48 protein-coding genes, 6 tRNA genes, 2 rRNA genes and 1 other annotated feature (1 of these 57 running past the window's edge) are annotated in these 57,671 nt (G+C 52.5%); of the genes, 42 read left to right on the top strand and 14 right to left on the bottom strand.

Annotated elements, in window-relative coordinates:
* A protein-coding gene (gene dpaA, locus SB13_RS07575; protein ID WP_026739767.1) for a peptidoglycan meso-diaminopimelic acid protein amidase crosses the window boundary here: on the bottom strand, positions 1-662 show its 5' portion. It extends 61 nt beyond the left edge of the window; the window shows 662 of its 723 coding nt (coding positions 1-662); the start codon lies at positions 660-662; the stop codon falls past the left edge of the window.
* A 499-nt stretch (positions 663-1,161) separates the two neighbouring features.
* Here dpaA and dinB point away from each other — a divergent pair, with 499 nt between their 5' ends.
* On the top strand, positions 1,162-2,223 hold the full coding sequence (gene dinB, locus SB13_RS07570) for a DNA polymerase IV (RefSeq protein ID WP_026739766.1): 1,062 nt from the start codon (positions 1,162-1,164) through the stop codon (positions 2,221-2,223).
* Between the two features lie 69 nt (positions 2,224-2,292).
* Here the strand turns inward: dinB and pepD are convergent, their stop codons facing one another.
* Positions 2,293-3,753 carry a beta-Ala-His dipeptidase gene (gene pepD / locus SB13_RS07565; RefSeq protein ID WP_026739765.1) on the bottom strand — a complete coding sequence of 487 codons (1,461 nt, stop codon included), beginning with the start codon at positions 3,751-3,753 and terminating at the stop codon, positions 2,293-2,295.
* A 341-nt stretch (positions 3,754-4,094) separates the two neighbouring features.
* Here pepD and gpt point away from each other — a divergent pair, with 341 nt between their 5' ends.
* The 11 genes from gpt to SB13_RS07510 all read left to right on the top strand — a co-directional run bounded on the left by gpt (position 4,095) and on the right by SB13_RS07510 (position 14,375).
* The gene (gene gpt / locus SB13_RS07560) at positions 4,095-4,553 is read left to right on the top strand and encodes a xanthine phosphoribosyltransferase (protein WP_026739764.1); all 459 of its coding nucleotides are present in this window, start codon (positions 4,095-4,097) and stop codon (positions 4,551-4,553) included.
* A gap of 151 nt (positions 4,554-4,704) precedes the next feature.
* A complete protein-coding gene (gene frsA / locus SB13_RS07555; protein ID WP_026739763.1) occupies positions 4,705-5,958 on the top strand; it encodes an esterase FrsA in 1,254 nt (417 codons plus the stop codon).
* 128 nt (positions 5,959-6,086) lie between these two features.
* Positions 6,087-6,710 (top strand): regulatory sequestration protein YfiR, encoded by a 624-nt coding sequence (yfiR, locus tag SB13_RS07550; RefSeq protein ID WP_051616544.1) that lies wholly within the window; start codon positions 6,087-6,089, stop codon positions 6,708-6,710.
* A complete protein-coding gene (gene dgcN / locus SB13_RS07545; RefSeq protein WP_026739761.1) occupies positions 6,703-7,941 on the top strand; it encodes a diguanylate cyclase DgcN/YfiN in 1,239 nt (412 codons plus the stop codon). The genes yfiR and dgcN overlap by 8 nt, the downstream gene beginning before the upstream one ends.
* 8 nt (positions 7,942-7,949) lie before the next feature.
* Positions 7,950-8,435, top strand: a complete 486-nt coding sequence (yfiB, locus tag SB13_RS07540; protein WP_036150739.1) for an outer membrane lipoprotein YfiB — start codon at positions 7,950-7,952, stop codon at positions 8,433-8,435.
* A gap of 124 nt (positions 8,436-8,559) precedes the next feature.
* Positions 8,560-8,934, top strand: a complete 375-nt coding sequence (gene crl, locus SB13_RS07535; protein ID WP_026739759.1) for a sigma factor-binding protein Crl — start codon at positions 8,560-8,562, stop codon at positions 8,932-8,934.
* Between the two features lie 127 nt (positions 8,935-9,061).
* Entirely contained in the window at positions 9,062-10,165 is a 1,104-nt protein-coding gene (gene proB, locus SB13_RS07530) for a glutamate 5-kinase (RefSeq protein WP_026739758.1), read from the top strand.
* 10 nt (positions 10,166-10,175) lie between these two features.
* Complete coding sequence (gene proA, locus SB13_RS07525) at positions 10,176-11,429, top strand: glutamate-5-semialdehyde dehydrogenase (RefSeq protein WP_026739757.1); 1,254 nt, start codon at positions 10,176-10,178, stop codon at positions 11,427-11,429.
* Positions 11,430-11,606: 177 nt separating this feature from the next.
* Positions 11,607-11,682, top strand: a tRNA-Thr gene (locus SB13_RS07520).
* A gap of 1,155 nt (positions 11,683-12,837) precedes the next feature.
* On the top strand, positions 12,838-13,134 hold the full coding sequence (locus SB13_RS07515) for an isochorismate lyase (protein ID WP_026739756.1): 297 nt from the start codon (positions 12,838-12,840) through the stop codon (positions 13,132-13,134).
* 113 nt (positions 13,135-13,247) lie between these two features.
* The gene (locus tag SB13_RS07510; protein ID WP_026739755.1) at positions 13,248-14,375 is read left to right on the top strand and encodes an isochorismate synthase; all 1,128 of its coding nucleotides are present in this window, start codon (positions 13,248-13,250) and stop codon (positions 14,373-14,375) included.
* A 1,644-nt stretch (positions 14,376-16,019) separates the two neighbouring features.
* On the opposite strand, the gene SB13_RS17755 is transcribed toward SB13_RS07510, so the two are convergent.
* A complete protein-coding gene (locus SB13_RS17755) occupies positions 16,020-16,370 on the bottom strand; it encodes a hypothetical protein (RefSeq protein ID WP_152545928.1) in 351 nt (116 codons plus the stop codon).
* A gap of 566 nt (positions 16,371-16,936) precedes the next feature.
* On the opposite strand from SB13_RS17755, the gene katE reads away from it, so the two are divergent.
* Both katE and SB13_RS07495 read left to right on the top strand, forming a co-directional pair.
* A complete protein-coding gene (gene katE, locus SB13_RS07500) occupies positions 16,937-19,195 on the top strand; it encodes a catalase HPII (protein ID WP_026739753.1) in 2,259 nt (752 codons plus the stop codon).
* A gap of 352 nt (positions 19,196-19,547) precedes the next feature.
* Positions 19,548-20,495: an alpha/beta hydrolase gene (locus SB13_RS07495; protein WP_051616546.1), complete on the top strand. Its 948-nt coding sequence runs from the start codon at positions 19,548-19,550 to the stop codon at positions 20,493-20,495.
* A 21-nt stretch (positions 20,496-20,516) separates the two neighbouring features.
* Here SB13_RS07495 and SB13_RS07490 read toward each other — a convergent pair whose 3' ends face one another.
* Positions 20,517-20,729: a YceK/YidQ family lipoprotein gene (locus SB13_RS07490; RefSeq protein ID WP_036150742.1), complete on the bottom strand. Its 213-nt coding sequence runs from the start codon at positions 20,727-20,729 to the stop codon at positions 20,517-20,519.
* A 369-nt stretch (positions 20,730-21,098) separates the two neighbouring features.
* On the opposite strand from SB13_RS07490, the gene SB13_RS18120 reads away from it, so the two are divergent.
* Entirely contained in the window at positions 21,099-21,287 is a 189-nt protein-coding gene (locus tag SB13_RS18120; protein WP_036150744.1) for a YmiA family putative membrane protein, read from the top strand.
* A 443-nt stretch (positions 21,288-21,730) separates the two neighbouring features.
* Here SB13_RS18120 and SB13_RS07485 read toward each other — a convergent pair whose 3' ends face one another.
* From SB13_RS07485 to SB13_RS07460, 6 genes are all read right to left on the bottom strand, one after another.
* On the bottom strand, positions 21,731-22,660 hold the full coding sequence (locus SB13_RS07485; RefSeq protein ID WP_026739751.1) for an alpha/beta hydrolase: 930 nt from the start codon (positions 22,658-22,660) through the stop codon (positions 21,731-21,733).
* A gap of 304 nt (positions 22,661-22,964) precedes the next feature.
* Positions 22,965-23,504: an ankyrin repeat domain-containing protein gene (locus SB13_RS07480; protein WP_026739750.1), complete on the bottom strand. Its 540-nt coding sequence runs from the start codon at positions 23,502-23,504 to the stop codon at positions 22,965-22,967.
* A 60-nt stretch (positions 23,505-23,564) separates the two neighbouring features.
* Entirely contained in the window at positions 23,565-25,112 is a 1,548-nt protein-coding gene (locus tag SB13_RS07475) for a catalase (RefSeq protein WP_036150748.1), read from the bottom strand.
* Between the two features lie 406 nt (positions 25,113-25,518).
* Positions 25,519-26,292, bottom strand: coding sequence for a (S)-acetoin forming diacetyl reductase (locus SB13_RS07470; RefSeq protein WP_026739748.1), 774 nt, complete (start codon positions 26,290-26,292; stop codon positions 25,519-25,521).
* 316 nt (positions 26,293-26,608) lie between these two features.
* The gene (locus SB13_RS07465) at positions 26,609-27,379 is read right to left on the bottom strand and encodes a (S)-acetoin forming diacetyl reductase (RefSeq protein WP_026739747.1); all 771 of its coding nucleotides are present in this window, start codon (positions 27,377-27,379) and stop codon (positions 26,609-26,611) included.
* A 407-nt stretch (positions 27,380-27,786) separates the two neighbouring features.
* Positions 27,787-28,266 (bottom strand): SRPBCC family protein, encoded by a 480-nt coding sequence (locus SB13_RS07460; protein ID WP_051616545.1) that lies wholly within the window; start codon positions 28,264-28,266, stop codon positions 27,787-27,789.
* A 292-nt stretch (positions 28,267-28,558) separates the two neighbouring features.
* Between SB13_RS07460 and pncC the strand changes: the two genes are divergently transcribed.
* From pncC to luxS, 13 genes are all read left to right on the top strand, one after another.
* Positions 28,559-29,053 carry a nicotinamide-nucleotide amidase gene (gene pncC, locus SB13_RS07455; protein WP_026739745.1) on the top strand — a complete coding sequence of 165 codons (495 nt, stop codon included), beginning with the start codon at positions 28,559-28,561 and terminating at the stop codon, positions 29,051-29,053.
* Between the two features lie 105 nt (positions 29,054-29,158).
* Complete coding sequence (gene recA / locus SB13_RS07450; protein ID WP_026739744.1) at positions 29,159-30,235, top strand: recombinase RecA; 1,077 nt, start codon at positions 29,159-29,161, stop codon at positions 30,233-30,235.
* Between the two features lie 50 nt (positions 30,236-30,285).
* Positions 30,286-30,762: a regulatory protein RecX gene (locus SB13_RS07445; RefSeq protein ID WP_026739743.1), complete on the top strand. Its 477-nt coding sequence runs from the start codon at positions 30,286-30,288 to the stop codon at positions 30,760-30,762.
* 138 nt (positions 30,763-30,900) lie between these two features.
* On the top strand, positions 30,901-33,528 hold the full coding sequence (alaS, locus tag SB13_RS07440) for an alanine--tRNA ligase (protein ID WP_026739742.1): 2,628 nt from the start codon (positions 30,901-30,903) through the stop codon (positions 33,526-33,528).
* Between the two features lie 314 nt (positions 33,529-33,842).
* Positions 33,843-34,028, top strand: coding sequence for a carbon storage regulator CsrA (gene csrA / locus SB13_RS07435; protein ID WP_005972168.1), 186 nt, complete (start codon positions 33,843-33,845; stop codon positions 34,026-34,028).
* Between the two features lie 304 nt (positions 34,029-34,332).
* A tRNA-Ser gene (locus SB13_RS07430) sits at positions 34,333-34,425 on the top strand.
* A gap of 12 nt (positions 34,426-34,437) precedes the next feature.
* Positions 34,438-34,514 (top strand) — tRNA-Arg (locus SB13_RS07425).
* Between the two features lie 72 nt (positions 34,515-34,586).
* Positions 34,587-34,663: transfer RNA gene (locus SB13_RS07420), tRNA-Arg, on the top strand.
* A gap of 54 nt (positions 34,664-34,717) precedes the next feature.
* Positions 34,718-34,794, top strand: a tRNA-Arg gene (locus SB13_RS07415).
* Positions 34,795-35,012: 218 nt separating this feature from the next.
* Complete coding sequence (yqaB, locus tag SB13_RS07410; RefSeq protein ID WP_026739741.1) at positions 35,013-35,579, top strand: fructose-1-phosphate/6-phosphogluconate phosphatase; 567 nt, start codon at positions 35,013-35,015, stop codon at positions 35,577-35,579.
* Positions 35,576-36,004, top strand: coding sequence for a YqaA family protein (locus SB13_RS17250; protein ID WP_072000223.1), 429 nt, complete (start codon positions 35,576-35,578; stop codon positions 36,002-36,004). The genes yqaB and SB13_RS17250 overlap by 4 nt, the downstream gene beginning before the upstream one ends.
* A gap of 82 nt (positions 36,005-36,086) precedes the next feature.
* Complete coding sequence (gshA, locus tag SB13_RS07405; RefSeq protein ID WP_026739740.1) at positions 36,087-37,640, top strand: glutamate--cysteine ligase; 1,554 nt, start codon at positions 36,087-36,089, stop codon at positions 37,638-37,640.
* Positions 37,641-37,808: 168 nt separating this feature from the next.
* A complete protein-coding gene (gene luxS, locus SB13_RS07400; protein WP_026739739.1) occupies positions 37,809-38,324 on the top strand; it encodes an S-ribosylhomocysteine lyase in 516 nt (171 codons plus the stop codon).
* A gap of 60 nt (positions 38,325-38,384) precedes the next feature.
* On the opposite strand, the gene SB13_RS07395 is transcribed toward luxS, so the two are convergent.
* Positions 38,385-39,179 (bottom strand): cytochrome C assembly family protein, encoded by a 795-nt coding sequence (locus SB13_RS07395; RefSeq protein WP_026739738.1) that lies wholly within the window; start codon positions 39,177-39,179, stop codon positions 38,385-38,387.
* A gap of 171 nt (positions 39,180-39,350) precedes the next feature.
* Between SB13_RS07395 and ffh the strand changes: the two genes are divergently transcribed.
* The 8 genes from ffh (at position 39,351) to tyrA (ending at position 46,515) form a co-directional block, all read left to right on the top strand.
* On the top strand, positions 39,351-40,712 hold the full coding sequence (ffh, locus tag SB13_RS07390) for a signal recognition particle protein (protein WP_026739737.1): 1,362 nt from the start codon (positions 39,351-39,353) through the stop codon (positions 40,710-40,712).
* Positions 40,713-40,870: 158 nt separating this feature from the next.
* Complete coding sequence (rpsP, locus tag SB13_RS07385) at positions 40,871-41,119, top strand: 30S ribosomal protein S16 (RefSeq protein WP_026739736.1); 249 nt, start codon at positions 40,871-40,873, stop codon at positions 41,117-41,119.
* 18 nt (positions 41,120-41,137) lie between these two features.
* Entirely contained in the window at positions 41,138-41,686 is a 549-nt protein-coding gene (rimM, locus tag SB13_RS07380; protein ID WP_026739735.1) for a ribosome maturation factor RimM, read from the top strand.
* A 37-nt stretch (positions 41,687-41,723) separates the two neighbouring features.
* Positions 41,724-42,476, top strand: coding sequence for a tRNA (guanosine(37)-N1)-methyltransferase TrmD (gene trmD / locus SB13_RS07375; protein WP_026739734.1), 753 nt, complete (start codon positions 41,724-41,726; stop codon positions 42,474-42,476).
* Between the two features lie 65 nt (positions 42,477-42,541).
* Positions 42,542-42,889: a 50S ribosomal protein L19 gene (gene rplS / locus SB13_RS07370; protein ID WP_026739733.1), complete on the top strand. Its 348-nt coding sequence runs from the start codon at positions 42,542-42,544 to the stop codon at positions 42,887-42,889.
* Positions 42,890-43,020: 131 nt separating this feature from the next.
* Positions 43,021-43,731 (top strand): DUF6216 family protein, encoded by a 711-nt coding sequence (locus SB13_RS07365; RefSeq protein WP_026739732.1) that lies wholly within the window; start codon positions 43,021-43,023, stop codon positions 43,729-43,731.
* A gap of 588 nt (positions 43,732-44,319) precedes the next feature.
* Positions 44,320-45,384, top strand: a complete 1,065-nt coding sequence (locus SB13_RS07360; RefSeq protein ID WP_036150769.1) for a 3-deoxy-7-phosphoheptulonate synthase — start codon at positions 44,320-44,322, stop codon at positions 45,382-45,384.
* A 12-nt stretch (positions 45,385-45,396) separates the two neighbouring features.
* Positions 45,397-46,515, top strand: a complete 1,119-nt coding sequence (gene tyrA, locus SB13_RS07355) for a bifunctional chorismate mutase/prephenate dehydrogenase (protein WP_026739730.1) — start codon at positions 45,397-45,399, stop codon at positions 46,513-46,515.
* Between the two features lie 60 nt (positions 46,516-46,575).
* Here the strand turns inward: tyrA and pheA are convergent, their stop codons facing one another.
* The 3 genes from pheA to bamD form a co-directional block, all read right to left on the bottom strand.
* Positions 46,576-47,736 (bottom strand): bifunctional chorismate mutase/prephenate dehydratase, encoded by a 1,161-nt coding sequence (pheA, locus tag SB13_RS07350; protein WP_026739729.1) that lies wholly within the window; start codon positions 47,734-47,736, stop codon positions 46,576-46,578.
* 29 nt (positions 47,737-47,765) lie between these two features.
* Positions 47,766-47,890 (bottom strand) — a sequence feature (Phe leader region).
* A gap of 110 nt (positions 47,891-48,000) precedes the next feature.
* The gene (gene raiA / locus SB13_RS07345) at positions 48,001-48,339 is read right to left on the bottom strand and encodes a ribosome-associated translation inhibitor RaiA (RefSeq protein WP_026739728.1); all 339 of its coding nucleotides are present in this window, start codon (positions 48,337-48,339) and stop codon (positions 48,001-48,003) included.
* A 277-nt stretch (positions 48,340-48,616) separates the two neighbouring features.
* On the bottom strand, positions 48,617-49,348 hold the full coding sequence (gene bamD, locus SB13_RS07340) for an outer membrane protein assembly factor BamD (RefSeq protein ID WP_026739727.1): 732 nt from the start codon (positions 49,346-49,348) through the stop codon (positions 48,617-48,619).
* 132 nt (positions 49,349-49,480) lie between these two features.
* Between bamD and rluD the strand changes: the two genes are divergently transcribed.
* The 6 genes from rluD to SB13_RS07310 all read left to right on the top strand — a co-directional run.
* On the top strand, positions 49,481-50,458 hold the full coding sequence (gene rluD / locus SB13_RS07335; RefSeq protein ID WP_026739726.1) for a 23S rRNA pseudouridine(1911/1915/1917) synthase RluD: 978 nt from the start codon (positions 49,481-49,483) through the stop codon (positions 50,456-50,458).
* 4 nt (positions 50,459-50,462) lie between these two features.
* Positions 50,463-51,185: a purine nucleoside phosphorylase YfiH gene (gene yfiH, locus SB13_RS07330; protein WP_026739725.1), complete on the top strand. Its 723-nt coding sequence runs from the start codon at positions 50,463-50,465 to the stop codon at positions 51,183-51,185.
* Between the two features lie 134 nt (positions 51,186-51,319).
* The gene (gene clpB, locus SB13_RS07325) at positions 51,320-53,893 is read left to right on the top strand and encodes an ATP-dependent chaperone ClpB (RefSeq protein WP_026739724.1); all 2,574 of its coding nucleotides are present in this window, start codon (positions 51,320-51,322) and stop codon (positions 53,891-53,893) included.
* Between the two features lie 468 nt (positions 53,894-54,361).
* Positions 54,362-55,903 (top strand): 16S ribosomal RNA (locus SB13_RS07320).
* Between the two features lie 137 nt (positions 55,904-56,040).
* Positions 56,041-56,116, top strand: a tRNA-Glu gene (locus SB13_RS07315).
* Positions 56,117-56,340: 224 nt separating this feature from the next.
* Positions 56,341-57,671 (top strand): 23S ribosomal RNA (locus SB13_RS07310); the annotation flags it as partial.

The following is a 57,671-nucleotide window of genomic DNA, read 5'->3' as shown; positions in this document are numbered from 1 at the left end:
ACCATATACTGGCCGTTGAACACCGCGACGGCCGGGGGCTGGTGGTGCTGGTTGAAGTAGGCGTAGCCCGGCTGCAACTGCTGCCAGAAATGGGCGTAGGTGGAGTTGCGATGCCGCTGCAGGTTTTTGTCCGTCATGCGGAACGGATAAATCGCCAGTTCGACTTTCGCCTGCCCATTCAATAGCGCCCGCTCGACGTAGGTGTAGATCTCATCGATGTACTGATTGGTCATCGCATAACAGCCGACCGACACGCACTCGCCGTGAATCATGAGATAGCGTCCGGAATAACCCTGGGCACGGTCATATTCGTTGGGAAAACCGACGTTGATGGCGCGGTGAAAGCGGCTATCCGGTTTAAGCTGATGCAAATCGACCTGATAAAATCCTTCCGGACTTTTCATATCGCCTTCCACCCGTTTGGGACCGAGACCGCCCGAGTATTTGCAGATGGGATAGCTTTGCACCAGACGATAGTCGGTGCCGATTTTGGCATACAGCTCCAAAAGCCGCTCTTCTTTGAAGATTTGAATATAAACCGGCGAGCCTAACGCCTGCTGCTTGAAAGAGGTCGTGACCGGAATGACTTCGCTCGCATAGCTGGTAACAAATACGGAAGGCAAAAAAAACAGCGTCGCAAATGACAGTGCGATTTTTTGCATTGATGGATCCTGATAACTGAAGCTGTGTGACATACGGTATTTTTGTGGTGTCGTCCCGTATTCCTGTGCCTAAGGCGGTGTAGCGCTGTCACATTAGCACTGCGTTTATTTTATTCAAGTGGGAAATTATGTTAGACGCAAACAGCGGTGAAAGAGAGGTCGGACCGAGGGCGTCATCGTGGCCGGAATGACGGCTCCGCGCCCAGCCGATAAGGCGTGAGAAGGTTAAGGCAAAGCCCTGGTAACACAACGATATTATTAAGAAACTTATTGGTGTTGCCCCCTACGCGACAGGGAGAAAAGGGAAACTCTCTTTGTCACGGGACGCGAACGCGAACCCTTTTTTCTTTTCGCGTATTCTCCACGAAAATCGGGCGGATGAGTGCGTCGTCAGGGCCTTTGACTTCCGCGGTTCACTGGCGCGACGTGGCTCCGGTGGTTGACCTGCTTGCATCACTCCACATTGGTACTGTATTTTTATACAGATACCGGAGGGGATATGCGCAAGATTATTCATGTCGATATGGATTGCTTTTACGCCGCCATTGAAATGCGGGACAACCCGCGCCTGCGCGATATTCCCCTTGCCATCGGCGGCAGCGCGTTGCGCCGCGGGGTAATCAGCACCGCCAATTATCCCGCTCGCCGTTACGGCGTGCACAGCGCGATGGCGACTGCGACCGCTTTGCGACTCTGTCCGCATCTGACCTTGCTGCCGGGACGTATGGAGGTGTACAAAGCCACCTCCCTCCAGATCCGTCAGATCTTTGCCCGCTATACCGAACTGATCGAACCTTTATCGCTCGACGAAGCGTATCTCGATGTCACCGACAGTCTTCACTGCAACGGCTCCGCCACGCTGATGGCGCAGGAGATTCGACGGGCTATTTTCGATGAGCTGAATCTGACCGCCTCCGCGGGCGTCGCGCCCATCAAATTCCTGGCAAAGGTGGCCTCCGAACAGAACAAACCCAACGGACAATACGTCATTACGCCCGCTCAGGTGGATGACTTCATTCTGGCGCTGCCGTTGGCGAAGATCCCCGGCGTCGGTAAAGTGACGGCCAGCCGGTTGGCCGAGCGGGGACTGCATAACTGCGCCGACGTGCGGCGTTATGATTTGTCCGCGCTATTGAAGTCGTTCGGCAAGTTCGGGCGTGTGCTGTGGGAGCGCTGTCATGGTATTGATGAACGCCAAGTGTCGCCTGACCGGCTGCGTAAATCCGTCGGCGTCGAGAAAACGCTGGCGCAGGATATTCACGACTGGCCTCAATGCGAAGCGCTGATCGAAACGCTGTATGACGAGCTGGAGGTGCGGCTGCGTCGGGTGAAGCCGGATCTGCATATCGCGCGTCAGGGCGTAAAGCTGAAGTTCGACGATTTTCGGCAGACTACGCAGGAGCACGTCTGGCCGGTGCTGAACAAACAGGATCTCATCCAGTTGGCGAGGCAGACCTGGGAGCAGCGGCGGGAGGCGCGCGGCGTTCGGCTGGTGGGATTACACGTGACGCTACTGGACCCGCAGCTGGAGCGGCAGCTGGTATTTAACTGGGAGCGTTAATCGAGAGCGCTTGGCGCCGCATCCGGCGAGGTTTTCAGCCGGATGCGGGAAGGGCAGGCGATGAACGCCTTAGCGTTTCTCTGGGATGGCTTTCAGAACCGCGGTCAGCAGTTGCCAATACAGGCCAACGCTGGCGATATTCACCCGCTCATCCGGCGAGTGCGGTCCGGTGATGGTCGGTCCGATGGAAACCATATCCATCTCCGGATAAGGCTTCTTAAACAGCCCGCATTCCAGACCGGCGTGGATCACCTGAACGCTCGGCGTTTTGTCGAATAGCTGCTGGTAGGTTTCCCGCACTAGTTGCATGACCGGTGATTGCGCGTCTGGCTGCCAGCCCGGATAGCCGCCTTTAGGACGAGTTTCCGCGCCGGCCAGCTGTCCCAGCGACGTCAGCACGCTCACCACATAGTCCTTGCCGCTGTCGATCAGCGACCGGATCAGGCAGTGCACTTCCGCCTGCGTCTCGGTCATAGTGATGACCCCGACGTTGAGCGAGGTCTCCACCACGCCTTTGACCTCGTCGCTCATGCGGATCACGCCGTTAGGGATTGCGTTAAGCAGAGCCACCAGCCGGTCGCGGCTGTCCGTGGTCAGGGCCGCCGAGGCGTCCGACGTCGGTTCGACGAGAACAGCGATGTTTTTTTCCACTGCGGCCAGCTCATGTTTCAGTACGGCGACATAATCCTGTGCCGCCGCTTTCAGCGCAGCGACTTTATCAGCCGCGACGGCCAGCGTGACCGCGCTTTCGCGGGGGATGGCGTTGCGCAGCGTGCCGCCGTTCAGGTCGAGGAGACGCAGGTCCAGCGTTTTCGCCTGCTCTGCCAGGAAACGGCCCAGCAGTTTATTGGCGTTGCCGAGCCCCAGGTGAATGTCGCAGCCGGAATGGCCGCCTTTCAGCCCTTTAATCACCAGCTTCATCACCTGATAGCCCGCAGGCACCGCTTCACGTTGCAGCGGCAGCCGCGTCAGGAAATCGATCCCGCCCGCGCAGCCCATGTAGACTTCGCCTTCCTCTTCCGAGTCGGTGTTGATCAGAATCTCTCCCTGCAGCCAGTTCGGTTGCAGGCCGAAAGCGCCATCCATGCCGGACTCTTCCGTCATGGTGAGCAGTACTTCCAGCGGGCCGTGCTCGACGCTGTCGTCGGAGAGGACGGCCAGCGTAGACGCCATGCCGATACCGTTGTCCGCACCCAGCGTGGTGCCGCGCGCTTTCACCCACTCGCCGTCGATATACGGCTGAATCGGATCTTTCGTGAAATCATGCGCCGTATCGTTGTTTTTCTGCGGCACCATATCCAGATGCGCTTGCAGCACGACCGGCTTGCGGTTTTCCATGCCGGGCGTCGCCGGTTTGCGCAGCAGAATGTTGCCGACGCGATCGCGCTCTGAATGAATGCCGCGCGCCTGCGCCCATGACAGAATATGCGCCGCCAGCGCCTCTTCATGATAGGAGGGATGCGGAATGGAACAGATCGTGGCAAAAATATCCCACAGGGGCTGTGGGGAAAGCTGAGACAATTCAGACACTATTAACGTCTCCTTTTCAGCAGCCTAAGTCCGCGTCTGGCGCGTGAGGCGCTACAGGTTAAAAAATGATCGCGCTTGAGCACGGCGATCGGGCATCATGAAACAGAGTATCACTTTCCCGCCGCCGGGGAGAGTCTGTCAATCCTGGTCGCGAAGAACCGGCTGAGGTGGCCGACCGCGGGCGGATTGCCGACAATGGCGGCGGGGATTTTGTCGCCACCCACAAAACTCAATCGGATAAAGGCTGGTTTTTATGAGGTTGCCTATCTATAATCTCGCGCAACCTTTTTCCCCCTCCGACTATGATAAAGCCGACTCCACCGTTGGCCGGGATATATTATATGAGTGAAAAATACGTCGTAACCTGGGATATGTTGCAGATTCATGCCCGCAAACTGGCCGAGCGTTTACTGCCGGCGGACCAATGGAAAGGCATTATCGCCGTTAGCCGCGGCGGTCTGGTTCCGGGTTCTCTGCTGGCCCGTGAGCTGGGCATCCGTCATGTAGACACCGTATGCATCTCCAGCTACGACCATGACAACCAGCGCGAGCTGAAGGTGCTGAAACGTGCCGAAGGCGATGGCGAAGGCTTCATCGTGGTGGACGATCTGGTCGATACCGGCGGTACCGCCAAAGCGATTCGCGATATGTATCCGAAAGCGCACTTCATCACCATTTTTGCGAAACCGGCTGGGAAACCGCTGGTGGACGATTATCAGGTTGATATCCCGCAGGATACCTGGATTGAGCAGCCTTGGGACATGGGCGTGGTGTTCGTGCCGCCGCTGTCCGACCGCTAATCGCTCCCTGATTTGCCGTCTATAACGCCCGGTTTTGCCGGGCGTTGTCATTTCCGACTCTTTTCCCTCTCCTGTACTGCATTTCCATGTGGTGTTGAGTACACTTTAGCGAAACGCTCTCTCTGCTGCTTGATCTTATATGGAGGCTGTTGTGGTTCAGGCCAACCTGTCCGAAAAGCTGTTCAAACCGTCCTTCAAACATCCGGAAACCTCGACCCTGATCCCGCGCGCGCATCACTCCACCAGCGCGATGCACTCCGCCCTGGAGGGCAGCGACAACAGCGCCTGGTATCGGATGATCAACCGCCTGATGTGGATTTGGCGCGGCGTCGCGCCGCTGGACATTGAGGAGGTACTGTCGCGCATTGCCGCCAGTACGGCCCAGCGCAGCGACGACGCGCTGCTGGATACGGTCATCGGTTATCGCGGCGGAAACTGGATTTACGAATGGGTGGTGCAGGGAATGCGCTGGCAGCAGCAGGCGACGGAGAGTGAGAGCGAACTCGATGATGAGACCAAAGGGCAGTGCTGGCTGAAGGCTGCCGCGCTGTACAGCATCGCCGCCTATCCGCACCTGAAGGGCGATGAGCTTGCCGAGCAGGCGCAGACGATGGCGAATCGCGCCTACGAAGAAGCTGCCGACCTGCTGAGCTATGAACTAAAAACGCTGTCTATTCCCATCGACGGCGGCGGAACGCTGACCGGGTTTTTGCATTTGCCCTCTCAGGGCAGCGCGCCGTTCCCCACCGTGCTGGTGTGCGGCAGCCTGGACCTGCTTCAGAGCGACTATTACCGCTTGTTCCATGACTATCTGGCGCCGGCGGGGATGGCGATGCTAACGATTGATATGCCGTCAGTCGGTTTTTCGTCGCGCTGGAAGTTGGATCAAGACTCCAGTTTCCTGCATCAGCAGGTATTGAAAGCCTTGCCGGACGTACCGTGGGTGGACCATACCCGAGTAGGGGCATTTGGTTTTCGTTTCGGCGCGAATATCGCCGTCCGGCTCGCGTATCTGGAATCGCCGCGTCTGAAGGCTGTCGCCTGTCTGGGGCCGGTGGTGCATTCGCTGCTGGCTGGCGCCGTGCGTCAGCAGGATGTGCCGGATATGTATATGGATATCCTCGCCAGCCGGCTCGGCATGCCGTCTTCCACCGACGCCGCATTGAAGGCCGAGATGGGACGCTATTCCTTAAAAACGCAGGGGTTGTTGGGGCGGCGTTGCCCAACGGCGATGCTCTCCGCTTATTGGAAGGACGACGTACTCAGCCCGAAAGAGGAGTCCGAACTGATCGTTAACTCATCGTCCCAGGGCAAGCTACTGGAGGTCAAAGCTTCACCGGTCTATGAAAGTTTCCATCTCTGTTTACAGCAAATCAGCCATTGGTTAGGGCATCAGCTTCAGTAACGATGTCTTTATCTGCCGCATGATCGTCCCCTTTATCGTCCCATTACCTTGGATGGGATGGTGATAACGTATTCCTTAGCTATGCTATTTGAAAAATAAAATAGCTTTGAAGGTAAGCCGCCGCGCGTTTGGCTTTGCAGCGCGTGCAAAAAAACATTCCTTCCCAATTGGATGATAAGCAGCTGGATAACGTTATTATGGAGAGAAGGTGGATCTTACTTGTTCTGATATTTTCGATGTTACCCCTTATGTTGTTAGCCAGGGCCGATGCGTCCAATCTTAAAACAGAGATGAATCAGGTTTCGGCTGCCGATCTACGTCGTACCGTTTCCGGTATCGTCAGCTACACTCGATGGCCATCCGCCCAAATGGTTCCCACGCTTTGCGTATTCTCTTCAGCGCATTTCGCTGCCGTGCTCACCGATACCCGTAATGAACAAGATATCCCCTTATTCAATACAATATTGATAGAAGATGTCGATGATTTTTCGTCCTCGCACTGCGATGCGGTATACTTCGGCAGGGAATCCATTCAAGAGCAGGTCGGAATTTCAAGCCTGGACCCGGCGCATCCACTACTGACTATTTCGGAACAAAACCCCGAATGTGTTGATGGCAGCGCATTTTGTCTTATCTTCGCGGATAAAAAGGTCAGTTTCTCTGTAAATTTGGACTCGTTGTTTCGTACCGGGGTGAAAGTTAGTCCCGAAGTATTAATGCTTGGTCGTCCGCGGAATGCTAAACATGGATAAGCCAGCCTCTACGTCCAGTACAGTCACCGGCAGAATCACTTTCAGGAATGCCCTGGCGCGTATCAGTACCTTGAGTATCGTCATCACCATGACGGTGTCTTGGATGCTGATCACCACGGCGTCGCTGATTTCATTCAAACAGTATTCTGAGAAGAATCTGCAGTTGCTCACCAGTACCCTGAGCCAAAGCATCGAGGCCGCTGTCGTGTTCCGCGACGGCGTAGCGGCCCGTGAAACGCTGAGCACTCTCGGCCAGCAAGGTCAGTTCAGTCAGGCTATAGTTACTGATGCGAACGGACGAAAAATCACATTCTGGCAAGCCGCGGGCAGCGAGCACGCCGACCCGATGAGCCGAATGATCGCCAAATGGCTCTTCCCCAGTTCGGTACTGCAGCCCATCTATCACCGGGGCAATCTCGTGGGCCACATCGAGATTTCGGGCAGCGACGCCCCGGTTAAAAGCTTTGTTTACTTTTCCCTGCTGGTGCTCACGCTGTGCCTGGTCTTCGCCTCGATATTGTCCGTCATCATCACCCGTCATCTGCACCACGGCTTGATTATGGCGCTGCAGAATATTGCCGAGGTGGTGCACGATATTCGAGAAAACCGTAACTTTGCCCGGCGAGTGCCGTCGGCAAAGATTGTTGAACTGGATGTCTTTAGCCAGGATTTCAACAGCCTGCTCGAAGAGATTGAAAGCTGGCAGGAGCAGATTCTGAAAGAGAACGATTCATTGCTGAAACGTTCTCTGCACGATGCTTTGACGGGGTTAGCCAACCGTACGGCATTCTGCAGCGCGCTGGAAAACGTGCTGGAAGATGAAGAGAGCCACAGCCGCACAGCCGTGCTGTTTATGGATGGCAATCAGTTTAAATATATCAATGATACCTATGGCCATGCAGCTGGCGACAAGGTGTTGATAACCATCGCTAAACGATTGAAATATTGCGCAGGGAAAAAAGACCTTCCGGCGCGATTGGGCGGCGATGAGTTCGCTTTAATCCTGTCTGACGTCCAGGATATGGATGACGTTATGCCCATCGTGAACAAGATCCGCCGTCGCGTAAGCCAGCCGATCGAACTTCAAAATGGCGCGGAAGTTGTGATGTCGCTAAGCATTGGCGTAGCGATTGCCGATCAGTACTCCACTATAGAGGACCTCCTGGAGCAGGCTGACAAAAACATGTACCTGGAAAAGCAAAAATACCGGCGACATGCGTTAACGAGGTAAGTGGTAGTATGAAGTTCACTCTGCAGTTCATGTTGATTGCCGCGCTGGCTCTAGGGCTGACGGCCTGCCAGTCTCACAAAGCCCCGTTCACTCCCCAACAGGTTGCGGCATTGCAATCGACGGGATTCAAGCCGTGCGAAGAGGGGTGGGCGCTGGGGCTGACGGAAAAAGTGCTGTTCGACCTCGACCAATCCACACTAACCCCCCAAAGCCGCGCGGCGATCCAAAAAGTCGCCAAAACGTTGTCGGCCGTGGGGCTGAGTCACGCCCGCATGGATGGCCATACGGACAATACCGGCGACGATCGCTACAACAAGGCGCTCTCCTTGCGCCGCGCGGAAGTGGTCGCGAATGTTTACGCCACGAGCGCCAACATTCCGCGCAGCCAACTTCAGACGCGTGGTCTGGGCAAGGATTATCCCATTACGAGCAATGCGACGGCGCAGGGCAGGGCGGAAAATCGCCGGGTTTCCATCGTGATCACCTCCCCGTAAAGGGTCCTATTGGCGGCAGGCCGCGATAAAATCGCCTGTCGTCAAGCCTTATTTATCCAGCAATTTGGTTGAAAAATGCGGCATCTCTGCTAATAACTTAATGTTAAAACTTGGAGAATGCCGAATGACATTACCGTGTGGACATACGCGACACCGTTTGATTAAAAACTTTACCTCTTTGGGACCCTATTTGCGGGAAGGCCAGTGCCATGATTTCTACTTCTTCTTTGACTGTCTGGCGATGTGCGTCGATGTCAAAGCCGAACCGGAAAAACGCGAGTTTTGGGGCTGGTGGTTAGATTTGGAAGCGCAGGGTCAAAGTATGACCTACTCGTATCGCTATGGCCTGTTCGATGAAGCTGGCAACTGGTCTGAAATCAAGTTCAAAGACAAAGCCATCACCGAAAAAGTAGACACCACGCGGCAAAGTTTCCACAAGCGACTGGAAGTCCTGGTACAGCAGCTAGACCCCCCCTATTCCTTAGCGGAAAGACCCTAACGCCTCTTCAGGTCATGCGCCTGTGTCGGTTTTTTTCGCGTTGTGCCTGTTGGCATAACGCGTCTCTCCTGTTACAACGTTTTCTTCATCATCATCTTTTTTTATACAAAGCAATGGCAGAAAAATTATGAGTGGCAGCCAAACGATGGTTGTAAAACTGGGCACCAGCGTGCTGACAGGCGGGTCTTCTCGCCTCAACCGGGCCCATATCGTAGAACTTGTACGTCAGTGCGCGCAGCTGCATGCCGCAGGGCATCGCATTGTGATTGTAACTTCAGGCGCTATCGCCGCAGGCCGTGAGCATCTCGGCTATCCCGACCTCCCCGCGAATGTCGCCACCAAGCAGCTTTTAGCCGCTGTCGGACAGAGTCGACTCATCCAACTATGGGAACAGCTGTTTTCGATTTACGGCATCCACATCGGTCAGATGTTACTGACCCGTGCGGATATGGAAGATCGAGAACGGTTCCTCAATGCGCGCGACACCATGCGCGCACTGCTGGATAATCGCGTCGTTCCGGTGATCAATGAGAACGATGCAGTCGCGACGTTGGAAATCAAGGTGGGCGACAACGACAACCTGTCGGCGCTGGTCGCCATTATGGCGGACGCCGACAAGCTGCTTCTGCTCNCCGATCAGAAGGGCCTGTTCACCGCCGATCCGCGCGACAATCCGGATGCGAAGCTGATTAGCGACGTGCCGACCATCACCGATGAACTTCGCCACATCGCCGGCGGCAGCGTATCGGGTCTGGGTACTGGCGGTATGTCGACCAAAATCCAGGCGGCCGAAGTGGCCTGCCGCGCCGGTATCGACGTGATCATTGCCGAAGGATGCCGACTCGGCGTTATTGGCGATGTGATGAATAATGTGTCGGTCGGGACTCACTTCCACGCCGTCGACGAGCCGCTCGAAAAACGCAAACGTTGGATTTTCGGCGCGCCTCCGGCCGGTGAAATCATTGTCGATGACGGCGCACTGTCCGCCATCCAGGAGCGTGGTAGTTCTCTCCTGCCAAAAGGCATTCGGGATGTGACGGGGATTTTCTCGCGTGGCGAAGTTATCTGCGTACGCAGCCTGTCCGGTCGGGATTTGGCTCATGCGGTCACTCGCTACAACAGTGATGCATTACGCATGATTGCGGGCCACCACTCCCAGGAGATTGAAGATATTCTTGGATACGAATACGGTCCGGTGGCGGTTCATCGGGACGACATGATTATTAATTAAGGAGTACGCGGTGCTTGAACAAATGGGCAAAGCGGCAAAACAGGCCTCTTATCAACTGGCGGCCTTGAGCACCAGTCAGAAAAATCAGGCCCTTATGGCGATAGCCGATCTGCTGGAAGCGGAGAGCGCCTCTATTCTGTCCGCCAACGAACAGGACGTTGCCGCCGCACGTGAAGAAGGACTGAGCGAAGCGATGCTGGACCGTCTGCAGCTGACCCCGGCGCGTTTGTCGGCGATCGCCAGCGACGTGCGTCAGGTCTGCCGCCTCAACGATCCGGTCGGCGAAGTCATCGATGGACGGATCCTGGACAATGGTCTCAAGCTGGAACGTCGACGCGTACCGCTGGGCGTGGTCGGGGTTATCTACGAAGCGCGTCCCAATGTGACGGTCGATGTAGCGAGCCTGTGCCTGAAAACCGGCAACGCGGCCATTCTGCGCGGCGGGAAAGAGACCTATCGCACCAACGTGGCCACGGTCAGCGTGATCCAGCGGGCGTTGACGCAGTGCGGCTTGCCGGCGGCGGCGATTCAGGCGATCGAAAAGCCGGACCGCGAACTTGTTAACCAACTGATGAAGCTCGACCGCTACGTGGATATGCTGATCCCGCGCGGCGGCGCGGGTCTCCACAAGCTGTGCCGAGAACAGTCCACGATCCCGGTTATCACCGGCGGCATTGGCGTCTGCCATATTTACGTTGATGAGTCGATGGAGTTCGATCCCGCGTTGCGCATCATCGTAAACGCGAAAACCCAGCGTCCCAGCACTTGCAACACGTTGGAAACGCTGCTGGTTCATCAGCGTATCGCGCAGGATTTCCTGCCGCAGCTGAGCGCCGCGATGCATAAAAGCGGCGTCACGCTGCACGCCTGCCCGCGTTCTCTGCCGCTGCTAAGCGAGGGACCGGCGCAAGTCACGGCCGTTGAAGCCGCCGACTTTGACGATGAGTGGCTGTCTCTGGACCTGAATGTCGCGCTGGTGGACGATATTGACGATGCCGTTTCCCACATCCGTGAGCACGGTACGCAGCATTCAGATTCGATTCTGACGCGTTCACTGAGCCGTGCGGAACAGTTTATCCGTGAGGTCGACTCCTCCGCTGTCTACGTGAATGCCAGCACCCGTTTCACCGACGGTGGACAATTCGGACTGGGCGCCGAAGTCGCCGTCAGCACGCAGAAACTGCATGCCCGCGGCCCGATGGGACTGGAAGCGCTCACCACCTACAAGTGGATTGGCTACGGCGACGATCTCGTCCGCGCTTAATCACCCGTGTTATAGCGATTTAGGTCGTTATAACAAGCTGCTATAACAGGAAAAAAGCGCTCGTTGGTCCGATTATAAAATCGGCAGACGAGCGCCAGATGCTTGACTTGCCGGCATGATTTCACTAGTTTGTCACCCCGTAACGCATCGTCAGGCATTCGCCGGGCGACCTAAAAAGCCGATATAGCTCAGTTGGTAGAGCAGCGCATTCGTAATGCGAAGGTCGTAGGTTCGACTCCTATTATCGGCACCATTTCAACATCCTCAAATACCCGTAACCATCTATAATCTCACGGTTCCATAACGATTTTTATTGTTCCTCTCGTCCATCGTCGTCCATGNCCCTTCGCTCGAGTCCGGTACAGAATATGTATATGTCCTGTTCAGACCGGGGCTCCTAACCACATAACTTTCCACGGCATGCAGAATCGCCGCGCTAAGCCTGAAGCGAGAGCTTTCATGATTTGTTGAACCTCGCTGAAGTAGGATCAGGATGGTTCCGCTAGCGTATGGCTGATAAACCCAAAATGTTGTCGCTGGAATTCATCTCACGATCACATTTGCAGATGCTCGTTCCCACGCAATGACGACAGAAATGTGGTGCGGAGGGCAAGAAGCCAAGTGAGGTCATGATCGTGTCATGTGATTAGGTACAACAGTCTGTAAGTCATACCAGTTTTGCCTTTAAATTCTCTTTTAGGCTAGCCGATAACGATTTCTGATGGCGGCAACTCATTCAGCGCTGTGTGTGGCTCATATACGTTATCGTCTAACCACACTTCAAAACATGGCTTTCCACAGATAATCTGTCTTCAGTGTATTTTCATCCGAGAGCCACTTATAGCGCCTTTTTATTCAGCATGGCTTCGACGAGGAAATTCTTGAGGCAGGCATTCTCTTCTTCAGATGACTTAAACCGTTTCACTTCCTGCTATTTCACGCCACCCAACTGCTGCGTCAGGTTTAAATCGCATGTCTGCGGCCAAGTTCATTGGCTGGAACCATAACCTTGGCTTCGTGAATTTTTCTAATAATACATTCTTCGGATAAACGTTCATTAATAAGAACGCTCTTACGTTGCTGATGAAGCCATCATTAACATCAAGTTGTCTTATTCAATAGTCATCGAGTCAATCCGGTTCTGCGGAGTCGGGCTGCGTAATAGGTCCTGGGCACACTGAAGATGTAATTCATTAATTATTCTAGAGATATCAACACAAAAATATAAAATATTTATATCTCAACAATAATATATTTACTTGAAATACTTTCTGCTATAACTTTTTCTTGACGGGAATATTCTCCATTTTCACATAGGGTTCTCCCGTAAGTTCATTTTATTTCCCCCATCAGTCATAGCCACCTGTTGGTTAATACCAACATACGTTGAGTAAAGGACGGTGCATTTATGCTTAAGCCAAAGGATTGCCGCAATTTGCAAGATGTCAGAAAAGGTATCGATACCCTTGATAGGCAGATATTCGAGCTTTTTTTGCAACGCCTAGATTACGTCTACGCGGCCAGCCGCTATAAGGCCGACGAAGCCAGTATTCAAGCGCCCGAACGCGTAGAAAGCATGCTAGATGAACGCCGACGCTGGGCGAGAGAGCATTATATTGATGAAGAATTCATTGCCTCACTCTATGGGCATATCATTCATCAATATATTAATGCGCAAATTAAATATTGGAGGACGAAAAACTAAATTCCTAAAGATTTCATCAATGGAAATATTTTACCCGTACTGCAAAAGAATGAATGGATACGCCGAGATAGTCGTCGATTTATTTCAATGCCTTAGGATAAGAGGAACAAAGTATGGGAACCCATTTTCGTCATGACAGTTTCTTATTTTCATCCGCATTTCGCAGCTTTTATACCGACGGCGTTTTTAAAACATTAACCAAGCCCGCGTCCGATCCGTTCGCGCTCTGCCAGGATGTGGCGCAGGCATTCGATCAGGCGCGTCATGCCGGCATTACTCATCCAATCGTGGTGGGCGCTATCCCCTTTGATGTGAGTCAGCCGTCATCTCTGTATATTCCTCAAACCTGTCATTTTTTGTCACGTGAAGCGTTCAAACAAAAACTGGGGGCAACGCCGCAAACGTCGCTACGCGTTGTTGCTCGACATCTTCATCCGGAACGAGAGGCGTTTCTCGATATGGTGAAAAGTGCGGTACACGTTATTCGACAGGGAGAATTACAGAAGATTGTCTTATCGCGCATGCAGTCGCTAGAGGTTGAGGAGCCGCTGAATACCATCGCCTTGCTGGCGACGCTCGCCGAGCAAAACCCGAACGGTTACTACTTTCATCTCCCTATGGCGGCAGACCGCTGTCTGTTTGGCGCCAGCCCCGAACTGCTACTACGACAAGAAGCGCGATCAATCTGGACGACGCCACTTGCGGGCACCGCGAGGCGTGGCGCCGATGAACAAGAGGATAGAGATAACGGCGAACGGCTGCTGGCATCGCGTAAGGATCGTCACGAACATCAATTGGTCATAGACGAAATTCGCCAGATGCTGGCGGGCTATTGCTCGTCCCTCAACATCCCACAACAACCCGAACTATTGCGGACGCCCAACCTCTGGCATTTGGCCAGCCCGATAGAGGGCCTGTTGAAAACCGACAATAGTCAGTCGCTGTCCTTGGCCTGTCTCTTACATCCGACCCCTGCATTGTGCGGAGTGCCAAAGGAAAAAGCCTTCCGCATGATTCGCGAATTGGAACCTTTTGATCGCGGCGTTTTCGGCGGCATCGTAGGTTGGAGCGACGACGAAGGAAACGGCGAATGGGCGGTTACTATTCGCTGCGGCACAAGCCAGCAGCAAGGCATCCAGCTTTACGCCGGCGCCGGTATCGTCGCTGATTCCGACCCGGCTTCTGAATGGCTGGAAATTGAAGCTAAGATGCGCACCATGCTGTGCGCCCTAGGCCAATAATCGCATCGAGTTCGGCGAGCCTCTATGGCAAAGAGGCTCGCCGTTTTCAAAGAGGCAACAGTACGAAAAGCAGGTTAATTCTCATGCTCGCCTTCCTGAGAATCGCGCCCGGAAATTTCCTGTTTCAGTCTGTTTTTCGTCAAAAATTCGAACCTCGTCGTTAAAACACGTTACCCAGGAATAAATCAGTCTTGCCCTGAAAGAGGCCGAAAACGGTAATGGGGTAGGGGAGGCTGTGGCCTTTGGACTCGATCACTGACTCGCCTTGTCATGATGAAGAGATGTTCACTGATGTCGTATTCGTCTACTTTAAGCGGCAGAAGTGAACAACAAAACCTGTGTAGTGGGTATGATAAATAAAAAACAGCCATGGATAATTTAATTATGTCGCTTTTCCATATCAAAAATAAATTACTGAGCGCAGTGAACAAAACCAACTTTCAATCCGCTGGTATTACTGAACGGTATGATTTACAGCAGGCGCTAAAAAGCAACATTGCCTCTATTGCACCGGATTGCCTGATTATTTCTGAGGAGTTCTCCGATTGGGAGGATAGCCGACGCCGAATTGATTTGCTGGCGATAGATAAGAGTGCAAACCTTGTCGTCATTGAGCTGAAACGGGATGAGACCGGCTCGCATATGGAGCTTCAGGCCCTCCGTTATGCCGGGATGGTGTCGACCATGACGTTTNAGAAAGCATGCGGATATTACGAGTGCTATCTCCAGAAGCAAGGCTCAGAGCTCAATGCGAAAACTGAGATTTTAAATTTCACCGGTTTAGATGAGTCGAATATCGATGAATTTGGCAACGATGTAAGAATAATTCTTGCCTCTGGGGATTTTAATAAAGAAATTACCTCATCCATCCTTTGGCTCATCAGTAAGGGCATCGATATCACCTGTATAAGAATGACCTGTTACTCCTTTGGTGAAAATATTTTTATTGATATCGACCAGATCATTCCAGTTCCTGAGGTAGCGGATTATCAGGTCAAGTTTCGTGAAAAACAAACAGAACAGAAAATCAGTAAATCGAAAGCCAAAGATTACTCCATGTATAACTATAATGAGCAAGTTTATAATAAAAGGAACTTGGCCTTAAAGCTGTTATCTGACTGGATTTCGCTGCATTCCTTCGAGAATATCGATGCCGTCAGACATGCGCTGGATAGCCGATTGAATAACAAAATTATAGAGTTAGTATCAGAAATACCTAATAACAAGTTCAATCGCTATCATATGCGCGACGAAGATCTTATTGAACTTACTTTCGGAGATCAGGTTGCAATTTCTAATCAGTGGGGTGTGGATAACATCAACATTCTCATTGAGTTTTTAAGTCAATACGATCAACACGTGGAAAAAATTAGTGGTTGAATTGTTTTAATGGCAAAGCGAGGTATTTATTACTCTTGTTGACAACAGGATTTGTATAGGTAGTTAAAATGCGATTATTTATGTTCTCGAACTATCATCCTTATATCATGCCAACGATATAACCATTATTGAAAGGGGAGTGTAAACACATTCCCCTTTTCAAGCTCATCGCTAAGATTTCAATTAATCAGTTGAGAAGCGGCTTTCAAGTAAAGTTATATTCTTTACGTATAGGTATTATCATTTTGCTCGTCATTACCTATTTCATGTTGTTATGTCTGTATGGCAAGGTTTGGGATTCACCGCGCTACCGCTGGTTTTCTTCGACACCGAGAGCAGACGCGCCCGTGATTGCGCTGTTCTCCAGGCGAAATAAAACGCCGCCTTTTTGGTAGCAAATAGCAGCATTCCCGACTGGATCATTGACGTCAATGGTCGAGGCGAACCTGTAAAAGTCAATATCGTCAAAATCTCCGTTTTCTGGCAAGCAACATCAATAGCGCTGTCCCCGGGAGTGATTTGGCGCAGGTGGGCAAGCTCGAAGGCATTGTGGATCCCGCGGATTATGGTGTTGAAGCGCCAAAAATCTGATGAGTGATTCGCAATAATCGACAAATCGTCAGGCGATTTCGGGCGACCACGTCGAGGGGGATTCACCGGCTAATGAAATCGTCTGACTCCCGTGCGCCTATTGATCCGCGATGGCTCACTGACCCGATGCAAATTCTCCCATCGACACGTGATGACCTCTGCGTTGTCGCGCGATTTCCTGTTACTCAGCGTGGTGTTTTGCCGATTACCTGCCAAACCATACGTGTGCGCGGTCGCGATGAGGCAAAGCAAAGATGCCAAAGCCAACGACCCAAGGTACGGTTCCTGTTGCCGAACAGCTCATCGTCCCGTTGATCCCGTAAGCGATTTTTCGTCGGCCATTCATCATGCTCTATCTTCAAAGGGGCAAGTTGGCGGCATCTTAGATGTCGCGAGGGCGGTGGATTATTTTTACCTTTTACTTATTTCGTTCCTTCCCTTCATGACGTTCTTTTTCGAATGACCTCGCATTAATCAACGCTTCCCGGTGCTGCATCGCCCCGTATCACAATCCATTAACTATATTTAAAGCAGGGTTATTTTTGTGCCTTTCTTATGTATTTGTTTTCTAACAATTAACAGGAGGAAACATGAAGGATGAAAAGGATCGTAAGCCGACGAAGAAGGTAAAACTGGATGCATCTCAGTCGGTCAAGCCTCATCTGGCGGATACCGCACCCGACGATGCCGCGCTAAAACCGGCAAGCAGTCCGACTCCGCCGGGAGCGGAACCGATGTTTCCCGGCAGTGCTAAAACGCCTAAAAACACTAATGCTAAGTTGAAGCAGCTGGATAAATACCGTACCGATCCTGAGCACGAAGCCTTGCGTACGGATCAGGGCGTTAAAATTTCAGATAACCAAAACTCGCTTAAGGCAGGTGCTCGCGGTTCTACGCTGCTGGAAGATTTTATCCTCCGCGAGAAAATCATGCATTTCGACCATGAGCGTATTCCTGAACGTGTGGTCCACGCACGTGGGGCAGCCGCGCACGGCTATTTCCAGGTCTACGCACCGCTCTCCCGCTACACCAAAGCGGAGTTTTTGCAGGACCCGAAAGTAAAAACGCCGGTGTTCGTGCGTTTTTCCACCGTGCAAGGATCGCGAGGGTCAGCCGATACGGTGAGAGACATCCGCGGATGGGCCACCAAGTTTTACACGCAGGAGGGCAACTTCGATCTGGTCGGGAACAATACGCCGATCTTCTTTATTCAGGATGCGATCAAGTTCCCTGACTTCGTGCATGCGGTGAAGCCGGAGCCTCACAATGAGATTCCTCAGGGGCAGAGCGCGCACGATACCTTCTGGGATTACGTCTCCCTGCAACCGGAAACGTTGCACAATGTGACCTGGGCGATGTCGGATCGCGGTATTCCGCGCAGTTATCGCATGATGGAAGGTTTCGGGATCCACACCTTTAAACTCATCAACGCCGAAGGAAAGTGTCACTTCGTCCGCTTTCACTGGAAGCCGGTTTACGGCGCAGCGTCGTTGATTTGGGATGAGGCTCAGTTACTGACGGGGAGAGACCCTGATTTCCATCGTAAGGAGTTGTGGGAGGCAATTGAAGCCGGCGATTATCCCGAATATGAGCTGGGACTGCAGATTATCCCCGAGGAGGACGAGCACAAGTTCGATTTCGATATCCTCGACCCGACGAAGCTGATCCCGGAGTCTCTCGTGCCGGTACAGTTGGTCGGTAAGATGACGCTTAATCGCAATCCGGACAACTACTTCAGCGAAACGGAACAGGTGGCGTTCTGTCCGGGCAATATCGTCCCAGGGATCGACTTTTCCGACGATCCGCTGCTTCAAGGGCGGCTGTTCTCATATCTGGATACGCAGATTAGTCGACTGGGCGGACCGAATTTCCACGAGCTGCCCATCAACAAACCGGTTTGCCCGTTCCATAATCATCAGCGAGACGGCATGCACCGGATGGAAATCAGCGGAGCGGCGAATTACGAACCCAACTCCATCAATAATAACTGGCCACGGGAGACTGCTCCCGCACAGGCCAACGGCGGATTTTCGACCTATCCACAGGCGCCGGACGGTGAAAAAATTCGTCAACGCAGCGAGTCGTTTGCCGACTACTATTCCCAACCTCGCTTGTTCTGGCTAAGTCAGACCGACGTGGAAAAAAACCACATCGTAGGTGCCTATAGCTTTGAGTTAGGGAAGGTGGCGCGTCCGTGGATCCGTGAGCGCGTGGTAGATCAGTTAACGTATATCGATCACGAATTGGCGGAAAAAGTGGCGGAGAATCTGGGGATGAAACTCACCGCCGAGCAGCGTAAACATCCCTTGCCCGGTGCTATCAACGGTATCACGACGGATGCAACGCTCAGCCTGTATGCGGCGGATAAAAAGCAGACGTTGAAATCCCGACAGGTCGCGATCCTGGCCGCGGACGGCGTATGCGGCGCATCGGTCGAGAAAATCGAAAAAGCGCTGCATAAGCTGGGGATTCATACCAAAATCTTCGCCCCCCACCTTGGCAAGATCAAAACGCTGCAAGGGCAGTCGCTGGATGTGGCGGGCACAATTGAGGGGAATCCTTCCGTTCTGGTCGATGCGGTGATGGTACCGACCGGTAAGCAGAGTATTGAGACGCTGAAATCCGACGGCAACGCCAAGTACTACCTGCTGCAGGCGTTTAAGCATCTCAAGGCGATAGGGCTGCAAGGGGATGCGCTGAGCCTGTATCAGGCGCTGCCGCTGCCTGAACCGGATGAAGGCGTGCTGATAGAAGAAGATGCCAAAAAGGTTACGGAGAAATTTATTCACGCGATGCGGGAACACCGCGTATGGTCTCGTGAGACTGTCGCACAGACCATTCCAAGTTGATGCGGCGCAACCGATAAGTCTGCTGTTGTTTTCCTAAATCACGGCTGTGCCTGTCTCAATCACGAGAGAGGGCAGCCGTTTCTGTATTAACGATTCTCCGGCAATAATAAGTCATTGATGATCGCCTTCAGCGTTAGCTCAAGTTGAAAACAGTGAGTGAGCCGAAATTTTCGCCGAAAAAGATCGGAGTCGGCGCTGCCGAAGAATTTGAAACATGGCGTTTAACACTATTTGCAGGTGTTGCAGAGACCCCGTTGGGGAAACTTCCGAGGCTGCCCTATGCTGTGTATTGAGGCTCCGTGGATGAGGGCGGTCGGGCGCCGACTTTCGTGGGAGAAATACTGTTATGAAGATAAATCGTCGACATTTTCTGGCCGGTTCTGCAGCGGCGCTGCTGACGACGCCAATCCGTGGCAGTTGGGCGACCAACGAACCGCTGAGGAGTCATCTTCCACTGTGGCGCGATACTCCGCCGGGCGGCGGTGGGCCCGCAGGGGACGAAGTGCTTTCCGCAGGCGGGGCGCTGAGAAATATCTCCCATCCAGCTCTGGAGGTGTTTACGCCAACGAATCCGAATGGCTGGGGCATTTTGGTCGCTGGCGGCGGGGGCTATAAACATATCGAAATGGGCGATGAGGCGTGGCCTGCCGCGCAGTGGTTGGCGGCGCTCGGGTACACGGCCTATGTGCTTAGTTATCGCTTGCCGGGGGAAGGCTGGGGCGCAGGCAGTCTGGTCGCCTTACAGGATGCGCAGAGGGCGCTGCGGATGATACGCCATCGTCAGCACCACGTCGGCGTTTTGGGATTTTCCGCTGGAGGTCATCTGCTGGGAATGGCGATAACACGCACCGATTTTAAATCTTATCCGGCAGTGGACAGTCTTGATGATGCTCCCGCCTATGCGGAACATGCCGCGCTCATCTATCCAGTCATCACGTTGGAAAAGCCCTATACGCATACCTCAACCCATAAAATTCTGGTGGGGCCTCACGCTGATCCTACGGCAGAGGCCGCGTGGTCGGTACAACATTTCGTGACTTCGGCCACGCCGCCGGTGTTTATGGCGCAGGCGAAAGATGACACCATTTCCGATCCACATAACACGTTGATCATGGCGGCAGCCTGTCAGCGACACCATGTTCCGGTCGAAATGCATCGTTATAGTCATGGCGGACATGCTTTCGGTATGGGGAAGGCGGGAACGCCGACGGTGAAATGGCCCGCCAGCTATCGGGAGTGGTTGGCGACAGTTCAGGAGCGCGCCGCCAGCAGGAATTCTGTAAAAACGAAGGAAGCGTGAAGCGCTTAAAACGCGGCGCCGCTACTCATAGGGACCATGTCGCATATCGACGGGCAGCAAGATAGTGTCGACGATGATAGAGAAGGGTAAATCGATAAACGTGATGTATTTCAACCAGGTATCACGCACGTCCCACTGCACGCCAGGATAGTATTGATGACCGTGTCCCTGTCCCTTGATGTTGCGACTGATGATGCTGCCGCAGCCGGACAGAAGGCTGCTGATGATGAGCATGGTGATAACTCTTTTCACTATATCCTCGGTTTGAGCGTCGATGGTGGGTCGTATGCGGTAACGAATGTACGTCAAAATAGGGCAATTTGGCGATCTGAATCGGATAATCTTACTGTCATCTTATACATAAATGTTATCTGAACGTCAGCCTATCCCTCAAAGTGGCATAACATGACGATTTTCTGACACGTGACTCTGCCGACACAGGCAATTCCTTCCCGATCGGCTATGATTAACATTCCTTGAATATCAATTAAATAACGCTAAGTTCTGTTTTTCAGCTCGGCGGTTTATCTTCCGTTAGGCTGATACATGATTATTTATAGAGCGATATGAGGGTGGAATTGAAGATTAAAGTCCCGATTACGGATGCCGATATTCATGTATCATGACCCACCCGAATCATATCAACATAAAGTAAGCAATAGGATGATTGAGATAATTACTATGGGCGACAACCAAGACTCCGATTTGAAGCGCAAAGCCTGGACTGCTTCATTTGTTGGCTGCCTGCTGTTTTGGATTGCTGTAGGTGTCTTAGCTTATTTCTACTTCTGAGTGGCTCACGCCGATCTATAGGCTGACGAATGCCCCATTCTGGATAGTAATCTTGCTGGTATCACCCCAATAATTCACCTCGGAGTCGCGTTAGCAGGGTTGGCGTTACGCTGATGATGCCAACAAATGACGAATCGACGAGAGACGCTACTGCCACGAGTGGCCGGGCCGGGCGTCTTTACCCTCTTGCAATCTTAACTGCCCACTCTGTCATTTCGATAAATAGATTACGCTCAGGCCGTGTGGTCGAGTACAGCGCTCTTTTCTTTCAATTCCCCAGGACTCCAGGCTCCGGTTGAAGCAGCCGCGCGGCTACTTAGCTTTAATTTTCATCCCGAACTAATATTTAATGTGCCTGCGATGACTCGTATTAAGNCCCTTTCCCGGCATAGCATCGCTGACCCGCCGACAACGAGATTCCTCACGGGCGGTTCGTTCCCTTGCTAGTCCTCTTCTGTATTTACCATCTGCCTGACGTTGGAAGCGATATCCTGCATGACGTCTCGTGCCGCCTGGCTAATTCCCCCTAGCTGGAAAAATCCATGAATGACGCCCAGATAGCGTTTGCATCGTGCGCTCACGCCTGTCTCCACCAGCGTGCGATACAGTTGTTCTCCTTCATCTCGCAGGGGGTCATACTCCGCTGTGATAATCAGCGTTTGGGGAAGATCGTTCAGGTCGTGCCGCCACAAGGGGCTGGCTTCAGGATGACGGTACTCAGACGGAGCGAAGTAAGCCTCATAGCCGGTGAGCAGCGTATCGCGAGTGATAATGAAGTCGTCGCCATGGGTCCGGTACGTGTCACAGCGTGCGGTGGCATCCAACATGGGGTAAATCAACACCTGTCCGCGAGGCTGAAGGCCCCCGCGATCGCGTAAACGCAATGTGGTGATGAAAGCCAAATGGCCGCCAGCGCTGTCTCCCATCAACACCAGATTAGCGGCATCGATTTGTAACGTCTTCGCTTGCTTCTGAATAACACCGAATGTCTGGAAAGCATCGTCGTGGGCGGCAGGATAACGATGCTCCGGCGCAAGCCGATACTGGACGGCAATGACGCGACATTGGCTGTGATACGCCAGCTGGCGCAGAGTGTTGTCGTGAGTGGCAAAGCCGCCGCTGACGAAGCAGCCGCCATGATAATAGACGATGGCGGGGACATTCGACGGTGCCTGGAGCGGCGAGTAGATCCGCAGACACCGCCCCTGCAATGTCCGTTCCTCCACACTGACGCGTGTTTCTCTATCGCCGGACAGGCTGGCCGCGGCGATGTATCCCGCCCGGCGCTCCTCAATAGGTTGGTGTCTTGCTGATGGGCGGCCTGCATTGATGAAGTCCTGAACGAGTGCGGCGATGCCGGGCTCAAGCGTCATGGCGATAGCTCCAGAGTGCCTATTCATGGATAACCGCAATCGGAGAGGTTGACGTCATCCTGTAAATACATGGGTGGAAAAGCATCGACCGACGGTAGCGCACGCGTTTTGACGCTGTCAAAGCCTTCTGAAACGAAAATCACGCGCCTTTCTGCAGAGGGTGATGAAACCGGCGTCATCATGGACATCACTATTTGCAGGGCGCGCCGTCGTGAAGCGTGAAGGGGGTAATGCGATGATGCGACAGGGGTTATGACTTTGCTGAGAAGCAGCGGCCGATAGTCAGGCCGCCGGGGAGGCGGTTTTACTGCCCTTTCACGTCGCCGCGTTCGAGCGTGGTCACGCTGTTGCCCATGGCATCTTTTGTGCTCATATCGGCCCCTTTTCGCTGCAAATCGTGGAGAAGCTCGGTACGTTTGAATAATGCGGCATACATTGCCGCCGTCTGTCCGGCGTTGTTACGTTCGTCCGGGTTGCATTTAGCGGCGAGTAGCCGTTTGGCGATGCGTAGTTCTCCCTTGAATACGGCGCCCATCAGCGCGGTATTACCTCGTTTGTCCTTCAAACAAGGATCGGCCCCGTGTTTTAGCATGAGTGCGACGGCATCATCATGGCCGTGATAGGCCGCGAGGATCACGGCGGTATACCCTTTTTCATCCTGCACGTTCAGGTTGTAACCCGAATGGATGAACTCGGTGATGACAGGCAGCTCGCCATTTCGGGCGGCATCCCACAGATAATGGTTTAGCTGCGACTGTACGTTCCCGGCGTCTTCCGGCGGTTGAGCATGAGCAAGACCGATTAGCATCAACAGGCCCGTAACGAGCGATAATAGACGTTTCATGATGGTATTCCCCGAAATGAGTGGCCGCCCGCAGAGATCCTGACGGGCGGCCGGGCATCATTAGTCGCTCAGTTTAGCGGCCAGACTCTTCACCTTCGTTAAATCGCCTTTGGCGATCGTCGTCAGTCGTGAGCCATATTCCTGATCGGCTTTATAGAAGTAGGACAGCATAATGTTTCTGCTTTCTACGTCTGCCGTTCCCAAGGCTGAACCCAGGCTGTTGACCAGATCGGTGCGATCCTTTTCGCTATAAGAGCGGTACAGTTCGCCCGTTTGCTTAAAGTTCTGCTCCTTCTGGATCTTGCTTTGCTGTGTTGTCCCATTCAGCGGAGTTTGGCTATAACGGGCGGAAACCAGCTCTTCACGCGGATGCAGTCGGCTGGGCTGATAGTTCACCCCTTCATCCTGGGTGTGGCCGTGGTTCAACGTACCATCCTGATTGCCGTTGTTGACGGCTTTAAGCGGCGCGTTGATCGGCAGGCTCAGCCCCGTCGTGCCTACCCGGTACAACTGGGTATCGGCATACGCGAACAGTCGGCCTTGCAGCAGTTTGTCTTCAGACGCTTCGATACCGGGAACCAGATTCGCGGGCGCCATCGCGACCTGCTCGGTTTCCTGGAAGAAGTTATCCGGGTTTTTGTTCAGAACCATCTGTCCGATTTTGCGTTCAGGGACGTCAGGCCAGATTTTGGTGGCATCCAGCGGATTGAAGTCGAATTTCTGCAGATCTTCCGGCTTCAGCACCTGAACATAAAGATCCCACTTCGGATAGTCGCCACGCTTGATCGCAGTGACCAAATCATTGGTCATGTGGCTGTAATCCTTACCTTGCACTTCTTCAACCTGTTTGGGATCCAGATTCTTCACGCCCTGCAACGTTTTCCAGTGGAACTTCACGTAGTGAACCTCACCTTTGGCGTTAATCAGTTTGTAGGCGTGAACGCCGTTACCATCCATATTCCGGTAAGTCGCCGGCGTACCTTCGTTGGAGTAGAGCAACGTCAGCGTACGGGTGGATTCCGGTAGGTGGGAGAAGAAGTCGAAGCGACGTGCATCATTATCCTGGTTGGTGCGCGGGTCCGGCTTGAACGCATGCACCATATCGGGAAACTTGATGGCGTCTCGAATGAAGAAGGTGGGGAAGTTGTTGCCGACTAAATCCCAGTTACCCTGTGTGGTATAGAATTTTGTGGCGAAACCGCGCGGATCACGCAACGTTTCCGGGGAGTGGTTGCCATGCACGACGCTGGAAAAACGAACGAAGACGGGGGTATGCGTTCCTTTTTTGAATACCTCCGCGACCGTGAGATCGGAAATGTCGTCCGTGGCGGTAAACTGACCGTGCGCGCCAGTACCTCGAGCGTGAACTACGCGTTCCGGAATGCGTTCGCGGTCGAAACGCTGAAGTTTTTGTAGCAGCTGGACGTCCTGAAGAAGAACCGGGCCGTTGGGACCGGCGGTTTGCGAGTTCTGGTTATCGCCCACCGGGGCGCCATTGTCGCGGGTCAAGGTATCGGCGAATGCCGACTGAAACACGATCAGTGAAGATACGGCGACCAGCGTTCTTTTCCAGCCAGCGCCACGTTGCGTTGCGGGTATATTGCTCATAATTTGCCTCTTCTTCCTTGCGATGTTCAACAATAAGGGGTGTATTGCCGTCGAGTCCGTTGTGCTGATTTCCGGCAAACCGCGGTCTACCACCGCCTGATGCTCTGTCTTTCCCTAGGCGTGTCGTTCTTTCCCTCTGTTCAGGCCTGACCGGGTTGCCACCTATAGGTCGATCATCTCGGTAAGCACCAAATAGTTACTTGCCGTGACTGAATTACTTTACCTGTTTTAACCCTATGCTTGAGGCTGTTATTTCTATCGAATTGATAGGTGGGCTATAGCAGCATAATCGTTGCGCGGAATCGGAAAAAAAGAGGGAGAAAGTGGGGCGTTGGCGGAGAGGTTTCCCGCCAGTGACAACGTCATCCAGGCGGGAAACACACGACTTCGTGGCTATGGTGGGGGCTTATTTAAAGACCATACCACCGTCGATCAACAATGACTGACCCGTCATGTAGTCGGAGTCCGGGCCGCAAAGATAGGATACGCATGCCGCGACGTCTTCCGGCGTGGACGGACGACCCAGCGCTATCTGCTTGGTGAACTGCTCCGTACCATAACCTTCCGGCTGACCTGCGGCGGCAGAGAATTTGCGGTCGAATTCTTGCCAGAGCGGAGTAACCACGATGCCAGGGCAAAAGGCATTTACGTTAATACCCAGCGGCGCAAGGTCGCGTGCGGTGGTTTGCGTCAGCCCGCGTACGGCAAATTTACTGGCGCTGTAGATGGACATATCGGGGTTGCCGACCTGGCCTGCCTGTGAACAGGCGTTGACGATTTTGCCGCCGTGCCCCAGTTTTTTGAACGCTTTTACCGCAGCCTGAGTTCCCCAGATGACGCCTTTGATGTTGATATCCACAACGCGGTCAATAATCTCGGACGTCATGTCTTCAATCGGGCCACGCGGTGCGATACCGGCGTTATTCACGATCACGTCGAAACCGCCCAGCTGCTGTTCGGTTGTTTCGACAGCGGCGAAGATTTGATCGCGGTCGGAGACATCCGCCGTAATCGCGATGGCTTTACCGCCGGCGGCAGTGATTTTCTCTGCGACCTGTTTGGCGCTTTCACCGTTATAATCGACGATAGCGACCGCGAATCCATCTTTAACCAGGCGAAGCGCGATGGCTTCACCAATTCCCTGACCCGCTCCTGTAACCAGCGCGACTTTATTTGTCATCTGTTATCCCTTCAATAAATGTTATTAATCAATTGGGAACAGGGTAGCGTCTGGCGTATTAAATAAAAACTCATAGTAAATTCAGTGACTTTTACCCGGCATTCAATAACCAATGGCGCTTATCAACCCCAATAATTGTTCTGTGGCTAACTATTTTGGGAGGTGTCCGGGGGAAGTGCCTGGGAGGAAATATCGAAAATGAGTGGGGGAGGGCGGAGTCGACGAATGGCGTTCTCCCGTCTGGCGTAATAAGTGGCGGGAGAACGTTCGGGGCTGGCAGCGCAGTTGAGGCTGCCATCACGGGTTAACGCGTGGATTAACTAAATACCATACCGCCGTCGATTAGCAGCGACTGGCCGGTCATATAGTTGGAATCCGGGCTGGCCAGATAAGAGACGCAGGCGGCCACGTCTTCCGGTTCGGACAGGCGGCCCAGCGTAATGCGTTTAGCGAATTGTTCGGTGCCGTAGCCTTTGGGTTTGCCTGCGGCTTCGGAGATTTGGCGGTCAATTTCATCCCACATCGGCGTTTTCACAATACCGGGGCAGAAGCCGTTAACGGTGATACCCAGCGGAGCCAGGTCGCGTGCTGCGGTTTGCGTCAAACCACGAACGGCGAATTTGCTGGAGCTGTACACTGCCAGTTCCGGGTTACCAATATGACCCGCTTGTGAACAGGCGTTGATGATTTTACCGCCGTGTCCCAGTTCTTTGAATGCTTTGACGGCGGCCTGAATACCCCAAATCACCCCTTTCAGGTTGATGTTGTAAACCTTATCGACGATTTCCGGCGTGATTTCTTCAATCGGCGTACTCGGCGCGATACCTGCGTTGTTGACGATGACATCGAAGCCGCCCAGCTGTTGCTTGGCTGTTTCAACGGCGGCAAAGACCTGGTCCCGGTTAGAGACGTCGGCTGTGACCGCAATCGCTTTACCACCTGCTTCGTTAATACGCTGCGCTACCGCTTTAGCGCTGTCACCGTTGTAATCCACAATAGCTACGGCAAATCCGTCTTTAACCAAGCGAAGGGCGATAGATTCCCCGATGCCTTGACCCGCACCGGTTACCAATGCAACTTTCGTCATGTTCTATTCCTTAGTGTGTAATAGTTAAATCGCTTTAATGAGGATAGCTGTAGACCTAAAGAATAAAAACTTATAGTGAGAATGATTATTATTACCTGGCTTTAAATAACTTATAGATATAAATGCAATCGTCATTATTCGCCATATAGCGTATGGCGATTGACGGGGGCAGTTTGAAGATCATCCTCCGTAAAACCGGGTCATCATGGGTAAACGGAGAGTGAAATCAGAAAGTGTGTAACATGCCAAATTCACCTTACATCCTCGCCATCAACCTTACCGACCTATGACAGTTCTATACATTCAGGTTGATAGATTAGAGCCATCCCTTGTTGATGTTGTGTTATTCATCCCTGTCTGAGAGTAGTTATTTACCCGCTTCCGAGCGGGTTTTTTTTGCCTGTTGATTATGATGAGGCTGCTGGCGGCGCGGGTTCCTGCTCTGCCAGTTTTTTGAAGCGTTGAAGGGTATTGTTCAGCATTTCTTTAGAAAGCAGCGCGAACATCTGGCCGATTTGTTGCCCCAGAAATCCGCCGGGCGCATCGAAATAGATCGTCAGCGTGACTTCGGTGCCTTTTCCCTGAGGGGCCGGCTGAAAGGACAATTTGCCCTCATTGGGAACACGGGCGCCCGCGAGGGAACACCAATGGATGAAACTGCCAGGCTGTTCCTCAACGATACGAGCCGTCCATTCGATGCTTGGACCGAGCGGTGCTTTGACCCGCCAGAGAGAGTCCGTGGCGTTGAGAATGTCTATTCGAGCAAAGTGATTCATCAGAACCGGCAGCGTTTCTGGCTTACGCCACAGGTCGAATAACATGTCAGCAGGTCGGTCTATGACGATCGATTTGCCAAAACGGGTGGCGTTAGGACCTTTCACGCCCATATTGTTTAAGAACGTTGATGACACGTTCGTCCCTCCTTTATTCGGCGCCATAGGTCGCTATAGAGAATGGTATTCCCAAGTGTATCGCAGAATGTGCGTTCGCAGGATCGTTCTATCGGCGTGCCTCATCGCGTTTATGAAAAGGTGACGACGATCTGAATGTTATTGCTAGGCTTTATGCGTTTCTCATCCTTGCTGCGTATCGGTTTGCACTTCGGGACTTGCCACGTTTTTTGAGGCGATAAATGCTACCCTGAGGGGTAACAGCTTCATTACTATAGTGAGTCGATAGATGACAGAACATCCTATTTTTCAGTTGAGTAAGCAGGTTGGCGAACGATTAAAATCCCGCGGCGCGCATATGACTTGCGCGGAGTCTTGCACAGGGGGCGGGCTGGCAAAGGTGATTACTGATGTCTCGGGCAGTTCCGCGTGGTTTGACTACGGTTTTGTGACCTACAGCAATCAGGCCAAAGAGGTGCTGGTCGGCGTCAAGTCGGAAACTTTGGCGGAGTATGGAGCGGTCAGCGGCGAAGTCGTTGAAGAAATGGCCGCAGGCGCGCTGAATAAAGCCGGTGCGGATTATGCCATTTCCATCAGCGGCGTCGCCGGACCGGATGGCGGTACCCCCGAGAAACCGGTCGGCACCGTATGGTTTGGCTTCGCGGCAAGACAAGGCGAGGGATTCGTCCGCAGAATGCAGTTCGACGGCGATCGCAACAGTGTCCGCCAACAAGCGGTTCAATTTGCGTTGGAAACGCTGCTGAATACTTTTCTGCAAAATTAACCTTGATGCTGTATGAGTGTACAGTATAATGTCCGTCACCCGTTCGGTGAATCATGAACAAGCAACAGCGCAGATGCAGCCTCGTGCTGCGAGACAGGAGTAGAAATGGCTATTGATGAGAACAAACAAAAGGCACTGGCAGCAGCACTGGGTCAAATCGAAAAGCAATTCGGTAAAGGTTCTATCATGCGTTTGGGCGAAGATCGCTCAATGGATGTTGAAACTATCTCTACAGGTTCCCTGTCCCTGGATATCGCGCTGGGCGTCGGCGGTTTGCCTATGGGCCGTATCGTTGAGATCTACGGGCCGGAATCCTCAGGTAAAACCACGCTAACGCTGCAGGTGATTGCCGCCGCTCAGCGTAAAGGCAAAACCTGTGCCTTTATTGATGCGGAACATGCTCTGGACCCTATCTACGCGAAGAAGCTGGGCGTTGATATCGACAATCTGCTATGTTCCCAGCCGGATACGGGCGAGCAGGCGCTGGAAATCTGTGACGCGCTGGCGCGCTCCGGTGCAGTGGATGTCATTATCGTTGACTCCGTAGCGGCACTAACGCCGAAAGCGGAAATCGAAGGTGAAATCGGCGACTCTCACATGGGATTGGCCGCGCGAATGATGAGCCAGGCGATGCGTAAGCTGGCAGGCAACTTGAAACAGTCCAGTACGCTGCTGATTTTCATCAACCAGATCCGTATGAAGATTGGTGTGATGTTTGGTAACCCGGAAACGACGACTGGCGGTAACGCACTGAAATTTTACGCTTCAGTACGATTGGATATCCGCCGTATTGGCGCTATCAAAGATGGCGACGAAGTTGTGGGCAGCGAAACCCGTGTGAAAGTGGTGAAAAACAAAGTTGCCGCGCCGTTCAAACAGGCAGAATTCCAGATCATGTACGGTGAAGGCATTAACACCTTTGGCGAACTGGTTGACCTGGGCGTTAAGCACAAGCTGATCGAAAAGGCGGGTGCTTGGTACAGCTACAACGGTGAGAAGATTGGTCAAGGTAAGGCCAATGCATGTAACTTCATCCGTGAAAATACTGCGATTGCGAACGAGCTGGATAAAAAACTACGCGACATGTTGCTCAATAAAGGCAATGAGTCGGCCGTAGCGGCTGCCAGCAGTGAAGCGGGTTTTGATGAAGAAACAGCAGGTGAGTCCAAAGAAGATTTTTAATTAGTTCATGATGTTAGCTAGCAGCAGCCATACAACTATCAAGGTCACGCATGTCTAAAATCTTGCGTTATGCCATGAATGTGTTGGCGGTCCGCGACCACAGTGAAACCGAGTTACGCCGCAAAATTGCGGCGTTCTTGTATTCCCCGTCAGAAGAAAACGGCGATGATTCCATTACCGTTACCCAGGAAATTGAACAGGCCGTTGCCTATTGCGCCGAGTACGGTTGGCTTGACGACCAACGATTCGCTCAACGTTACATTTCTAGCCGGAGCCGGAAGGGATACGGCGCTCAGAGAATTCGCAGCGAGTTGAGTCAAAAAGGCGTGGACAAATCGACGCAAAGCGAGGCATTACGCCGCAGTGACGTCGACTGGTATCAATTGGTTCAACAGGTTGCTGAGCGAAAGTTTGGTCATCCACTCCCCTCAGAATGGAAAGAAAAAGCGAAAGTTCAGCGTTACCTCTTGTATCGCGGTTTTTCGCATGATGAAATTCAATCTCTATACACGAATTTTTCAGATTGAATGCATACGGGATTTTACTTCCCTCCTGAGAAAATTTATCTTATTCCCACTTTTTTAGTTCGTGATTGGTTCGATTACGTCGGTATGTCGTACGGTTCGAACCCGCGACCATTCTTTTAGCTTGATTTCAGGACAATTATGAGCAAGAGCACCGCTGAGATCCGTCAAGCGTTTCTCGATTTTTTCCACAGTAAGGGACACCAGATTGTCCCTAGTAGCTCCCTAGTACCAAATAACGATCCAACACTGTTATTTACGAATGCGGGGATGAACCAGTTTAAGGATGTATTCCTTGGTCTGGATAAGCGTAGCTATTCGCGCGCGACTACGTCTCAGCGTTGCGTGCGTGCCGGTGGGAAGCATAACGATCTCGAAAACGTAGGTTATACCGCACGTCATCACACTTTCTTTGAAATGCTGGGCAATTTTAGCTTCGGCGACTACTTCAAGCATGAAGCTATCCGCAACGCCTGGGAATTACTTACCGGCGAGCAGTGGTTCAATCTGCCTAAAGAAAAACTGTGGGTGACCGTCTACGCGACGGATGACGAAGCCTTTGATATCTGGGCTGACGAAATCGGCGTTCCGCGCGAGCGCATCATTCGTATTGGCGACAACAAAGGCGCGCCCTACGCATCAGATAACTTCTGGCAGATGGGCGATACGGGACCTTGCGGCCCATGTTCTGAAATCTTTTACGATCACGGCGACCACATCTGGGGCGGACCTCCGGGTTCTCCGGAAGAAGACGGCGACCGCTATATCGAGATTTGGAACTTGGTCTTCATGCAGTTCAACCGTCAGGCCGATGGCACCATGCTGCCTCTGCCCAAGCCTTCGGTGGATACCGGTATGGGGCTGGAACGTATTTCAGCCGTCCTGCAGCATGTGAACTCCAACTACGAAATCGATCTGTTCAAAACACTGATCGCTGACGTGGCGAAAGTCATTGGTACAGACGATCTTGATAATAAATCGTTGCGTGTAATTGCCGACCATATTCGCTCTTGTGCTTTCCTGATCGCAGATGGCGTCATGCCGTCTAATGAAAACCGCGGCTATGTGCTGCGCCGTATCATTCGACGCGCCGTACGTCACGGCAATATGCTGGGCGCTAAAGAGACCTTCTTCTATAAGTTAGTTGCGCCGCTGATTAGCGTTATGGGGCCGGCTGCAGAAGACCTGAAACGTCAGCAAGCGTTGGTCGAACAGGCGTTGAAGAATGAAGAAGAGCAGTTTGCTCGGACGCTGGAACGTGGATTGGCACTGTTGGACGAAGAGATTAATGGCCTGCAGGGCGATACGCTGGATGGCGAAGCGGCTTTCCGTCTGTACGACACTTATGGCTTCCCGCTGGATTTGACCGCGGATGTGTGCCGTGAACGCAATATCAAGGTCGATGAAGAAGGCTTTGAGCGGGCGATGGAAGCGCAGCGCCAGCGAGCTCGTGAAGCGAGCGGCTTTGGCGTGGATTATAACAGCCAGATTCGCGTCGATACGGCCACTGACTTCTGCGGCTACGACAACACGGCAGGCAATGCCAGCGTTATTGCGCTTTATCGTGAAGGNCAGTCGGTCGATGAAATTCATGCTGGTGAAGATGCCGTAGTCATTTTGGACAACACGCCGTTCTACGGTGAGTCCGGTGGTCAGGTGGGGGACCGGGGGGAACTGAAAACGACCGATGCACGTTTCGTGGTGGAAGACACCCAGAAATATGGTCAGGCTATTGGTCATATCGGTAAACTCAGCCATGGTACGCTGAGAATTAATGGTACTGTGAATGCAGTTGTTGACCAGGCGCGTCGCGATCGTATTCGTCTGAACCACTCTGCGACGCATCTGCTGCATGCGGCACTTCGTCAGGTTCTGGGTGATCATGTCGCTCAGAAAGGTTCATTAGTGAATGACCGTCATCTGCGTTTCGACTTCTCGCATACGGAAGCCATGAAAGCGGAACAGCTTCGCCAGGTTGAAGATATTGTCAATACGCAGGTTCGTCGCAATTTGCCGATCGAAACCGAAGTGATGGCGATTTCAGAGGCGAAGTCAAAAGGCGCTATGGCGCTCTTTGGCGAAAAGTACGATGACCATGTTCGTGTGCTGACGATGGGCGACTTCTCGATAGAGTTGTGCGGCGGTATCCATGCCAGCCGCACGGGCGACATCGGCCTGTTCCAAATCGTGTCGGAATCAGGGACTGCAGCGGGTATTCGCCGTATCGAAGCCGTGACGGGTGAGAATGCCATCAACGCACTACATCGTCAGAGCGATGTATTGCAGGAAGTGACCGCACTGGTTAAAGGTGACAGCAATAATCTGGCGGAAAAAGTACGGTCTGTTATCGATCGCACGCGTACTCTGGAAAAAGAATTACAGCAGTTGAAAGCGCAACAGGCAGCACAAGAAAGTTCCTCTTTAGCAGGCAAAGCGAAAGAGGTAAACGGTGTGAAACTGCTGGTTGTCCAACTGGATAATGTTGAGCCCAAGATGCTGCGTACGATGGTCGATGACCTGAAAAACCAGTTGGGGTCAGCGATTATTGTTCTGGCTACGACAGCCGAAGGTAAGGTCAGCCTTATCTCCGGGGTGACGAAAACGTTGACCAGCAAGGTGAAAGCAGGGGAACTCATCGGTTTTGTCGCCAGTCAGGTTGGCGGTAAGGGCGGTGGTCGCCCTGATATGGCCCAGGCCGGCGGCAGTGATGTTAACGCTCTGCCAGCGGCTCTGGAGAGCGTTGAAGCCTGGGTGGTTGATAAGCTATAACTAATTTATCAATGTTATCTAGACAAACGTCGTAACCTTTAACAGTTTTGGCGCCTTGGGCTTGCGGAAACGGACGAACGCAAGCCAGATGGAGTTTACCGGCCCCTAGAAAACTGGGGCCAGTAAGACCTTCCGTCTGGCTGTGATAACAAAAATCGCAAGCTGTCTTATATCGACTAGACTGAACATTAGTAACAACTATGAGTGGGATGATGAACAATCATCATCTGGGTTTACGTTTTCTTGGCCCATGACGGATAATGGTGAGAAAATGAAGGGGCCTGACTCTTTATAATCTTTTCAAGGAGCAAAGAATGCTTATTTTAACTCGTCGAGTTGGCGAAACCCTCATGATCGGCGATGAGGTTACGGTTACTGTACTGGGAGTAAAGGGCAATCAGGTACGCATTGGTGTCAACGCCCCCAAAGAGGTCTCCGTTCACCGCGAAGAGATTTATCAGCGCATTCAGGCAGAGAAGTCTCAGCCTACATCGTATTAATTGACAATGCGTCTCGCAAAACGAGGCGCCATTGCTTCTATCGCTCGTTTTCGTCGTATTTCCCGTTTTTCCCATCTAAGTTCCGCATTTGTTTCTTCATGCTAGCAAGCATGATAAGCAATTGTTTTTCTGTTGATAAAATACACGTTGTGTTGTCAATCTGTACGTATTGGCCGCGAAGTGTGCAAACAAACAGGGTGAGGGAAAAATTGTTTGACTTATAAGTCGTGGAAAGTAATATGTGCGCCACGCAGTACCGGTGAGCACGAAACGAAAGATGAGTTGAGTATCACAGGTGATGTTAGGTGAGGTGGCCGAGAGGCTGAAGGCGCTCCCCTGCTAAGGGAGTATGCGGTCAAAAGCTGCATCGAGGGTTCGAATCCCTCCCTCACCGCCATTAATTGATAATGCATCCGTAGCTCAGCTGGATAGAGTACTCGGCTACGAACCGAGCGGTCGGAGGTTCGAATCCTCCCGGATGCACCATCAAGCAGTTTGTTGTCCTGGTGGCTCCTTGTAGTTCATCAGAGAAAAGAGAAGTTTGCAGTTAGTTCTTATGCATCCGTAGCTCAGCTGGATAGAGTACTCGGCTACGAACCGAGCGGTCGGAGGTTCGAATCCTCCCGGATGCACCATCACTACTGTTTTATCCTCTGTTTTCAAAAATCTTAACGCACCAATTCTGATATGCATCCGTAGCTCAGCTGGATAGAGTACTCGGCTACGAACCGAGCGGTCGGAGGTTCGAATCCTCCCGGATGCNCCATCTTCTCTCTCAGATTTATTTTCCCTGTTATCTTCTTGTTTCTCTGCCTGAGTTCTTTATTTCCTCTAACGCTGTTTCACGCTTCCCATTAGTTCTCTTCCTCCCATTCCTTGTGATTACCATAATGGCCTGTTTTTTATATGGTTATTGAATAAGCGACAAGTTTTTGACTTTGCGCTAAAGTAGATATCCATTTTTTAAAGTGCCATGGAGGCAAGATGTACGATCGCTATCTGGGCCTCATATTCGATATGGATGGCACTATTCTGGATACCGAGCACACTCACCGTCTGGCCTGGAAACAGGTGCTTGCCCGGCGGGGTATGCAGTATGATCCAGCGCCTCTCGTGGCACTCAATGGCGCGCCAACTTGGCGTATCGCCGAATTCATTATTGCCAGACATCAGCTCGAACTCGATCCTCACCAACTCGCCGAAGAAAAAACTTCGTTAGTGATGGAAATGTTGCTGGATACCGTCACGCCGTTGCCGCTGATGGACGTGGTGAAGCATTATCACGGCCGGCGGCCAATGGCGGTTGGAACGGGAAGTCGACATGCGATGGCGGAACAGCTACTAAGCCATCTTGGGGTCAGGCACTATTTTGATGTGATAGTGGGCGCCGACGACGTAGAAAATCATAAGCCGTTCCCCGATACCTTCCTTCGTTGCGCCGAACGGCTCCAGGTGGCTCCTCAAGATTGTGTCGTTTTTGAAGATGCTGACTTCGGTATTGAAGCCGCGACGCGGGCAAACATGGACGTTGTCGATGTCAGAACGTTGTGAGTGACGTCTGGTCTTTCATCTCGCTCTTCGGAAGCAGCTTTCTCAGCGCCACGTTATTGCCCGGCAGCTCGGAGGTTGTGCTTGTGTCGCTATTGATCGCAAAAACGTCCAGCCCATGGCTTCTGGTTGCTATCGCAACGGCCGGTAACACGCTTGGTGGGTTAACCAATATGATTGTCGGCCGACTCTTACCCGAACGTCACGGCCGGGGAGGGCGAGCTATGGCTCAGCGCTGGTTAGAGCGTTATGGTGTTGCTGCGCTATTATTTAGCTGGGTGCCTATCATTGGAGATATGCTCTGCGTCTTGGCGGGCTGGCTACGNTTACCGTGGGGGCGAGCTTCGCTCTGTATTTTTATTGGGAAAGCGCTACGTTATCTTGTGCTGTGCTGGATGACGTTACAAGGGGTTGCATGGTGGTCCTAGCCAGTTTTAATCGCGTCGGATGGATGGCATCCGGCATCAGTTATGCTAACAACTATTACATATTAACTAACGGGAGGTCGCTTTGATCCCGGACGTATCAGAATCTCTGTCCTGGCTGGAACAACATCCTCAGGCCATCAAGGGAATTCAGCGAGGAATAGAACGCGAAACATTACGTGTTATGGCCAATGGACATCTGGCGCAGACCGGACATCCGGAAACGTTAGGGGCCGCATTGACGCACTCGTGGATCACCACAGATTTTGCCGAGTCTTTGTTAGAGTTTATTACTCCGGTTGATAAAGATATTCATCATCTGCTGACGTTCCTGCGCGACATCCACCGATATGTCGCTCAGCACCTGGGTGAGGAAAGAATGTGGCCGCTCAGCATGCCGTGCTACGTCGCTGCTGAAGATGATATCGAACTGGCCCAATACGGTTCATCCAATATTGGACGGATGAAGACGCTGTACCGCGAAGGACTCAAAAATCGCTATGGCGCTCTGATGCAAACCATTTCCGGCGTGCATTACAATTTTTCTTTGCCGCTATCTTTTTGGCAGCAAAAAGCGGGCGTGGTGGACGAAATCAGCGGCAAGTCCGCGATCTCATCCGGCTATTTTCAGCTGATCCGCAATTATTATCGCTTTGGCTGGGTCATCCCCTATCTTTTTGGCGCCTCGCCAGCTGTCTGTTCCTCGTTCCTGCAGGGAAAAGAATCCTCCATTCCTTTCAAGCGTACGGAAAATGGCCTTTGCTATCTGCCTTATGCCACTTCGCTGCGTCTCAGCGATCTGGGGTATACCAACAAGTCGCAGAGCAATCTGGGCATTACCTTCAACGACCTCGATACCTATGTCGCAGCGCTTAAGCAAGCTATTGCCACCCCTTCCGAAGACTATGCTCGGTTGGGCGTGAAACGAGATGGTCGCTACCTGCAGCTCAATACCAACGTTCTGCAGATAGAGAACGAGTTGTATGCGCCAATCCGCCCTAAACGTGTTNCTCGCTCGGGAGAGAAGCCGTCAGATGCTTTGCTGCGTGGTGGCGTCGAGTACATTGAGGTCAGATCGCTCGACATTAACCCCTTTTCCCCCACGGGCGTCAGTGAAGAGCAGGTGCGCTTCCTCGACCTATTTCTGATTTGGTGCGCACTGGCCGATGCGCCGGATATGAGCAGTGAAGAGCTGCAATGTACTCGTAAAAACTGGAATCGCGTTATTCTTGAAGGGCGTAAGCCTGGACAAACCATCGGGATGGGCTGTGATTCGCGGCAGCAGCCGTTGGCTGAAGTCGGGCGCGAGCTGTTTGCCGATTTACGTCGGGTAGCGGAATTGCTGGATAAGGAGCATGATGAACCTTGTTACCAGCAGGTCTGTGATAACCTAGTCGCCCAGTTTGACGATCCAGAAAGCACGTTCTCAGGCCGATTGTTGAAAATGATGCTTGAAGAAGGGAGTGGAGGCGTCGGTTTGGCGCTGGCGGCCCAATATCGTGAAACCTTGCGAAAAGAGCCGTTGGAAATCCTGACTGAAAGCCAGTTTATCGCCGAGTCTGAACGCTCATGGCTGCGACAGCGACAGCTGGAATCTGAAGATAAACAAAGTTTTGATGAGTTTCTTGCCGCGCAATAACAGCGGGTAAAAAAAGAAACGGCCACACCGTAGTGTGGCCAAATAAACATCTCTGTTAATAGGGATGATGATGATAAATGCGCGTCTTTCATATGTTATGACTTGCGCCAAGAAAAAAAGTTTCCTGGAAACCAGAAAAAAACATTTTTTCGATGAGGAGGTGGCAACATGCCATTACTAGATAGCTTTACTGTCGATCATACGCGTATGGCAGCCCCTGCGGTACGGGTCGCAAAAACCATGAAAACGCCTAACGGCGATACCATCACGGTCTTCGACCTGCGTTTCTGCCGTCCTAACCATGAAATCATGCCGGAACGCGGTATTCATACATTGGAGCATCTGTTTGCCGGTTTCATGCGCGACCATCTGAATGGTGAAGGGGTCGAGATCATCGATATCTCTCCGATGGGATGCCGCACGGGTTTTTACATGAGCCTGATTGGTACGCCAGATGAAGTCCGCGTGGCTGAGGCCTGGAAAGCCTCAATGGAAGACGTTCTGAAAGTGAAAGAACAGCGCAAGATCCCTGAACTGAATGAGTTCCAGTGTGGTACTTACGATATGCACTCATTGACCGAAGCGCAGGATATCGCTCGCCATATCCTTGAGCACGATGTTCGGGTTAATAAGAATGATGAGCTGGCCTTGCCTAAAGACAAGCTGGCTGAGCTGCATATCTGACAGCCTTGAGAGACAAAAAAGAGAGCATTACGCTCTCTTTTTTGTGTCTGAAACGTGAGTTTAATGAACGAGAAAAGGATTGATGACACGGCTGCCGAAATAGGACAGCGTCAACAGTAATGCGCCTATGAGGTTGAAGTAAACCACACGGCGACCCCTCCAGCCCTCATGGTAGTGACCCCACAGCAGCAGAATATAGACGAACCAGGCCAGCAAAGAGAACAGCGCCTTGTGGAGATTCTCTTTATTGTTGAGCAAGTCGCTCATGTAAAACATCCCGGTGCACAGTGTCAGCGTCAGTAGAATCACCCCGACCTGAGTGATGTGGAACATCTTGCGTTCAATGCTGAGCAGCGGCGGCATATCCGACGTAAATCCCAACATTTTATTCTTCAACATGTAGTCCAGAGACGCCATCTGCAGCGCGTACAGCGCGGCAATCATCAGCGTGGCGTAGGCAAACAGCGCCAGGCCGATATGCACCATCAACCCAGGTTCATTTTCAAGATGAGTGATGAATTCGCCCGGCATAAACGTCGCGAAGGCCAGGTTTATCAGCGCGAAAGTATAGACAACGGGCAGCAGAAACCAGCCGCGATTGCGTGTGGCGACGAAGGTCATGACCGAACAGATCATCAGACTGACCAGCGAGCCGATGTTGAGCAGGCTCAGATTCTGCCCAGCGTAGACATCAAAGATGCGTTGATAGAGCGCCACGGCATGACAGGCAAGCGCGAGCACCGCAGAGGCTACCGCCAACCGACGATAGGCGCTGTTCTTTTTCAACAGGCTGGGAACAATCAGCCCCAGACTGAGCGAATAGGCCGCTAAAGCCACGATGGCGAAAACAGACATAGCGTTAGATTATTTAATATCAACAGAGTAATAAGGACGGCCAGTATAGCCTTAGTCATTACGGCCCACCAACCTGTTATCCGTAAACACTCGCGGAGATTGCCGCCGCTTTCGTGTTATAATCCCCACCGTTCACGTCGCGATAGCGGCCAGTTTACGTTGAGCAGAGCTATGTTTGAAAATCTAACCGATCGACTATCGCGCACTTTGCGCAACATCAGCGGCCGAGGCCGACTGACTGAAGAGAATATTAAAGAGACGCTGCGTGAAGTTCGCATGGCGTTACTTGAAGCCGATGTGGCACTGCCCGTGGTGCGTGATTTCATCAATCGCGTCAAGGAGCGGGCCGTCGGCCACGAGGTGAATAAAAGCCTGACGCCGGGGCAGGAGTTCGTCAAGATTGTTCAGAACGAACTGGTTGCCTCCATGGGCGAGGTCAATGCCGAGCTGAATCTGGCGGCGCAGCCTCCCGCCGTTGTCCTGATGGCGGGTTTGCAAGGTGCGGGTAAAACGACCAGCGTCGGTAAGCTGGGTAATTTCCTGCGCGAGAAGCAGAAGAAAAAAGTGCTGGTGGTTTCAGCGGACGTGTATCGCCCTGCGGCGATCAAGCAGCTGGAAACGTTGGCGCAGACGGTTGGGGTCGACTTTTTCCCATCCGACGCCGGTCAAAAGCCGGTCGATATCGTCAATCAAGCGTTAAAGCATGCCCAACTGCAGTTTTATGATGTCCTGCTGGTAGATACCGCGGGTCGACTGCACGTTGATGACGCGATGATGGATGAGATCAAGCAGGTCCATGCGGCATTAAATCCCGTGGAAACTCTGTTTGTGGTCGATGCCATGACGGGGCAGGATGCGGCGAACACGGCGAAAGCGTTTAATGAGGCGCTGCCGCTGACCGGTGTGATCCTGACTAAAATCGACGGTGACGCCCGTGGCGGTGCGGCGCTGTCTATCCGCCATATCACCGGCAAGCCGATTAAATTCCTCGGCGTCGGTGAAAAGACGGAGGCACTGGAGCCGTTCCACCCGGATCGTATCGCGTCCCGTATTCTGGGAATGGGGGACGTCCTGTCCCTGATCGAAGAGCTGGAAACCAAGGTCGACCGCACCCAAGCTGAGAAGCTGGCGAAAAAGCTGAAAAAGGGCGACGGGTTCGACCTGACCGACTTCCTTGACCAGCTCAAGCAGATGCGCAACATGGGCGGCATGGCCAGCATGATGAGCAAGCTGCCGGGGATGGGCCAACTGCCGGATAACGTCAAGTCACAGATGGATGACAAGGTTCTGGTGCGTATGGAAGCCATCATCAATTCCATGACGCAGAAAGAGCGCGCTAAACCTGAAATTATCAAGGGATCGCGCAAACGCCGTATCGCTATGGGTTCAGGCATGCAGGTGCAAGACGTCAATCGGCTGCTGAAGCAGTTTGACGACATGCAGCGCATGATGAAGAAGATGAAAAATGGCGGCATGGCGAAAATGATGCGCGGAATGAAAGGTATGATGCCGCCGGGCTTTCCGGGGCGCTAACGTCTGATGTTTTACCGCGGCGTAGAAAGTATTCGGGGATGAAACACGCTTTAGATTGCTTTTTACGCCAAAATGAGTAAAATTTTCGGGCTTTTTATATGACACTGGGCCCCGTTCCTCGATGGGGCCCGGTTGTTTTATTCACTAAAGAGGATGTTATGGTAACTATTCGTTTGGCACGTGGCGGCGCTAAAAAACGCCCGTTCTACCAAGTCGTCGTGACCGATAGCCGCAATGCGCGCGACGGTCGTTTTATTGAGCGTGTAGGTTTCTTCAACCCGATCGCAACCGGTCAGGCCGAAGCACTGCGTCTGGACCTAGATCGTATCGAGCACTGGGTTGGCCAGGGCGCTACCGTTTCTGATCGCGTATCTGCGCTGATCAAAGACGCTAAAAAAGCAGCATAACCTGTTGCGGTGGTGACAATGAGCAAGCAGCTTAGCCCTCAAGCCCCTACAAACCCGGTAGTCCTCGGGAAAATGGGGTCGACGTATGGCATCAGAGGTTGGCTCAGAGTGTTTTCCTCCACCGAAGATGCCGAAAGTATTTTTGACTATCAGCCCTTGTATCTCCGGAATAAAGGCGGCTTGCAGCTCATCGAAATAGAGAGCTGGAGGCACCATAATCAGGACCTGATCATCAAGATCAAAGATGTTGAAGATCGGGATGCAGCGAATCTGTTGACCAATTGCGAGATTGTTGTCGACGTATCTCAGCTTCCTGAGCTGGATGAGGGTGATTATTACTGGAAAGATCTTATTGGCTGTGAAGTCGTAACCATTAACGGTTACGGGCTGGGCAAAGTCATCGATATGATGGAAACCGGTTCGAACGACGTAATGGTAGTAAGAGCTAACCTGAAAGATGCTTACGGGGTCAAGGAGCGGTTAATTCCGTTCCTGACAGAGCAGGTGATCAAGCATGTTGACCTCTCTACTCAACGTATTGAAGTAGATTGGGATCCTGGTTTTTGATCTCCGTACAACGAGCAGTAACGAGTGGAACGATGCTATGTGGATTGGGGTAATCAGCCTGTTTCCAGAAATGTTCCGCGCCATTACTGATTATGGAGTCACTGGCCGGGCAGTAAAAAATGGCCTGCTGAGCGTAGAATATTGGAGTCCGCGAGACTTCACCTACGACCGGCATCGCACCGTGGACGATCGCCCTTATGGCGGCGGTCCCGGGATGCTGATGATGGTGCAACCTTTGCGGGATGCGATTCATGCAGCTAAAGCAGCGGCAGGCGAAGGCGCTCGGGTGATTTATCTGTCACCACAGGGCCGCAAATTAGATCAGCAAGGCGTACGTCAACTTGCCACACATCAGAAGATGATTCTGGTCTGTGGAAGGTACGAGGGAATTGACGAGCGCGTAATCAAAACCGAAGTCGACGAAGAGTGGTCTATCGGTGATTATGTGCTCAGCGGCGGCGAACTGCCGGCAATGACGCTGATTGACTCTGTTTCCCGGTTTATCCCGGGCGTGCTGGGTCATGAAGCTTCCGCAGAAGAAGACTCTTTTGCGGATGGATTGCTGGATTGCCCTCATTTCACCCGGCCTGAAGTGTTGACGGGGATGGAAGTCCCGGCAGTTTTACTGTCAGGCAACCATGCTGAAATACGTCGCTGGCGTTTGAAGCAGTCGCTGGGCCGAACCTGGCTTAGAAGACCTGAACTTCTGAAAAGCCTAGCTCTGACTGACGAGCAAACAACGTTGTTGGCTGAATTCCAACGGGAACATCAGTCACAACAAGAGTATTAGGGGGCCGTGACGGCGCAGCGCCGGGCGAACCCATATATCAGTTTACCTAGGGTAAGAGACATATTATGAGCAACATCATTAAACAGATCGAACAAGAGCAGATGAAGCAAGACGTACCTTCATTCCGTCCGGGTGATTCCGTGGAAGTTAAGGTATGGGTCGTTGAAGGTTCTAAAAAACGTCTGCAGGCATTCGAGGGCGTGGTTATCGCTATTCGTAACCGCGGTCTGCATTCTGCATTCACTGTTCGCAAGATTTCTAACGGCGAAGGCGTGGAACGTGTATTCCAGACGCATTCTCCAGTAGTGGACAGCATTACTGTGAAACGCCGTGGTGCCGTACGTAAAGCGAAACTGTACTACCTGCGTGAGCGTGCTGGTAAGTCTGCTCGTATCAAAGAGCGTCTTAACTAAGAACGCGCTTTCGCGACATCCGAAAGTCGTTTTGAATGAAGGGGTGGCCTCTATGCCGCCCCTTTTTTTGTATCTAAAAATCATTACATTAAAGAGAGGAGCAACGAACGTAAGCGATTTAAGGAGAAATCATGAACGATCTGCAGCAAGTCAACGCTATTTTGGGGAGCCCGCTATGGGGGGCTTTCGCGGCCGCCGCGGCGCTTTGCGTTAGAGTCGTTTGGCGATGGCTAAGAACCCTTCCTGAAGATCGCGAAGCATGGGGACTTATCGAGGACGTAAAACCCTGGATGATCAGGCTGAGCGGCATTAAATCCAGAAAAAAGTTGCTGACGCCTCCGGGTCGGGCCGACTACCTTGGCGCCGTTATCTTATCCATCCTGTTTGCCAGCCTGTTCAGCGTGATGACCTATGTCATGGGCCGTTACGTCATCCGTGTTCCTCACGACTGGGCGTCGTTAACGATGACGGTGGAAGGGAAGGAAAACTTCTTGTTAACGTTAGATAAAGCCAAGGGGGTGGTGGGTCAGCAGCCTTGGGAAATCACGCCTACGACCTGTAGGAGTCAATCCTATGACGATATCTCACTTGATTTGCACCTTTCTCCCGCGTTGGTAAGGACCGTATGCGGTAACATTGGCATGGAAAAGTCACAGCAGGATATTCAAAAAAGAATCGATGAGACTCGCTACAACAAGGTTTGGTTTTCCATCATCTACTTATACTTTCTGGTGTTCTTTGTTTTCATCTTAATCTCGATATTCTCAGACATTTTGTTGCGCAAAAAAGCCATTGCTCACCATGAGAAAGAAAAAANCCTCGCTTATCAATACCTGACGTGACATAAGCCGTGAGGTGTAGAGGCTGTACTCTCCCTGCAATCACGTAAATCAAATCTAGCAATAGTGGCATCGGCCTTCCGCTAAATTTAGACGGCCTTAGCAGAGTAGACGTGTATCGATGGACGATGCACTCATGTTTTGAGTGTAATAAAAAGTTTACACTCGTTGCGAGTTTAGATTGTCTAATGCCCTTTATGATTGTCTTGCAGGATCAGCTCATCCAACGAGAAAAGGGTGAAACGCTGTTTTATATTTTAGGTGGCGAATACAACGTTTTTTCTGTGAGTTTTGTTTTTAATATTTTGAGTTTATTAATATTTTATCTTTTTTGGAAGTAATCCAAAGCCAAGAAGTTTAGGCCGCAGGCCTCTCATATTCAGTGTTATTCAGTGACGAGATGCCAATACCGGACAGACGTTTTTCGGGGCGGGTATACAAATTCCACCCTGAATATCACGTGGCTTATAAGGGTAATAATAACTTTACATGGCGTGGTTTTAAACATTTACACCTTGTGATACTGTGTCCCGAAATAGATATTCACCATCATCACCGCACAGGCACAGCATAAGGGACAGGACCATGAACATGCAGAAAGACGCGCTTAATAACGTCAATATCGTTGAAGAACAGATATTGATTACTCCCGATGAATTAAAAGCGAAGTTTCCCCTGAGTGACGAAGCTCAGCAGGCGATTTCTCGCTCACGACAAGCCGTGGCGGATATTATCCACGGTCGGGATGATCGGTTGCTGATTGTGTGTGGTCCTTGTTCCATCCATGACACCGATGCCGCGCTGGAGTATGCCCGCAGATTGCAGTCTTTGTCGGCAGAGCTGAGCGACAGGCTCTATATCGTCATGCGCGTTTACTTCGAAAAACCCCGCACCACCGTTGGCTGGAAAGGGTTGATTAACGATCCGCATATGGACGGTTCGTGCGATATGGAAGCCGGTCTGCATGTTGCGCGCGATCTGCTGCTGAAGCTGGTCAATATCGGCCTCCCTCTGGCGACGGAAGCGCTGGATCCCAATAGTCCGCAGTACCTGGGCGATCTTTTCAGCTGGTCTGCAATCGGTGCGAGAACCACGGAGTCGCAGACACACCGTGAGATGGCATCCGGGCTTTCCATGCCGGTTGGATTCAAGAATGGCACGGATGGCAGCCTTGGCACGGCCATCAATGCCATGAAGGCCGCCTCGATGGCGCACCGCTTTATGGGGATCAACCAAAGTGGTCAGGTTTGTTTGCTGCATACGCAGGGGAACAGGGACGGACATGTCATCTTGCGCGGCGGAAAAAGGCCGAACTACAGTGCGGAAGACGTGGCGGAATGTGAAAAACAGATGCGTGATGCGGGACTGAAACCGGCGCTGATGATAGATTGTAGCCACGGAAATTCGAACAAAGATTATCGTCGCCAGCCGCTGGTGGTGGCGTCTGCCGTGGAGCAGCTCAAAGCCGGCAATCGTTCCATCATCGGCCTGATGCTGGAAAGCCACCTGAATGAAGGCAGCCAGTCTTCCGAACAGCCGCGTTCTCAGATGCATTACGGTGTGTCTGTCACGGATGCCTGCATTAGTTGGGAAAAGACAGAATCATTATTGCGATCGGTGCACCAGGATCTTGGCGCGATACGCACCCATCAGTAAGGAGAAGAGTAGATGACCGCTGAACTGACCGCGTTACGTGATCAGATTGACGAGGTAGATAAGGCACTATTGGCATTGTTGTCTCGGCGGTTAAAACTCGTCGCAGAAGTGGGCGAAGTCAAAAGTCACTATGGATTACCGATTTACGCGCCAGACCGGGAAGCGGAAATGCTGGCTTCTCGTCGAAAGGAGGCCGAGGCCTTAGGGGTTCCTCCCTCGTTGATTGAAGATGTGCTGCGGCGCGTCATGCGTGAATCCTATTCCAGCGAAAATGACAAAGGGTTCAAAACGTTGAACCCTTCACTGCGGTCGGTCGTCATTATCGGCGGTCGCGGTCAGATGGGACGCATGTTCGATAAAATGCTGACCCTTTCCGGTTACCAGGTCAAAATCCTGGAACAGGAGGACTGGCCTCGGGCGAACGAACTGCTGGCGGATGCGGGGATGGTGATCGTCAGCGTACCGATTCATCTTACCGAACAGGTGATTGCCCAACTGCCGCCGCTGCCGGAGGACTGCCTGCTGGTGGATTTGGCGTCGGTTAAAAATGGTCCGCTGCAGGCGATGCTGGCGGTGCATCAGGGACCGGTTGTGGGGCTGCACCCGATGTTCGGTCCGGATACCGGCAGTCTGGCCAAGCAGGTGGTGGTGTACTGCGATGGACGCCAACCGGAAGCCTATCAGTGGCTGCTGGAACAGATCCGTGTCTGGGGCGCGCGTTTGCATCGCATTAGCGCGGTCGAGCACGATCAGAACATGACCTTCATCCAGGCGTTACGCCATTTCACGACGTTTGTGTACGGGTTACATCTGACGGAAGAGAATGTTCAGATCGAACAATTGCTGGCGTTGTCATCGCCCATCTATCGCCTGGAGCTAGCGATGGTGGGGCGGCTGTTTGCTCAGGACCCGCAGCTTTACGCAGACATCATCATGTCATCCGGCAATAACCTGGCTTTGATCAAGCGTTATTACGAGCGGTTCGGCAAAGCGATTGCGCTTTTAGAGAATGGCGATAAAACGGCGTTCATCAACAGTTTTAAGAAAGTGGAACATTGGTTCGGCGACTATTCACGTCGGTTTATGAGCGAAAGCCGTACATTGTTGCGACAGGCCAACGATATTCGCTAACCCCTTTACCTGTAAGACACTTGCGCCGCCATCTCCTTATGGAAATGGCGGCGTTTGCGTTTAACCGCCCAAATCGACCGGGACGACATTTTCGCTAGGGTAGCAGCCGAGGACTTTCAGCGAACGAGTGATCGCCGTGAGTTCATTGATGGCTTTCTGCATCGGCTTGCTGCGCAGGTTTGCCTGGACATCAATGTAGAACATCTCTTCCCACGGGTTGCCGTGGATAGGACGAGACTCCAGTTTGGTCATGATAATGCCTTGATCCCGCAAAACCTGCAGCGCTTCGACCAACGCGCCCGATTGCTGGCCGGTCGCCATAATCAACGTGGTTTTAGCTGGAACCTGTTCTGCAACGTCAATTTGCTTGCGAGCCAGTACGATGAAGCGGGTGTAGTTTTGCGTCTGGTTTGCCAGGTTGTGCTCCAGCACTTGCAGATTGTAAAGCGTACCTCCGGCCTCACTCCCCAGCGCAGCGGCGTGAGGAGAGTTCAGCTCGGCCACTTTCGCCATCGCGGCGGCGCTGCTTTCGCAATATTCGATTTTCCAGTGCGGGAAGCGATTGATGTAATGGCTGCATTGCTGGAAAGGCTGAGGATGGCTATAAACGGTTTGGATCTGATCAAGCTGAGTGTCTGTAGCCACCAACACGCAGTGGTCGATCGGGTTGGAAAGTTCGCCCACGATCGACAGTCCTGTGTGTTGCAGCAGATCGTAGACGTCGTTAATCGATCCTGAGCTGGTATTTTCGATTGGCAAAACGCCGTAATCTGCGTGGCCATTCTCAACCGTGGTGAAAATATCCTGAAACTTCTGGCAGCCGCATTCGATGATCTGGTCGAAGTGACGCGCGGTATATTGACGTGCGGCCAGGTGGGAATAGGAGCCTTTAGGGCCGAGGAACGCCACACGAGCCGAGAGTGCGCCGGTTTGATTCAGGTGCTGTTGGAGCAGAGCCTGCTGGGTCAGTACGGAGTCCTCGATGATCAACTGGAACAGCCGGGTGATGTAGTGACCATCGAGTTGATACTTCTTGCCTGCTTCTACCAGGCGCGCCAGCAGGTCGCGTTCACGCTCTTTGTCTCTGATAGGACGATGCGTTGTTTGCTTAGCGCGGGCAACGTCCAGAGCCAGCTCTCGTCGTTGAGCCAGAAGCTCCAGCAGCTGTAAATCCAGCGCGCTGATGCGGTCGCGCAGTGCCAATAATGGATTGTCGGTCATTTTGCTTTACCCTGTTTGCTGTCCAGAACAAAAAAAAGCCTCCTGTTTTCAGGAGGCTTTTTGTTCGTCTTCGTATTCTTACTCACACGACCAAGCGCCCCCCCAGCAGGGGAAGAAAAAGAAGAAGACGAAGAACAATGAGTGGCGTGTCATTAATGAAATCCTGACGGTTGATGGGGCTAGGTTAACGACTGCCTTTTCATCCTGTCAATAAAAAACGCGCCTTTCGACGCGTTAACAACATCACGGTTGGGAAGCCGGGAATTACTCTTCCGGGGTCGGTAGTGGCGCGATGTCTTTAAGGCACGTGTCTGCACGACGCGCTTCGCCTTTATGCTGAGCCTTGTTCAACTGCCGTTCGAGCTTGGCGATAAGTTCGTTGACCGCAGTATACATATCTTCATGTTTTGCGCTTGCGACCAGCGGTCCGTTTGGTGTGCCAATGGTGGCGTCAGCCACAAAGCCTTTGGGCTCTTTCGACAGGATAATGTGTGGATTGATTAGGCTGGTTTGCCACTTGTCCAGCTTGGTGAGACGGTCTTCGACATGTTTGCGTATTGCCGGGGTGATATCCATTTGCTTACTGGTAATGTTGATAGTCATAAACGTTTACCTCTCTGCCTTGTCCGTCTTGGATAATTTCAGCATACCCCGAGATGGCTAAAATGGCAGGGTTTTAAGTCTTTTTTTTGTCATATATCAGAATGGTCGTGTGATTTGTGAGCGGGTGTTGGGATTCTGGCCGCAGGCCTTGTCAGTGAAGGGGGAGCTATGCCAAAATTTTCAGGATTTGCCGCCAGACATTGTTTTGCCCAACGGGCAATGGACGTAAAAAAGGCAGCCTAAGCTGCCGTTGTGCAATCCTTTCTAACGCGCTTGATCAGGCTTGATTAGCCGAGATCAGCTTCGCGACTTTGTCCGCCTCTCCGGTCAACTGCATCTGGCGATAAGCATTTTCCATCAGCGGCAGAGCCGTACGCGTGGCCTGAGTATCCGGGTAGTCTTTCAGCATCTGCTCAACACGATTAACCACCGCGACATACGCGCCGCGTTTCGTGTAATATTGCGCGACCGAAAGTTCATACTTCGCCAAACGCTCTTTCAGAAACGCCAGACGTTTGCCGGCATCGGTCACATACAGGCTGCGAGGATAGCCCTCCGCCAGTTGGCTGAATGCCTTGAAGGCGGCGCGGGCGTACTGCGGATCGCGGTCTGAACGATCTACACCGAAGAAACCCTGCAACGCACTGTCATCTAACGCCATGTTGGTTAATCCGCGCATGTACAACACGTAATCCACATTGGGACTCGTGGGGTTCAGACGCAGGAAGCGGTCGATGGATGCCTGAGCTAACGGTAACTCGGCGGATTTATAGTAGGCGTAGATCAGGTCAAGCTGAACCTGCTGGGAATAAGGGCCGAATGGATAACGGTTATCCAACGCTTCCAACTGCGTAATGGCTGCCTTAAAGTTGCCCTCCTGCAATTTCTCCTGCGCGGTGGCGTAAAGCTCGGCAGGTGGACGGTCTGGAACCGCATCCTTGGTGCTGGAACAACCCGCCAGTACCAGGCTCAACGTGGCAGCAGCCACCAGATATTTCATACGCGTCATGACGTTTTGATTATCCTCAGAGTGTTTTTTACGGGAAACTGTCCGTTAAGCTCCCGATGAAGACCAGCTACAATGGTACATGATTTTATACGGCATCGCCGTTAAAACCCAACGTAAAAGAAGCGGCATACTATGGCACAACAAGTACAACTCACCGCAACGGTGGCCGAATCGCAACTCGGACAACGTTTAGATCAGGCTTTGGCAGAATTGTTCCCTGATTATTCACGTTCTCGCTTAAAAGAGTGGATTCTGGACCAGCGCGTGCAGGTGAATGGCACCGTGATTGATAAACCTAAAGAGAAGGTGCTGGGAGGCGAAACGATTGCCGTCGACGCGTTGATCGAAGAGGAAGCCCGCTGGGAGCCTCAGGCGATCCCGCTGGATATCGTCTACGAAGATCAGGATATTCTGGTCATCAACAAGCCGCGAGGCTTGGTCGTTCATCCGGGCGCGGGCAATCCGGACGGCACCGTGCTGAATGCGCTGCTTCATTATTATCCCGAGATTGTCGATGTGCCGCGCGCCGGCATCGTTCATCGACTGGATAAAGACACCACCGGGCTGATGGTGGTCGCCAAAACCGTCCCGGCGCAGACCCGGCTGGTGGAATCGCTGCAGGCCCGAGAAATCACGCGTGAATATGAAGCTGTGGCGATCGGTAATATGACGGCGGGCGGCATGGTGGAAGAACCTATTGCGCGTCATCCTACGAAACGCACGCACATGGCCGTGCATCCGATGGGCAAACCGGCGGTCACGCATTACCGGATTATGGAGCATTTCCGTGCTCATACCCGGCTCAGACTTCGTCTGGAAACGGGGCGAACCCACCAGATTCGCGTTCATATGTCGCATATCGCACATCCGCTGGTCGGCGATCCGCTCTATGGCGGTCGCCCCCGTCCGCCGAAAGGCGCTTCCGACGAATTCATTAGTGTGCTGCGCGGCTTCGATCGTCAGGCGCTCCACGCCACCATGCTGAGACTGTACCATCCCGTCACCGGTATTCAGATGGAGTGGCATGCAGCGTTGCCGCAGGATATGGTGGATTTAGTTGCGGCACTGAAAGCGGATACCGAAGAGTTCAAGGATCAACTGGACTGGTGAAAACATGCTGATTCAGCCCGACTGGCCCGCGCCAGCGTCCATCCGCTCCTGTTCAACCACGCGTAGCGGGGGAAGCAGCAGCGAACCCTATGCTTCTCTTAATCTCGGCAACCACGTGGGCGATGACATTGCGTGCGTGGAGCAAAATCGCCGTCGATTAGTGGCAGACGCCGAACTCCCTGCTGAGCCGCATTGGCTTCAGCAGGTGCATGGGACTCAGGTCGTCAATCTTGACGACGCGTTTCCCGGGACGACGGGGGATGCTGTCTATACCTCCCGTCCAGGCAAGGTCTGTGCGGTGATGACGGCCGATTGTTTGCCGGTGCTGTTTTGTTCGTTGCAAGGGAATGAGGTTGCGGCGGCGCATGCGGGTTGGCGAGGATTGCAGGCCGGTGTGCTGGAACAGACGTTGCAGGCTTTCCGGGCGGCGCCATCGGAAATAATGGCGTGGCTCGGTCCCGCTATTGGGCCACAGCAATTCGAAGTCGGCGCTGAGGTGCGAGAGGCGTTCATGGCGAGCGATCCCGCTGCGGCGCGCTCGTTTGTCGCTCGTGACGATAAGTACCTGGCCGACATCTTTCAGCTAGCCCGACTGCGACTGCGCGCAGCAGGCGTCACTCATATTTACGGCGGCGAATACTGCACGGTGAGCCGTCCGCAACACTTCTTCTCCTACCGCCGCGACGGCGTTACCGGTCGAATGGCAAGTTTAATCTGGCTGATATAACCTTTTGAATTAGGGCGGTCCAGCGCGTAGAACATTATTCCTACTATTATTACTGACAAATCATCTTGAAAATTTGGGGCTCGGCCTCATCTAATCTCCAGTAGCACATTTGATCAGTATAAATCGGAGGAGTTATGCGTCTGGATCGTCTTACAAACAAGTTCCAGCTTGCCCTCGCTGATGCCCAATCTCTCGCTCTCGGTCGAGACAATCAATTTATCGAACCACTGCATTTAATGAGTGCCCTTTTGAATCAGGAAGGAAGCACGGTCAGCCCGCTGTTAACCGCAGCTGGCGTTAATGTCGCTCATCTGAAACAAGAAATTGAGCAGGCGTTAAGCCGTCTCCCGCAGGTTGAAGGGACGGGCGGCGATGTACAGCCATCCAATGAGTTGGTGCGGACATTAAATCTTTGCGACAAGCTGGCTCAGAAAAGGGGTGACACCTTTATATCGTCGGAACTGTTTGTTCTGGCGGCGTTGGAAGCGCGGAGCACGTTGACGGATCTGTTAAAGAACGCCGGCGCCAACATGGAGAGCGTGACCAAAGCGATTGACCAAATCCGTGGAGGAGAAAACGTGAACGAACAAGGGGCTGAAGATCAGCGCCAGGCATTGAAAAAATTCACAATCGATTTAACCGAACGTGCCGAGCAGGGCAAATTGGACCCCGTCATTGGTCGTGATGAAGAAATTCGCCGCACGATTCAGGTGCTGCAGCGCAGAACTAAAAACAATCCGGTCCTCATCGGTGAGCCTGGGGTTGGTAAAACGGCTATTGTCGAAGGGTTGGCGCAGCGTATCGTCAACGGAGAAGTGCCTGAAGGGTTGAAAAATAAACGCGTGCTGGCGCTGGACATGGGATCGCTGGTGGCTGGCGCCAAGTTCCGCGGCGAATTCGAAGAGCGCCTGAAAGGCGTCTTGAACGACCTATCGAAACAGGAAGGCAGCGTTATCCTGTTTATCGATGAGCTGCATACGATGGTCGGTGCAGGGAAAGCGGACGGCGCTATGGACGCGGGTAATATGCTGAAGCCGGCGCTGGCGCGCGGTGAGCTGCACTGCGTCGGGGCGACCACGTTAGACGAATACCGCCAGTACATAGAGAAAGACGCAGCGCTGGAGCGTCGCTTCCAGAAAGTATTTGTGGCTGAACCAACGGTGGAAGATACCATCGCGATTCTGCGTGGGCTGAAAGAGCGTTATGAGCTGCATCATCATGTTCAAATCACGGACCCGGCGATTGTGGCCGCGGCGACGTTGTCCCATCGCTATATCGCAGACCGTAAGCTGCCGGACAAGGCGATTGACCTGATCGACGAGGCGGCATCCAGCATTCGTATGCAAATCGACTCGAAGCCTGAGGCGCTGGATCGTTTGGACCGACGCATCATCCAACTGAAGCTTGAACAGCAGGCGTTAAAGAAAGAGTCTGATGAAGCCAGCCTCAAACGTCTGGAGATTTTGAACACCGAGCTGGAAGAGAAAGAGCGGGACTACTCAAAGCTGGAAGAAGAGTGGAAGGCCGAAAAAGCCTCGCTGACGGGTACCCAGAACATCAAGGCCGCGCTGGAACAAGCCAAGATCGAATTGGAGCAGGCGCGCCGTCAGGGCGATTTGGGTCAAATGTCGGAATTGCAGTACGGGAAGATACCGGAGCTGGAAAAACAGCTGGCGGCGGCGACGCAGTCGGAAGGTAAAACCATGCGTCTGCTGCGTAATAAGGTGACGGACACCGAAATCGCCGAAGTGTTGGCGCGCTCAACCGGTATCCCAGTATCGAGAATGCTGGAAGGCGAACGCGAAAAACTTCTGCGCATGGAAGATGAGCTGCATCAGCGCGTGATAGGACAGAACGAAGCGGTGGAAGCGGTGGCGAACTCAATCCGACGTAGCCGCGCCGGCCTGGCCGATCCTAATCGTCCCATCGGTTCGTTCCTTTTCCTGGGGCCGACAGGGGTAGGGAAAACCGAGCTGTGCAAAACGCTGGCGAAATTTCTCTTCGATAGCGACGATGCGATGGTGCGTATCGATATGTCCGAATTCATGGAAAAACATTCGGTATCCCGCCTGGTGGGCGCGCCCCCGGGATATGTCGGTTATGAAGAAGGGGGTTACCTCACGGAAGCGGTGAGACGCCGTCCTTATTCCGTCATTTTGCTGGATGAAGTCGAGAAAGCGCACCCTGATGTGTTTAACATCTTGCTGCAGGTGCTGGATGATGGCCGCTTGACCGACGGGCAGGGACGTACGGTGGATTTCCGTAACACGGTGGTTATCATGACGTCCAATCTGGGATCGGACCTTATTCAGGAACGATTCGGCGAAATGAGTTATAGCCAGATGCGCGATATGGTCATGAATGTCGTTAGCCACCACTTCCGACCTGAGTTCATCAACCGTATTGATGAAGTTGTGGTATTCCATCCGTTAGGCCGGGAACACATTACGTCAATTGCCCAGATTCAGCTGCAGCGTTTGTACCAGCGACTGGAGGAACGGGGCTATAGCGTGACGATTTCTGAACCTGCGTTGGAGATGCTGGGTAAAATCGGGTTCGATCCGGTGTATGGGGCTCGCCCATTGAAGCGTGCCATACAGCAACTGATCGAAAACCCGCTAGCGCAGCAAATATTGTCAGGCAAGCTGCTTCCGGGTAAGCCGATTACCCTGGATGTTGATGGTGAGTCTATCGTCGCGCATCAGTAGCGATATGTTGATCCGCTTAGGGAAAGCCCGAATATTTTTATATCCGGGCTTTTTTGTTGATTAAATGTACGTTTCGGGGGTTTAAACCGCCGTTAATTGACCTTTTGGTTTAAATGTGAGCGGTTGGCCATTTTTTTGCATTTAGCGCTTGTCAGCCTGAAATAACTCCCTATAATGCGCTCCCACTGACACGGCACAGCGGACAACGCAACGCGGTGACAGTCGGAGAAAAACGAAGAAAGTCGTTGACTCTGAATGAGGTAAGCGTAATATACGCGGCCTCACGTTAGCCGCCACGGCGGCAACGAAACGCTCTTTAACAATTTAATCAGACAATCTGTGTGGGCACTCACAAGACACTATCGCAACTAGATACGAAAAAGTCTTGAAGAGTGAACAACAGTTAATTCATTACGAATAAACAGTAAATTCTTTGAGCATCGCTATTAACTTAGCAAATCAAGCTTTTAATTGAAGAGTTTGATCATGGCTCAGATTGAACGCTGGCGGCAGGCCTAACACATGCAAGTCGAGCGGCAGCGGAAGGAAGCTTGCTTCCTTGCCGGCGAGCGGCGGACGGGTGAGTAATGTCTGGGGATCTGCCCGATGGAGGGGGATAACTACTGGAAACGGTAGCTAATACCGCATAACGTCGCAAGACCAAAGTGGGGGACCTTCGGGCCTCACACCATCGGATGAACCCAGATGGGATTAGCTAGTAGGCGGGGTAAAGGCCCACCTAGGCGACGATCTCTAGCTGGTCTGAGAGGATGACCAGCCACACTGGAACTGAGACACGGTCCAGACTCCTACGGGAGGCAGCAGTGGGGAATATTGCACAATGGGGGAAACCCTGATGCAGCCATGCCGCGTGTATGAAGAAGGCCTTCGGGTTGTAAAGTACTTTCAGCGGGGAGGAAGGCAGTGAACTTAATACGTTCGCTGATTGACGTTACCCGCAGAAGAAGCACCGGCTAACTCCGTGCCAGCAGCCGCGGTAATACGGAGGGTGCAAGCGTTAATCGGAATGACTGGGCGTAAAGCGCACGCAGGCGGTTTGTTAAGTCAGATGTGAAATCCCCGAGCTTAACTTGGGAACTGCATTTGAAACTGGCAAGCTAGAGTCTTGTAGAGGGGGGTAGAATTCCAGGTGTAGCGGTGAAATGCGTAGAGATCTGGAGGAATACCGGTGGCGAAGGCGGCCCCCTGGACAAAGACTGACGCTCAGGTGCGAAAGCGTGGGGAGCAAACAGGATTAGATACCCTGGTAGTCCACGCTGTAAACGATGTCGACTTGGAGGTTGCGGTCTTGAACTGTGGCTTCCGGAGCTAACGCGTTAAGTCGACCGCCTGGGGAGTACGGCCGCAAGGTTAAAACTCAAATGAATTGACGGGGGCCCGCACAAGCGGTGGAGCATGTGGTTTAATTCGATGCAACGCGAAGAACCTTACCTACTCTTGACATCCAGAGAATTTAGCAGAGATGCTTTAGTGCCTTCGGGAACTCTGAGACAGGTGCTGCATGGCTGTCGTCAGCTCGTGTTGTGAAATGTTGGGTTAAGTCCCGCAACGAGCGCAACCCTTATCCTTTGTTGCCAGCGATTCGGTCGGGAACTCAAAGGAGACTGCCGGTGATAAACCGGAGGAAGGTGGGGATGACGTCAAGTCATCATGGCCCTTACGAGTAGGGCTACACACGTGCTACAATGGCGCATACAAAGAGAAGCGAACTTGCGAGAGTAAGCGGACCTCATAAAGTGCGTCGTAGTCCGGATTGGAGTCTGCAACTCGACTCCATGAAGTCGGAATCGCTAGTAATCGTAGATCAGAATGCTACGGTGAATACGTTCCCGGGCCTTGTACACACCGCCCGTCACACCATGGGAGTGGGTTGCAAAAGAAGTAGGTAGCTTAACCTTCGGGAGGGCGCTTACCACTTTGTGATTCATGACTGGGGTGAAGTCGTAACAAGGTAACCGTAGGGGAACCTGCGGTTGGATCACCTCCTTACCAAAGTGAAGTGCTAGTGAAGTGCTCACACAGATTGTCTGATGAAAAAGCAAGAGCAAAAGCGCACCTGTTGATGATGAGTCTCTGACTCATGCTGATGCGGAACGATTGAGCCGGAAGGCTGAGTCGGATTTCGTGTCCCCATCGTCTAGAGGCCTAGGACACCGCCCTTTCACGGCGGTAACAGGGGTTCGAATCCCCTTGGGGACGCCATACCGATAATGAGTGAAAGGCATTATCACCTGAATATCTTAAAGATGACTTTAACGAGTCGTGTTTAAGATATTGCTCTTTAACAATCTGGAACAAGCTGAAATTTGAAACGATGCAGCTGAACATGTCTCTCCGTGCAGTATTGAGATGTGATTTGGTTGTGTCAGAGTCTCTCAAATAATCGCAGCGTGAAGCGTGTCTTACGAGACACCTTCGGGTTGTGAGGTTAAGTGACTAAGCGTACACGGTGGATGCCTAGGCAGTCAGAGGCGATGAAGGGCGTGCTAATCTGCGAAAAGCGTCGGCAAGGTGATATGAACCGTTATACCCGACGATACCCGAATGGGGAAACCCAGTGCAATCCGTTGCACTATCGCAACATGAATACATAGTGTTGCGAGGCGAACCGGGGGAACTGAAACATCTCAGTACCCCGAGGAAAAGAAATCAACCGAGATTCCCCTAGTAGCGGCGAGCGAACGGGGAGGAGCCCAGAACCTGAATCAGTTTGTGTCTTAGTGGAAGCGTCTGGAAAGTCGCACGACAGAGGGTGATAGTCCCGTACACGAAGAGGCATGGATTGTGAGTTCGATGAGTAGGGCGGGACACGTGTTATCCTGTCTGAATATGGGGGGNCCATCCTCCAAGGCTAAATACTCCTGACTGACCGATAGTGAACCAGTACCGTGAGGGAAAGGCGAAAAGAACCCCGGCGAGGGGAGTGAAATAGAACCTGAAACCGTGTACGTACAAGCAGTGGGAGCCTTGATTTATCAGGGTGACTGCGTACCTTTTGTATAATGGGTCAGCGACTTATATTCTGTAGCAAGGTTAACCGAATAGGGGAGCCGCAGGGAAACCGAGTCTTAACTGGGCGTTAAGTTGCAGGGTATAGACCCGAAACCCGGTGATCTAGCCATGGGCAGGTTGAAGGTTGGGTAACACTAACTGGAGGACCGAACCGACTAATGTTGAAAAATTAGCGGATGACTTGTGGCTGGGGGTGAAAGGCCAATCAAACCGGGAGATAGCTGGTTCTCCCCGAAAGCTATTTAGGTAGCGCCTCGTGAACTCATCTTCGGGGGTAGAGCACTGTTTCGACTAGGGGGCCATCCCGGCTTACCAACTCGATGCAAACTGCGAATACCGAAGAATGTTATCACGGGAGACACACGGCGGGTGCTAACGTCCGTCGTGAAGAGGGAAACAACCCAGACCGCCAGCTAAGGTCCCAAAGTCATGGTTAAGTGGGAAACGATGTGGGAAGGCCCAGACAGCCAGGATGTTGGCTTAGAAGCAGCCATCATTTAAAGAAAGCGTAATAGCTCACTGGTCGAGTCGGCCTGCGCGGAAGATGTAACGGGGCTAAACCATGCACCGAAGCTGCGGCAGCGACACTTAGGTGTTGTTGGGTAGGGGAGCGTTCTGTAAGCCTGCGAAGGTGACCTGTGAGGGTTGCTGGAGGTATCAGAAGTGCGAATGCTGACATAAGTAACGATAATGCGGGTAAAAAACCCGCACGCCGGAAGACCAAGGGTTCCTGTCCAACGTTAAT

Source organism: Lonsdalea quercina subsp. quercina, from assembly GCF_000688695.1.
Lineage (GTDB): Bacteria > Pseudomonadota > Gammaproteobacteria > Enterobacterales > Enterobacteriaceae > Lonsdalea > Lonsdalea quercina_D.
The sequence above is the reverse complement of the archived record's forward strand: the minus strand, read 5'-3'. Positions and strand labels throughout refer to the sequence as shown.

What these genes read in the sequence shown, in the direction of transcription:
- SB13_RS07395 (WP_026739738.1), bottom strand. Translation starts at nt 39,179, where the DNA reads ATGTCTGTTTTCGCCATCGTGGCTTTAGCGGCCTATTCGCTCAGTCTG.
- recA (WP_026739744.1), top strand. Translation starts at nt 29,159, where the DNA reads ATGGCTATTGATGAGAACAAACAAAAGGCACTGGCAGCAGCACTGGGT.
- SB13_RS07470 (WP_026739748.1), bottom strand. Translation starts at nt 26,292, where the DNA reads ATGACAAATAAAGTCGCGCTGGTTACAGGAGCGGGTCAGGGAATTGGT.
- SB13_RS07445 (WP_026739743.1), top strand. Translation starts at nt 30,286, where the DNA reads ATGTCTAAAATCTTGCGTTATGCCATGAATGTGTTGGCGGTCCGCGAC.
- tyrA (WP_026739730.1), top strand. Translation starts at nt 45,397, where the DNA reads ATGACCGCTGAACTGACCGCGTTACGTGATCAGATTGACGAGGTAGAT.
- bamD (WP_026739727.1), bottom strand. Translation starts at nt 49,348, where the DNA reads ATGACGCGTATGAAATATCTGGTGGCTGCTGCCACGTTGAGCCTGGTA.
- dgcN (WP_026739761.1), top strand. Translation starts at nt 6,703, where the DNA reads ATGGATAAGCCAGCCTCTACGTCCAGTACAGTCACCGGCAGAATCACT.
- gpt (WP_026739764.1), top strand. Translation starts at nt 4,095, where the DNA reads ATGAGTGAAAAATACGTCGTAACCTGGGATATGTTGCAGATTCATGCC.
- luxS (WP_026739739.1), top strand. Translation starts at nt 37,809, where the DNA reads ATGCCATTACTAGATAGCTTTACTGTCGATCATACGCGTATGGCAGCC.
- rplS (WP_026739733.1), top strand. Translation starts at nt 42,542, where the DNA reads ATGAGCAACATCATTAAACAGATCGAACAAGAGCAGATGAAGCAAGAC.
- SB13_RS07480 (WP_026739750.1), bottom strand. Translation starts at nt 23,504, where the DNA reads ATGAAACGTCTATTATCGCTCGTTACGGGCCTGTTGATGCTAATCGGT.
- katE (WP_026739753.1), top strand. Translation starts at nt 16,937, where the DNA reads ATGAAGGATGAAAAGGATCGTAAGCCGACGAAGAAGGTAAAACTGGAT.
- pheA (WP_026739729.1), bottom strand. Translation starts at nt 47,736, where the DNA reads ATGACCGACAATCCATTATTGGCACTGCGCGACCGCATCAGCGCGCTG.
- ffh (WP_026739737.1), top strand. Translation starts at nt 39,351, where the DNA reads ATGTTTGAAAATCTAACCGATCGACTATCGCGCACTTTGCGCAACATC.
- clpB (WP_026739724.1), top strand. Translation starts at nt 51,320, where the DNA reads ATGCGTCTGGATCGTCTTACAAACAAGTTCCAGCTTGCCCTCGCTGAT.
- trmD (WP_026739734.1), top strand. Translation starts at nt 41,724, where the DNA reads ATGTGGATTGGGGTAATCAGCCTGTTTCCAGAAATGTTCCGCGCCATT.
- SB13_RS07490 (WP_036150742.1), bottom strand. Translation starts at nt 20,729, where the DNA reads ATGCTCATCATCAGCAGCCTTCTGTCCGGCTGCGGCAGCATCATCAGT.
- rimM (WP_026739735.1), top strand. Translation starts at nt 41,138, where the DNA reads ATGAGCAAGCAGCTTAGCCCTCAAGCCCCTACAAACCCGGTAGTCCTC.
- csrA (WP_005972168.1), top strand. Translation starts at nt 33,843, where the DNA reads ATGCTTATTTTAACTCGTCGAGTTGGCGAAACCCTCATGATCGGCGAT.
- yfiB (WP_036150739.1), top strand. Translation starts at nt 7,950, where the DNA reads ATGAAGTTCACTCTGCAGTTCATGTTGATTGCCGCGCTGGCTCTAGGG.
- pncC (WP_026739745.1), top strand. Translation starts at nt 28,559, where the DNA reads ATGACAGAACATCCTATTTTTCAGTTGAGTAAGCAGGTTGGCGAACGA.
- SB13_RS18120 (WP_036150744.1), top strand. Translation starts at nt 21,099, where the DNA reads ATGCCGATATTCATGTATCATGACCCACCCGAATCATATCAACATAAA.
- crl (WP_026739759.1), top strand. Translation starts at nt 8,560, where the DNA reads ATGACATTACCGTGTGGACATACGCGACACCGTTTGATTAAAAACTTT.
- SB13_RS07360 (WP_036150769.1), top strand. Translation starts at nt 44,320, where the DNA reads ATGCAGAAAGACGCGCTTAATAACGTCAATATCGTTGAAGAACAGATA.
- dinB (WP_026739766.1), top strand. Translation starts at nt 1,162, where the DNA reads ATGCGCAAGATTATTCATGTCGATATGGATTGCTTTTACGCCGCCATT.
- rluD (WP_026739726.1), top strand. Translation starts at nt 49,481, where the DNA reads ATGGCACAACAAGTACAACTCACCGCAACGGTGGCCGAATCGCAACTC.
- SB13_RS07465 (WP_026739747.1), bottom strand. Translation starts at nt 27,379, where the DNA reads ATGACGAAAGTTGCATTGGTAACCGGTGCGGGTCAAGGCATCGGGGAA.
- yqaB (WP_026739741.1), top strand. Translation starts at nt 35,013, where the DNA reads ATGTACGATCGCTATCTGGGCCTCATATTCGATATGGATGGCACTATT.
- SB13_RS07460 (WP_051616545.1), bottom strand. Translation starts at nt 28,266, where the DNA reads ATGGGCGTGAAAGGTCCTAACGCCACCCGTTTTGGCAAATCGATCGTC.
- raiA (WP_026739728.1), bottom strand. Translation starts at nt 48,339, where the DNA reads ATGACTATCAACATTACCAGTAAGCAAATGGATATCACCCCGGCAATA.
- SB13_RS07515 (WP_026739756.1), top strand. Translation starts at nt 12,838, where the DNA reads ATGCTTAAGCCAAAGGATTGCCGCAATTTGCAAGATGTCAGAAAAGGT.
- rpsP (WP_026739736.1), top strand. Translation starts at nt 40,871, where the DNA reads ATGGTAACTATTCGTTTGGCACGTGGCGGCGCTAAAAAACGCCCGTTC.
- SB13_RS07510 (WP_026739755.1), top strand. Translation starts at nt 13,248, where the DNA reads ATGGGAACCCATTTTCGTCATGACAGTTTCTTATTTTCATCCGCATTT.
- yfiH (WP_026739725.1), top strand. Translation starts at nt 50,463, where the DNA reads ATGCTGATTCAGCCCGACTGGCCCGCGCCAGCGTCCATCCGCTCCTGT.
- SB13_RS07475 (WP_036150748.1), bottom strand. Translation starts at nt 25,112, where the DNA reads ATGAGCAATATACCCGCAACGCAACGTGGCGCTGGCTGGAAAAGAACG.
- SB13_RS07485 (WP_026739751.1), bottom strand. Translation starts at nt 22,660, where the DNA reads ATGACGCTTGAGCCCGGCATCGCCGCACTCGTTCAGGACTTCATCAAT.